The following is a 55,656-nucleotide window of genomic DNA, read 5'->3' as shown; positions in this document are numbered from 1 at the left end:
TCCTGCAGGCCGCCCGGTCGGAGATCGTCGACCTGACCTCGTTCGACTACCTGACCCTCGACGACGACATCGCCCAGGCGAAGCGCATCACCACCGGCGACCTGCAGAAGGAGGTCGTCGCCCAGCTGAACAAGACGCGGGCCGACGTCACCAACGCGCAGGCCGTGGTGAGCACCGAGGTCATCGGGGCGGCGGTGACCAAGGCCGACGACGAGCACGGAACGGTGGTGCTGTTCATCCAGTCCACCCAGAAGAACAACCAGGTCTCGCAGGCGCAGGTGCTGCAGTACCAGGTCGAGGCGAACCTGACCAAGGTCGGCGACCGCTGGCTGCTCTCCGGTATCCAGGGTCAGGGGTGAGCGGCATGCCCGAGACACCCGACGAACGGCCCCGCCCGACCCCCCGGCCCCGGCCGGGCGCCGCGGCCCGCCCCAGCCCACGCCCGCGGGTGGCCGGCAGCCGGCGCGACCGCGACGACGCCGACCCCACGACCCGCACCGTCCCCCAGCCGCGCACCGGCGCGCGCCCGGCCCGCCCGGCCGCTGCCCGCTCCACCGGTGAGGTGGTGGCGACCCCGAAGAAGACGTCGACGACGACGGCGGCGAAGGCGGGGGCGAAGGCGGCCGCCGCGAAGCCGTCCGGCAGGGCAGCCGCGACGTCGTCCGCCCGGCGTTCGACGCGCGCCGTCGCCGTCCAGGAGGCACCGGCCCGCCGGCGCGGCTCCGGGCTGGTGATCACGCTCGCCGTGCTCTGCGTGCTCGTCGCCGGCGCGGGCGGCTTCCTGCTCTGGCAGCGGCTGCACCCGCCGACGGTCAACGCCGCGGTGTTCTCCGCCACCCGGTCGGCGGCGCAGGCGCTCTACGCCTTCGACTACAAGGACCCGAAGGGCAGCCTGCAGCGCAAGGTCGACGTGCTCACCGGCGACCTGCGCGACCAGTACCAGAAGGACTCGAAGCAGGGCGGGATCGTCGACAGCGCGGTGCAGGTCTCGGCCACCACCCACCTGGACGTGCTCGACATCGGGCTGCAGCAGATCAACGACGCGCAGGACGCCGCGACCCTCGTCGTCTTCGGCAACTACGTGGTCAAGTCGGTCAACAGCGGCAGCCAGGCCGCGCCGCAGGGCTCCTCGTGCTCGGTCACCCCCGACGGTGCGCAGTCCTGCCGGCAGGTCATGCGGGTGCACGTCATCCGCGTCGACGGTGACTGGAAGATCGACGAGGTGACCGTCCTGACCGGAGCCTGAAGGTAAGGACCCCTTCTCCCCACCCCTCGCAGGCTCGGGGCGGGACCCGGAAGGCGGCCAAAGTACTAGCCGGTAGCGGCGTGGCAGTGTCCAAGCGGCGCTGAGCCTGGCATCATGGCTGCCACGCACGGCCCCGTGGAGCCCCTGTCCGCCGGAGCGCTCGTCGTCCCGGGTGTGGCGCTGGTCGCACAGCCCCCCCGACGTGGACAGCGCGCGCGTACAGGGGTAGGGTCTCCTGTTGCGCTGCCCCCTGACTGCCTGCCCGCCGAGACGGGTCACCAGGGGTGCCCGGGATTCCCCGGGTCACCCGGGTCGACCACTGGGCAGGAGTAGCGGACAGCCTCGCCATTACCGACGACGACCCAGGACGAACCAGCACCCACCGCCCGCACGTCGTGAGGTCCTTGGAAGGACGCATCTTGGCAGGCTCTCGCCCCACCAGCATTTCCGCCAGCACCACCGAGTCCGGCACCACCCGCACCACCCCGGCCAGCCCTCAGTCCGGTACCCGCACCGGCGAGGCGGATCAGCAGAAGATCCCCGGCGCTCCGCTCCGCGTCTCCTTCGCCAAGATCAACGAGCCTCTCGAGGTTCCGGATCTGCTGGCGCTGCAGACCGCTTCCTTCGACTGGCTCGTCGGCAACGAGTCGTGGCGGGCCACCCTCTCGCCGGAGGAGCAGCAGGCCGCCGTCGGCGGTCTGGCCGAGATCCTCGAGGAGATCTCGCCGATCGAGGACTTCAGCGGCTCGATGTCGCTGTCCTTCTCCAACCCGCGCTTCGAGGACGTCAAGGCGTCCCTCGAGGAGTGCAAGGACAAGGACATGACCTACGCGGCGCCGCTGTTCGTCACCGCCGAGTTCATGAACAACACCACCGGCGAGATCAAGAGCCAGACGGTGTTCATGGGCGACTTCCCGATCATGACGAAGAAGGGCACCTTCGTCATCAACGGGACCGAGCGCGTCGTCGTGTCGCAGCTCGTCCGCAGCCCGGGCGTCTACTTCGACAAGACCCTGGACAAGACGTCGGACAAAGACGTCTTCAGCGCCAAGGTGATCCCCAGCCGCGGTGCGTGGCTGGAGTTCGACGTCGACAAGCGCGACACCGTCGGCGTCCGCATCGACCGCAAGCGCCGCCAGCCGGTCACCGTGCTGCTCAAGGCCCTCGGCTGGACCGAGGACCGCATCCGCGAGCACTTCCAGTGGTCGCCCACGGTCCTCGCGACCCTGGAGAAGGACCACATCGCCGGCCAGGACGAGGCGCTGCTGGACATCTACCGCAAGCTGCGGCCGGGCGAGCCGCCGACGCGGGAGAGCGCCCAGGCGCTGCTGGAGAACCTCTTCTTCAACCCGAAGCGCTACGACCTGGCGAAGGTCGGCCGCTACAAGGTGAACAAGAAGCTCGGTGTCGAGGTGCCGCAGAGCACCCTGACGCTGACCGAGGACGACATCGTCGCCACCATCGAGTACGTCGTCCGGCTGCACGCCGGCGAGCCGGACCACGGCGTCGACGACATCGACCACTTCGGCAACCGTCGCCTGCGCACGGTCGGCGAGCTGATCCAGAACCAGATCCGGGTCGGCCTGTCCCGCATGGAGCGCGTCGTCCGCGAGCGGATGACCACCCAGGACGTCGAGGCGATCACGCCGCAGACCCTGATCAACATCCGGCCGGTCGTCGCCTCCATCAAGGAGTTCTTCGGCACCAGCCAGCTGTCCCAGTTCATGGACCAGACCAACCCCCTCGCGGGTCTGACCCACAAGCGCCGCCTGTCGGCGCTGGGTCCGGGCGGTCTGTCGCGTGAGCGGGCCGGCATGGAGGTCCGCGACGTGCACCCGAGCCACTACGGCCGGATGTGCCCGATCGAGACGCCGGAAGGCCCGAACATCGGCCTGATCGGCTCGCTGTCCTCCTTCGGCCGCGTCAACGCGTTCGGCTTCATCGAGACGCCGTACCGCAAGGTCGAGAACGGTGTCGTCTCCGACCACATCGACTACCTGACCGCCGACGAGGAGGACCGCTTCGTCGTCGCCCAGGCCAACTCGCCGCTGGACGCCCAGGGCCGGTTCGCCGAGGACCGCGTCCTGGTCCGCACCAAGGGCGGTGAGGTCGACTACCTGGCTCCCGAGAACGTCGACTACATGGACGTCTCGCCGCGCCAGATGACCTCGGTCGCGACGGCGATGATCCCGTTCCTCGAGCACGACGACGCCAACCGCGCGCTCATGGGCGCGAACATGCAGCGCCAGGCCGTGCCGCTGCTCCGCTCGGAGGCCCCGCTGGTGGGCACCGGCATGGAGCTGCGTGCCGCGGTCGACGCCGGCGACGTCGTGGTGGCCGAGAAGGCCGGTGTGGTCGAGGACTCCACCGCCGACTACGTCACCGTCATGGCCGACGACGGCACCCGGCAGACCTACCGCCTGCTGAAGTTCCGCCGCTCGAACCAAGGCACCTCGATCAACCAGTCCCCGGTCGTCGAGGAGGGCCAGCGGGTCGAGGTCGGCCAGGTCATCGCCGACGGGCCGTGCACCGACCAGGGCGAGATGGCGCTGGGCAAGAACCTGCTCGTCGCCTTCATGCCGTGGGAGGGCCACAACTACGAGGACGCGATCATCCTGTCGCAGCGCCTCGTGCAGGACGACGTCCTGTCCTCGATCCACATCGAGGAGTTCGAGGTCGACGCCCGCGACACCAAGCTCGGTGCCGAGGAGATCACCCGGGACATCCCGAACGTCTCCGAGGAGGTCCTCGCCGACCTCGACGAGCGCGGCATCATCCGCATCGGTGCCGAGGTCGTCCCCGGCGACATCCTCGTCGGCAAGGTCACGCCGAAGGGCGAGACCGAGCTGACCCCCGAGGAGCGGCTGCTCCGGGCGATCTTCGGTGAGAAGGCCCGCGAGGTCCGCGACACGTCGCTGAAGGTCAAGCACGGTGAGTCCGGCAAGGTCATCGGCGTCCGCGTGTTCTCGCGCGAGGACGGCGACGAGCTGCCCGCTGGCGTCAACGAGCTGATCCGGGTCTACGTCGCCCAGATGCGCAAGATCTCCGACGGCGACAAGCTCGCCGGCCGCCACGGCAACAAGGGCGTCATCTCGAAGATCCTGCCGCAGGAGGACATGCCGTTCCTCGAGGACGGCACCCCGGTCGACATCGTCCTGAACCCGCTCGGCGTGCCCGGCCGCATGAACGTCGGTCAGGTCCTGGAGACCCACCTCGGGTGGGTCGCCAAGCAGGGCTGGCAGGTCGAGGGTTCGCCGGAGTGGGCGGCCAAGCTGCCCGAGGGCGCGCTCTCGGCGGCCCCCGGCACCCGGACCGCGACGCCGGTGTTCGACGGCGCCAAGGAGGACGAGATCGTCGGCCTCCTGGGCTCGACGATCCCGAACCGGGACGGCGACCGCATGGTCGCCCCGACCGGCAAGGCCCGGCTGTTCGACGGCCGGTCCGGTGAGCCGTTCCCGGAGCCGATCTCGGTGGGCTACGTCTACATCCTGAAGCTGCTGCACCTGGTCGACGACAAGATCCACGCCCGCTCGACCGGCCCGTACTCGATGATCACGCAGCAGCCGCTGGGTGGTAAGGCGCAGTTCGGTGGCCAGCGCTTCGGTGAGATGGAGTGCTGGGCGATGCAGGCCTACGGCGCGGCCTACGCGCTGCAGGAGCTGCTGACCATCAAGTCCGACGACATCCTCGGCCGCGTCAAGGTCTACGAGGCGATCGTCAAGGGCGAGAACATCCCCGAGCCGGGCATTCCCGAGTCGTTCAAGGTGTTGCTCAAGGAGCTGCAGTCGCTGTGCCTCAACGTCGAGGTGCTCTCCGGCGACGGGCAGGCGATCGAGCTGCGCGACACCGACGACGAGGTCTTCCGGGCCGCGGAGGAGCTGGGCATCGACCTGTCCCGCCGCGAGCCTTCGAGCGTCGAGGACGTCTGATCGTCCCCGCCGGCCGGCTCTGAGCGTCAGGGCCGGCCGGCCACCCCACTTGGTCACAGAAGAGAACTAGCCCCGGGAAAGGGGTCCACTCAGTGCTCGACGTCAACTTCTTCGACGAGCTCCGCATCGGGCTGGCCACCGGCGAGGACATCCGCCAGTGGTCGCACGGTGAGGTGAAGAAGCCCGAGACCATCAACTACCGCACTCTCCGTCCCGAGAAGGACGGCCTCTTCTGCGAGAAGATCTTCGGTCCCACCCGGGACTGGGAGTGCTACTGCGGCAAGTACAAGCGGGTCCGCTTCAAGGGCATCATCTGCGAGCGCTGCGGCGTCGAGGTCACTCGCGCCAAGGTGCGTCGTGAGCGGATGGGCCACATCGAGCTGGCCGCGCCGGTCACCCACATCTGGTTCTTCAAGGGCGTCCCCTCGCGCCTGGGCTACCTGCTCGACCTGGCGCCCAAGGACCTCGAGAAGATCATCTACTTCGCCGCGTACATGATCACCTCCGTCGACGACGAGGCGCGCCACCGCGACCTGCCGACCGTCGAGGCCGAGATCAGCGCGGAGAAGCACAACCTCGAGTCCCGTCGCGACGCCGACGTCGAGGCCCGCCAGCAGAAGCTCGAGGCCGACCTGGCCGAGCTCGAGGCCGAGGGTGCCAAGTCCGACGTGCGCCGCAAGGTGCGCGAGGGCGGCGAGCGCGAGATGCGCCAGATCCGCGACCGGGCGCAGCGGGAGATCGACCGCCTCGAAGAGGTGATGGACACCTTCCGCAAGCTCGAGGTCAAGCAGCTCATCGCCGACGAGGGCCTCTACCGCGAGCTGCGCGACCGCTTCGGTGAGTACTTCGAGGGCGGCATGGGTGCCGCGGCGCTGCAGAAGCTGCTCTCCGGCTTCGACCTCGACGCCGAGGCCGCCTCGCTGCGCGAGACGATCCGCACCGGCAAGGGCCAGCGCAAGCTGCGGGCCCTCAAGCGGCTCAAGGTCGTCGCGGCGTTCCAGCAGACCCGCAACTCGCCCATGGGCATGGTGCTGGACTGCGTCCCGGTCATCCCGCCGGACCTGCGCCCGATGGTGCAGCTCGACGGTGGCCGCTTCGCGACCAGCGACATGAACGACCTGTACCGCCGGGTGATCAACCGGAACAACCGGCTCAAGCGGCTGCTCGACCTCGGCGCGCCCGAGATCATCGTGAACAACGAGAAGCGGATGCTCCAGGAGTCCGTGGACGCGCTGTTCGACAACGGCCGTCGCGGCCGGCCGGTCACCGGCCCGGGCAACCGCCCGCTGAAGTCGCTGTCCGACCTGCTCAAGGGCAAGCAGGGCCGGTTCCGGCAGAACCTGCTCGGCAAGCGCGTCGACTACTCCGGCCGTTCGGTCATCGTCGTCGGCCCGCAGCTGAAGCTGCACCAGTGCGGTCTGCCCAAGCAGATGGCGCTGGAGCTGTTCAAGCCGTTCGTGATGAAGCGGCTGGTCGACCTCAACCACGCGCAGAACATCAAGTCCGCCAAGCGGATGGTCGAGCGCGCCCGTCCGGTCGTCTGGGACGTGCTGGAAGAGGTCATCACCGAGCACCCGGTGCTGCTCAACCGTGCGCCGACGCTGCACCGCCTCGGCATCCAGGCCTTCGAGCCGCAGCTGGTCGAGGGCAAGGCCATCCAGATCCACCCGCTCGTCTGCACCGCCTTCAACGCGGACTTCGACGGTGACCAGATGGCCGTCCACCTGCCGCTGTCGGCGGAGGCGCAGGCCGAGGCCCGCATCCTCATGCTGTCGAGCAACAACATCCTGAGCCCGGCCGACGGTCGCCCGATCACCGCGCCGACCCAGGACATGGTGCTGGGGCTCTACCACCTGACCACCCTGGTGGCCAGCGACGTGGAGACCGACGGTGGCCAGCCGCACTCGTACGCCTCGACCGCGGAAGCGATCATGGCCTACGACAAGGGCGTGCTCGGGCTCCAGGACCGGGTGTCGATCCGCCTCGACGAGGTCTTCGGCGTCGACAACGGCCCGAACGAGCCGTGGGAGCAGCCCGAGGACTGGACCCCGGGCGGTCCGGCGCGCGTGCTGACCAGCCTCGGCCGGGTGCTGTTCAACGAGGCCCTGCCCGAGGACTACCGCTTCGTCAACTACCAGGTGCCGAAGAAGGAGCTCGGGGCGATCGTCAACGACCTCGCCGAGCGCTACCCCAAGGTGCACGTGGCGGCGACCCTCGACGCCCTCAAGGCGGCCGGTTTCCACTGGGCCACCCGCGCGGGCGTCACGATCGCCATCGACGACGTCGTCACCCCGCCGGCCAAGCAGGAGATCCTCGACCGGCACGAGGAGGAGGCGCGCAAGATCGAGCGCCAGTACGAGCGCGGCGTCATCACCGACGCCGAGCGTCGTGGGGAGCTCATCGAGATCTGGACCCGCGCGCGGGCCGAGGTCAGCCAGGCGATGGTGGACAACTTCCCGACCACCAACCCGGTCTGGGTCATGGTCAACTCGGGTGCCCGAGGCAACATGATGCAGATCAGCCAGATCGCCGGTATGCGTGGTCTGGTCGCCAACCCCAAGGGCGAGATCATCCCGCGGCCGATCAAGGCCAACTTCCGGGAGGGTCTGTCCGTGCTGGAGTACTTCATCTCCACGCACGGTGCCCGCAAGGGTCTGGCCGACACGGCGCTCCGGACCGCCGACTCCGGGTACCTCACCCGCCGGCTGGTCGACGTCTCGCAGGACGTCATCATCCGCGAGGAGGACTGCGGCACCGAGCGCGGCGTGATCATGCCGATCGGCACCGTCGTCGACGGGACCGTCGTGCGTGACCCGCACGTGGCGACGAGCGTCTACGCCCGCGCCCTGGCCGCCGACGTGGTGGCCGAGGACGGCACGGTGCTCGCGCAGGCCGGCGAGGACCTGGGTGACGTGCTCATCGCGCAGCTGGTCGACGCCCAGGTGGCCGAGGTCAAGGTCCGCTGCGTGCTGACCTGCGAGTCGCTGCTCGGCACCTGCGCCACCTGCTACGGCCGTTCGCTCGCGACCGGCAAGCTCGTGGACGTCGGCGAGGCGGTCGGCATCATCGCCGCCCAGTCGATCGGTGAGCCCGGCACCCAGCTGACGATGCGCACCTTCCACACCGGTGGTGTCGCGGGTGAGGACATCACCCACGGCCTGCCGCGTGTGGTGGAGCTCTTCGAGGCCCGCGTCCCGAAGGGCAAGGCGCCCATCGCCGAGCTGGCCGGCTCGGTCCGGATCGAGGACGGCGAGCAGTTCCGCAAGCTGACCATCACCCCGGACGACGGCTCCGACGAGGTCGTCTACGACAAGCTGTCGCGTCGCTCGCGGCTGCGGGTCGAGGACGGCGCGCACGTCGAGGTCGGCGAGCAGCTCACCGAGGGTGCGGTGGACCCGCACGAGGTGCTGCGGATCATGGGCCCGCGCGAGGTGCAGCTGCACCTGGTCCGCGAGGTCCAGGAGGTCTACCGCAGCCAGGGCGTGTCGATCCACGACAAGCACATCGAGGTGATCATCCGGCAGATGCTCAAGCGGGTGACCATCATCGACTCGGGCGCCACGGAGTTCCTGCCGGGTGCGCTGGTCGAGCGGACGCTGTTCGAGACCGAGAACCGCCGTGTCGTCGCCGAGGGCGGCGAGCCGGCCTCGGCCCGTCCGGTGCTCATGGGCATCACCAAGGCCTCGCTCGCGACCGAGTCGTGGCTGTCGGCGGCCTCCTTCCAGGAGACGACGAAGGTGCTCACCGACGCCGCGATCCAGGGCAAGAGCGACAGCCTGCTCGGGCTCAAGGAGAACGTGATCATCGGCAAGCTGATCCCGGCGGGTACGGGCATCAGCCGCTACCGGAACATCACGGTCGAGCCGACCGAGGAGGCCCGCGCCGCCGTCTACACCATGGCCGGCTACGACGACGGGCAGTACTACAGCCCGGACGTCTTCGGCCAGGGCAGCGGCGAGGCCGTGCGCCTGGAGGAGTACGACTGGCGCGGCTGATCCCCGCGTAGTGCAGAAGGGCCCGCAGGCATCGCGCCTGCGGGCCCTTCCGCGCGTTCGGCTCAGAACTCGGGCTGGCTGCAGGTGAAGCGCGCCTCGACGGTCGCCGACACCGTCTGCGGCACCGGCTCGACGTCGAAGGAGACATCGTCGGCGACGCTGTCGCGCGCGGCGCGGCTGAACATCGCCGCCGCCGGCGCCGCGATGATCCCCTCGTGCGCGGACAGGCCCAGGTCGGCGACCTCCACCAGGCCGGTGAGCCGGCACCCCGCGGCCGCCGCGTACTCCTCGGCGCGACGGCGCGCGTCGCGGACGGCCTCCGTGCGCGCCCTCCGGTGGGCGTCGCTGTCCGGCCGCAGCTCCCAGAACGGCCCCTGCAGGCTCACCAGCTCCCGGTCGGCCAGGCGCAGCACGAGATCACCCAGGACGGCGAAGTCCACGACCGTGGCGGTGACCAGCGCACCGGCCAGGTAGCCCGACACCCGCTCCCGCGGCCGGCCGCCGTCCTTGAACTGGGGGCGCACCCACAACGGGCCGGTGTCCACCGACTCCACCGCGTCCCCGTAGCCGCCCAGCAGCGCCCGGGCCTCGCTCAGCCGGCTGGTCAGGTACCCCAGCGCCTGCGATCGGTCCGCGGAGCGCGCGCCGACCGAGACGTGCACCCGGGCCAGCTCCGGTGGCACCTCCGCCGTCCAGGAACCCCGGACGGCGATCGTCGGGCCGTCCACGTCAGCCCGCCAGTCGGCGCATGGTCTCCACCGTCCGCAGCCGGCCCTCGGGACTGCCGTCGAGGGGCTGCAGGGCCAGCGTCGTCACGCCGGCCTCGGCGAACGCGGCCACCCGCTCGGCGACGTAGCCCTCGGGACCGATGAGCGACACCGACCGGACCAGCTCCTCGGGCAGGGCCGCGGCGGCCTCGTCCTTCTTGCCGGACAGGTAGAGGTCCTGGACCTCTTTGGCCTCGGCCTCGTAGCCGTAGCGGACGGCGAGGTCGTTGTAGAAGTTCTTCCCGCGCGCGCCCATGCCGCCGACGTAGAGCGCCAGGTGCGGGCGCACGAAGTCGTGGAGCGCGTCGACGTCGTCCCCGATGGCCACCGGGACGCCGACGACGATCTGCAGCTCTCCGAGCGCGGGATCGCGCTTGGCCCTGCCCGCCGCCAGCGACTCGCCCCAGACCTCGCCGGACTTCTCGGGCTGGAACCAGATGGGCTGCCACAGCTCGGCGATCTCCGCGGCGAGCTCGACGTTCTTCGGGCCCAGCGCGGCCAGCATGACCGGCACCCGCTCGCGGACCGGTGTGTTGATCAGCTTGAGCGGCTTGCCCAGGCCGGTGCCCTGGTCGGCGGGCAGCGGGATCTCGTACTTCTTGCCGTGGTGCTCCAGCCGCTCCCGGCGCCACACCTGCCGGCAGATCTCGACCACCTCGCGGGTGCGCTGCAGCGGGGCGTCGTAGGGTAGACCGTGCCAGCCCTCGATCACCTGCGGCCCGGAGGCGCCCAGACCGAGGATGAACCGGCCGTCGGAGACGAAGTCCAGCCCGGCGGCGGTCATCGCGGTGAGTGCCGGCGTGCGGCTGTAGATGGGGAAGATCGCGCTCATCAGGTCGACCCGCTCGGTCACCGCGGCCAGGTAGCCGAGTTGGCTGACCGCGTCGAAGGTGTAGACCTCGGACACGAGCGCCACGTCGAGACCGGCGGCCTCGAGGTCGCGGATCTCCTTGGCGGTCTGCTGGAAGCCCCCGCTGTAGCTGGCCTGGATGCCGATGCGCACGTCGCACTCCTGTCGGTCGTCGGCGCCCTCGCTGGCGCCGCCCCGCCGCGACCGTATCGGGGCGCGCGACAGGCGCCGACCGGCGCCGCCGGATTCCCGATGTGACGGAGAGGGACGAGGTACTGTCGGCGCCGGCCGGAGGGCGAACAGCCCCCTGGAAGAAGCCCCGAGGGTCCCGTGTTGGCCCCGGTGGAAGCCCCGCTCCGGCGGGTGCGGACATGTGTCCCGATCGACATGGGGACCCGGTTTGCACCGGCCACTTCGCCGCGGGTATCGTGGTCAGCCGTGCCCAGGGTGCCCTGGGCCTGCTCCCGTTCGCGGTGCGCCTGGGTGTCCGGAAGGACACCGGGGTCCTCCCGGTCGAGGCCGGGGGGCGTGGCGCCGAGTCGCGAGGGGCGACCGAGTCCGGTCCGTCGACAGCGGCCGGTCCCGGGGGAGGGCGACACGCCCGACCGCGTGGGCCGGACGGTGGCTGGCGACCTGGGCCGGAAGGCCCGAGCAGGGCCGGCACCACCGAGCACGACAGCACAGCAACAGACTTCAGAGCACGACCCAGCGCAGGTAGGAGATCCAGGCCACCCATGCCCACGATCAACCAGCTGGTCCGCAAGGGCCGCGAGGACAAGGTCGAGAAGACCAAGACCCCGGCGTTGAAGGGTTCCCCTCAGCGCCGCGGGGTGTGCACCCGCGTCTACACGACGACGCCGAAGAAGCCGAACTCGGCGCTGCGCAAGGTCGCTCGCGTCCGCCTCACGAGCGGCATCGAGGTCACCGCCTACATCCCCGGTGTCGGCCACAACCTGCAGGAGCACTCGATGGTGCTCGTGCGCGGCGGTCGTGTGAAGGACCTCCCGGGCGTGCGCTACAAGATCATCCGCGGCTCGCTGGACACCCAGGGCGTCCGCAACCGCAAGCAGGCTCGCAGCCGGTACGGCGCGAAGAAGGAGAAGAGCTGACATGCCCCGCAAGGGACCCGCTCCCCGTCGTCCGCTCGTCGCCGACCCGGTCTACCAGTCGCCGCTGGTCACCCAGCTGATCAACAAGGTCCTGGTCGACGGCAAGCGCTCGGTCGCCGAGGCGATCGTCTACGGCGCCCTCGAGGGCGCCCGGGCGAAGACCGACACCGACCCGGTCGTCACGCTCAAGCGCGCGCTGGACAACGTCAAGCCGGCTCTCGAGGTCCGCAGCCGCCGCGTCGGTGGTGCGACCTACCAGGTGCCGGTCGAGGTGCGCGCCTCGCGCAGCACCACCCTGGGCCTGCGCTGGCTGATCCAGTACAGCCGCGCCCGCCGGGAGAAGACGATGACCGAGCGTCTGATGAACGAGCTGCTCGACGCGAGCAACGGTCTGGGTGCCGCGGTCAAGCGCCGCGAGGACACCCACAAGATGGCCGAGTCGAACAAGGCCTTCGCGCACTACCGCTGGTGACGCAGGTCCAGCGGCGCCCGCTGCGAGCGGGAGAGCCGGGCGAACCCCGGCACCCGCGCACGGACAACCCGCACGTGGACTGACAGCAAGAGGAGTAAGGACATGGCCGACACCCAGGCCCAGCTCGCCAAGACCCGCAACATCGGGATCATGGCGCACATCGACGCCGGCAAGACCACGACGACCGAGCGCATCCTCTTCTACACCGGTATCAACTACAAGATCGGTGAGGTCCACGACGGCGCCGCCACGATGGACTGGATGGAGCAGGAGCAGGAGCGCGGCATCACCATCACGTCGGCCGCGACGAAGTGCACGTGGAACGGCCACGACATCAACATCATCGACACCCCCGGGCACGTCGACTTCACCGTCGAGGTGGAGCGGTCCCTGCGGGTGCTCGACGGTGCCGTGGCGGTCTACGACGGCGTCGCCGGCGTGGAGCCGCAGACCGAGCAGGTCTGGCGGCAGGCGGAGAAGTACGGCGTCCCGCGCATGTGCTTCGTCAACAAGCTCGACCGCACCGGCGCGGACTTCTTCCGCTGCGTGGACATGATGGTCGAGCGGCTCGGCGCCAACCCCGTCGTGCTGCAGCTGCCCATCGGTGCCGAGGCCGACTTCATCGGCGTCGTCGACCTGGTCGGCATGCGTGCGCTGACCTGGCGCGGCGAGACGCAGATGGGCGAGGACTACTCCATCGAGGAGATCCCGGCCGAGCTCGCCGACCAGGCCGCCGAGTACCGCGAGAAGCTGCTCGAGGCCGTCGCCGAGACCGACGACGCGGTCATGGAGGCCTACCTCGGCGGCGAGGAGCTCACCGTCGAGCAGATCAAGGCCGCCCTGCGCAAGGCGACGATCGCCGGTCAGATCAACCCGGTTCTCACCGGCACCGCGTTCAAGAACAAGGGCGTGCAGCCCCTGCTCGACGCGGTCGTCGACTACCTGCCCAGCCCGCTGGACATCGAGTCGATCGTCGGCACCGCGCTCGACGGTGAGACCGAGGTCGTCCGGCACGCCGACGAGAACGAGCCGTTCTCCGCGCTGGCCTTCAAGATCCAGACCGACCAGCACCTCGGCAAGCTGACCTACATCCGCGTGTACTCGGGCCGGCTGGACGCGGGTTCGCCCGTGCTCAACAGCACGAAGGACCGCAAGGAGCGGGTCGGCAAGATCTACCAGATGCACGCCAACAAGCGCGAAGAGCGCGCGGGCGTGGGCGCCGGTCAGATCGTGGCGGTCAACGGCCTGAAGCAGACGACGACCGGGGACACCCTGTCCGACCCGCAGAAGCCGGTGATCCTGGAGTCGATGACCTTCCCGGCCCCGGTCATCTCGGTCGCGATCGAGCCGAAGACCAAGAGCGACCAGGAGAAGCTCGGCACGGCCATCCAGAAGCTGGCCGAGGAGGACCCGACCTTCCAGGTCCGCCTCGACGAGGAGACCGGTCAGACGGTCATCTCCGGCATGGGCGAGCTGCACCTGGAGATCCTGGTCGACCGCATGCGGCGGGAGTTCAACGTCGAGGCCAACGTGGGCAAGCCCCAGGTGGCCTACCGCGAGACCATCCGTCGCGCGGTCGAGAAGTACGACTACACCCACAAGAAGCAGACGGGTGGGTCCGGCCAGTTCGCCAAGGTCCAGGTCAGCCTGGAGCCGCTGCCCATCAGCGCCGACTCGGCGACCTACGAGTTCGAGAACGCCGTCACCGGTGGTCGCGTGCCGAAGGAGTACATCCCCTCGGTCGACCACGGCATCCAGGACGCCATGCAGTACGGCATCCTCGCCGGCTACCCGGTCGTGGGCGTCAAGGCGACCCTGGTCGACGGCCAGTACCACGAGGTCGACTCCTCGGAGATGGCCTTCAAGATCGCCGGCTCGATGGTCTTCAAGGAGGCCGCGCGCAAGGCCGACCCGGCCCTGCTCGAGCCGCTCATGGCCGTCGAGGTCGTCACGCCCGAGGACTACATGGGTGACGTCATCGGCGACCTGAACTCCCGGCGCGGGATCATCCAGGCGATGGAGGAGCGCTCCGGCGCCCGCGTCGTCCGGGCCCTTGTCCCGCTCTCGGAGATGTTCGGCTACGTGGGCGACCTGCGCAGCCGCACCCAGGGGCGGGCGAGCTACACCATGGTGTTCGACTCGTACGCCGAGGTTCCGCAGAACGTGGCCAAGGAGATCATCGCCAAGGCCACCGGCGAGTAACGCGGACGGCGGGCAGCCCGCCCGCTGTCACCCGAGCACAGCCCACCCCTAGAGCACGCACTACCTGCGTCACCACGAGGAGAGGAATCCAGTGGCCAAGGCCAAGTTCGAGCGGACCAAGCCGCACGTCAACATCGGCACGATCGGGCACATCGACCACGGCAAGACGACGCTCACCGCGGCGATCACCAAGGTCCTGCACGACAAGTACCCGGACCTCAACGAGGCGTCGGCCTTCGACCAGATCGACAAGGCGCCCGAGGAGAAGGCCCGCGGGATCACGATCTCGATCGCGCACGTCGAGTACCAGACCGAGAACCGGCACTACGCGCACGTCGACTGCCCCGGTCACGCCGACTACATCAAGAACATGATCACCGGTGCGGCGCAGATGGACGGCGCGATCCTGGTGGTCGCGGCGACCGACGGCCCGATGCCGCAGACGAAGGAGCACGTCCTCCTGGCCCGCCAGGTCGGCGTCCCCTACATCGTCGTCGCGCTCAACAAGGCCGACATGGTCGACGACGAGGAGATCCTGGAGCTCGTCGAGCTCGAGGTCCGCGAGCTGCTCTCCGAGTACGAGTTCCCGGGCGACGACGTCCCCGTGGTCCGCGTGTCCGCTCTGAAGGCCCTCGAGGGCGACAAGGAGTGGGGCGACAAGCTCATGGAGCTCATGAACGCCGTCGACACGGCGATCCCCGAGCCCGAGCGCGAGATCGACAAGCCGTTCCTCATGCCCGTCGAGGACGTCTTCACGATCACCGGTCGTGGCACCGTCGTGACCGGTCGCGTCGAGCGCGGCATCGTCAAGGTGTCGGAGGAGGTCGAGATCGTCGGCATCCGCCCGACCTCGACCAAGACCACCGTCACCGGTGTCGAGATGTTCCGCAAGCTGCTCGACCAGGGCCAGGCCGGTGACAACGTCGGCCTCCTGCTCCGCGGCATCAAGCGCGAGGACGTCGAGCGCGGCCAGGTCGTGGTGAAGCCGGGTTCGATCACCCCGCACACGAACTTCGAGGGTTCGGTCTACATCCTCTCGAAGGACGAGGGTGGCCGGCACACGCCGTTCTTCAACAACTACCGTCCGCAGTTCTACTTCCGGACGACGGACGTGACGGGCGTCGTGACCCTGCCCGCCGGCACCGAGATGGTCATGCCCGGCGACAACACCGAGATGACGGTCGAGCTGATCCAGCCGATCGCCATGGAGGAGGGCCTGCGGTTCGCCATCCGTGAGGGTGGCCGCACCGTCGGCGCCGGCCGCGTCACCAAGATCCTCAAGTAAGTCCCCGCAGACGGGCGGCGGCCCACCGGTCGCCGCCCGTCTCCCGGGTCGCAACCGACCCACCCAGACCTGAAACACCCGATCGGCAGGAGCGAAGAACAGCGATGGCGGGACAGAAGATCCGCATCCGGCTGAAGGCCTACGACCACGAGGCGATCGACGCCTCGGCGCGGCGCATCGTCGACACGGTGACCAAGACCGGTGCGCGCGTCGTCGGCCCGGTGCCGCTGCCGACGGAGAAGAACGTGTACTGCGTCATCCGCTCGCCGCACAAGTACAAGGACTCGCGCGAGCACTTCGAGATGCGCACGCACAAGCGCCTCATCGACATCCTCGACCCGACCCCGAAGACGGTCGACGCGCTCATGCGCATCGACCTGCCGGCCTCGGTCGACGTCAACATCCAGTAAGGGTTTTCAGCAGACATGGCGAGCACATTCCGCGGCCTCCTCGGAGAGAAGCTGGGCATGACCCAGGTCTTCGACGAGAACAACCGCATCGTGCCGGTGACCGTCGTCAAGGCCGGACCGTGCGTGGTCACCCAGGTGCGCACGCCCGACGTCGACGGCTACTCGGCTGTCCAGCTCGGGTTCGGCGAGATCGACCCGCGCAAGGTGAACAGGCCCGAGGGCGGGCACTTCGCCAAGGCGGGCGTGACGCCCCGGCGGCACCTGGTCGAGCTGCGCACCGAGGACGCCTCCACCTACGAGGTCGGCCAGGAGCTGACCGCCGAGGTGTTCGACGGCGTGACCAAGGTCGACGTGATCGGCACCAGCAAGGGCAAGGGCACCGCCGGCGTCATGAAGCGGCACGGCTTCAAGGGCCTCGGCGCCGCGCACGGCACCCAGCGCAAGCACCGGTCGCCGGGTTCGATCGGTGGGGCCTCGACGCCGGCGCGCGTCTTCAAGGGCCTGAAGATGGCCGGCCGCATGGGCGCGGTGAAGACCACGACGCTCTCGCTCGTCCTGCACAAGGTCGACACCGAGCGCGGTCTGCTGCTGATCAAGGGCGCCATCCCGGGTCCGAAGGGCGGCCTCGTGCTCGTCCGTTCGGCCGTCAAGGGCGGCCCCGTGGGGAGTGAGAAGTGACGACGGCCATCAACTCAGAGGCCAACGCGGCCCGGACCGACCGCCAGGTCGACGTCCGGACGCCGGCGGGGGAGACCTCCGGCTCCGTGACGCTGCCCGGCGCGCTGTTCGACGCGTCGGCGAACGTGTCGCTCATGCACCAGGTGGTCGTGGCCCAGCTGGCCGCCGCCCGCCAGGGCACGCACGCCACCAAGACCCGCGGCAAGGTCAGCGGCGGTGGCGCCAAGCCGTACCGGCAGAAGGGCACCGGTCGTGCCCGCCAGGGCTCGACCCGCGCGCCGCAGTTCACCGGCGGTGGCACGGTCCACGGCCCGCAGCCGCGCGACTACTCGCAGCGGACGCCCAAGAAGATGAAGGCCGCCGCCCTGCGCGGTGCCCTCTCCGACCGGGCGCGCGAGGACCGCGTGCACGTGGTCACCACCTTCGTCGACGGCGACAGCCCGAAGACCAAGGCGGCCCTGGCCACGCTCGACGCGGTGACCCAGGCCAAGAAGGTGCTGGTCGTGCTCGGCCACGACGACGCCCTCAACTGGGTGAGCCTGCGCAACGAGCCGCGCGTGCACCTGCTCGAGGCCGGTCAGCTGAACACCTACGACGTGCTCAACGCCGACGACGTGATCTTCACCGAGGACGCGCTGGCCGAGTTCGTCGGTGGCCGGCAGACCGCGGCGGTCGACAAGCCCGACCTCACCACCCCGCACATCCCGGGCGCGATCCCGTCGATCGAGGGCGAGGGCACCACCGACCTCGACGTGGCCGAGACGCCGGCCGAGGCGGCCCCGGCCGCCAAGAAGGCCCCGGCGAAGAAGGCTCCGGCGAAGAAGGCGGCCGCCACGGCCGACGACGCCGCCCCGGCCACCGCCGACGAGGCCGCCAAGGCCCCGGCCGAGCAGGCCGAGGTCGCCAACGCCGGCGCCGACGCGACCGCGCCGTCCGACGACACCGAGGAGAAGGCATGACCGTCCGCGACCCCCGGGACGTCCTGCTCGCCCCGGTCATCTCGGAGAAGAGCTACGGGCTGCTGGACGAGAACCAGTACACGTTCGTCGTCCTGCCCGAGGCCAACAAGACGCAGATCAAGATCGCTGTCGAGCAGGTCTTCAACGTGAAGGTGCTCGGCGTCAACACGATCAACCGCCAGGGCAAGCGCAAGCGCAGCCGGGGCACCCGGATGGGCAAGCGCAAGGACACCAAGCGCGCCATCGTGTCGCTCGCCCCCGGCGACCGCATCGAGATCTTCGGCGGTCCCGGCGCCTGACGGCGGCGGGCGACGATAAGACAAGGGACATAGTCAGATGGCTATCCGCAAGTACAAGCCGACGACGCCGGGCCGCCGTGGCTCCAGCGTCGCCGACTTCGCCGAGGTCACCCGTGACCACCCGGAGAAGTCGCTGGTCCGGCCGCTGCACGGCCGCGGTGGGCGCAACGTCCACGGCAAGGTGACCGCGCGGCACCAGGGCGGCGGGCACAAGCGCGCCTACCGGGTGATCGACTTCCGCCGGGCCGACAAGGACGGCGTGCCGGCCAAGGTCGCGCACATCGAGTACGACCCGAACCGCACCTCGCGGATCGCGCTGCTGCACTTCGCCGACGGCGAGAAGCGCTACATCCTGGCGCCGGCGCGGCTCCAGCAGGGCGACACCGTCGAGTGCGGCCCCTCGGCCGACATCAAGCCGGGCAACAACCTGCCGCTGCGGAACATCCCGGTCGGCACCGTTGTTCATGCCATCGAGCTGCGACCGGGCGGCGGGGCGAAGATCGCCCGTTCGGCCGGGACCAGCGTCCAGCTCGTCGCCCGCGAGGGCCGGCTGGCGCAGCTGCGCATGCCGTCGGGCGAGATCCGCAACGTCGACGTGCGCTGCCGCGCCACCGTCGGCGAGGTGGGCAACGCCGAGCAGTCGAACATCAACTGGGGCAAGGCCGGCCGGATGCGGTGGAAGGGCAAGCGCCCGACCGTCCGCGGTGTGGCCATGAACCCGGTGGACCACCCGCACGGCGGTGGTGAGGGGAAGACCTCCGGTGGTCGTCACCCGGTCAACCCCAAGGGCAAGCCCGAGGGCCGCACGCGCAAGCGCAAGGCCTCCGACGCCCTGATCGTGCGCCGCCGGCGCACCGGCAAGAAGCGCTGAGCGGGTAGAGGAGTCCGACAGATATGCCACGCAGCCTGAAGAAGGGCCCGTTCGTCGACGACCACCTGCTCAAGAAGGTGGACGTCCAGAACGAAAAGGGCACCAAGACCGTCATCCGCACCTGGTCGCGGCGCTCGACGATCATCCCCGACATGCTCGGGCACACGATCGCCGTGCACGACGGCCGCAAGCACGTCCCGGTCTTCGTGACCGAGGCGATGGTCGGGCACAAGCTCGGCGAGTTCGCGCCCACCCGCACGTTCCGTGGGCACGTCAAGGACGACCGCCGGTCGCGGCGCGGCTGAGGTAGAGAGAGATCACCATGACTTCCCAGTTGGGACAGGAGGCACCGGCCGCCCGGGCGACTGCCCGGTTCGTCCGCGTGACCCCGATGAAGGCCCGCCGGGTGGTGGACCTCATCCGCTACCTGCCCGCCGACGAGGCCCTGGCCCTGCTGCGCTTCGCGCCGCAGTCGGCCAGCGAGCCGGTCGCCAAGGTCGTCGCCAGCGCGGTGGCCAACGCCGAGCACAACCTGCGCCTCGACCCCGAGGCGCTGGTGATCAGCGCGGCGTACGTCGACGAGGGCCCCACGATGAAGCGGATCCGCCCGCGTGCCCAGGGGCGCGCGTACCGCATCAACAAGCGGACCAGCCACATCACCGTCGAGGTGAGCGAGGTGACCGTCAGCCAGGAGCTGGCCTCCAAGTCGCGCAAGGCGCGGCGGGAGACGGGCCAGTCCGGCCCGGCCACCCAGCAGACCGCTCGTAGGAGCAACCGAGGAGGGACCCGCTAGTGGGTCAGAAGGTCAACCCGCACGGGTTCCGGCTCGGCATCACCACGGACTACAAGTCCCGGTGGTACGCCGACAAGCTGTACAAGGACTACGTCAAGGAAGACGTGGCCATCCGCAAGCTCATGAGCAAGGGCATGGAGCGGGCCGGCATCTCCAAGGTGGAGATCGAGCGCACCCGTGACCGCGTCCGCGTCGACATCCACACCGCCCGGCCGGGCATCGTCATCGGCCGTCGCGGCGCGGAGGCCGACCGCATCCGCGGCGAGCTGGAGAAGCTCACCGGCAAGCAGGTGCAGCTGAACATCCTCGAGGTGAAGAACCCCGAGGCCGACGCCCAGCTGGTCGCCCAGGCGGTCGCCGAGCAGCTCTCCAGCCGCGTCAGCTTCCGCCGTGCCATGCGCAAGGCGATGCAGTCCGCGCAGCGCAGCCCGCAGGTCAAGGGCATCCGGGTGCAGTGCTCCGGCCGCCTCGGCGGCACGGAGATGAGCCGGTCGGAGTTCTACCGCGAGGGTCGTGTGCCGCTGCACACGCTGCGCGCGAACATCGACTACGGCCTGTACGAGGCCCGGACCACCTTCGGTCGCATCGGTGTCAAGGTCTGGATCTACAAGGGCGACGTGAGCGGCTCCCGTGCCGAGCGCGAGGCCCTCGAGGCCCTCGCCGCCCGGCAGCAGCGCCGCGAGCGCCAGCAGCGTCCGCGCCGCTCGGGCTCCACCGGCACCACCGCCGGCGGGACCGAGGCCGGCCGCGCGGCCGCCGAGGCGCCGGCCGAGCCGGTCGTCGAGACCCCGGCGACCGGGCCCGCCGTCGAGGCGCCGCTCGCCGAGTCGGTGGCCGAGGCCGCCGGCACGCAGGGTGTCGAGACCGCGGAGGCCGCCGCCGAGACCACGGAAACCACGGAGGCCTGATCATGCTGATCCCTCGGCGGGTCAAGCACCGCAAGCAGCACCACCCGAGCCGGTCGGGTGCCGCCAAGGGCGGTACCTCGATCAACTTCGGCGAGTACGCCATCCAGGCCCTCGAGCCGGCGTACGTGACCAACCGGCAGATCGAGTCCGCCCGTATCGCCATGACCCGGCACATCCGCCGTGGCGGCAAGGTGTGGATCACGGTCTACCCGGACCGGCCGCTCACCAAGAAGCCGGCCGAGACCCGCATGGGTTCCGGCAAGGGTTCGCCCGAGTGGTGGGTCGCCAACGTCAAGCCCGGCCGCGTCATGTTCGAGCTGTCGGGTGTCGCCGAGCCGGTGGCCCGCGAGGCCATGCGGCGTGCGATCCACAAGCTGCCCATGAAGTGCCGCTTCATCACGCGTGAAGGAGAGGTGTGATGGCTGCCGGTCTGACTGCTCCGGAGCTGCGCGAGCTCTCGGCTGACGAGCTCGCCGCGCGTCTGCGCGAGCACAAGGAAGAGCTGTTCAACCTGCGTTTCCAGGTGGCCACCGGCCAGCTGGACAACAACCGGCGGCTGCAGACCGTCCGCCGCGACATCGCCAGGATCTACACGATCATGCGCGAGCGCGAGCTGGGTCTGTCGGTCGCCCCGAACGAGGGTGTGGCATGACCGAGGCCAACAGCGCCACCGCCACGGGTCCCGGCCTGGCCGGCCGTGGCTACCGCAAGGTCCGCGAGGGCCTCGTGGTCAGCGACAAGATGGAGAAGACCATCGTCGTCGAGGTCGAGGACCGCGTGAAGCACGGCCTCTACGGCAAGGTCATCCGGCGCACGAGCAAGCTGAAGGCGCACGACGAGAACAACGTCGCGGGCGTCGGCGACCGCGTGCAGATCATGGAGACCCGGCCGCTGTCGGCCACCAAGCGGTGGCGGCTGGTCGAGGTCCTGGAGAAGGCCAAGTAACGAGCGGGTACCGTGGTCGGTCGGCCCCCACGAGGGTCGACCTTCCACGGACCGGACGGCCCGGGCATGCAGCCCGTGGCCGTCCTCGCGTGAGTCGGGAGCCGCGCCGTCAGGCGGCGGCACCCATCTGAGCACGATCGAAGACATAGGAGTAGGGACGTGATCCAGCAGGAGTCGCGACTGCGAGTCGCCGACAACACCGGAGCAAAGGAGATCCTCTGCATCCGGGTGCTCGGCGGTTCCGGGCGACGCTACGCGGGCATCGGCGACGTCATCGTCGCCACCGTGAAGGACGCGCTGCCCGGTGCCGGGGTCAAGCGGGGTGACGTGGTCAAGGCCGTCGTCGTCCGCACGGTGAAGGAGCGCCGTCGTCCCGACGGTTCCTACATCCGCTTCGACGAGAACGCCGCGGTCATCATCCGCGACAGCGGCGACCCGCGCGGCACGCGCATCTTCGGCCCCGTCGGCCGAGAGCTCCGCGACAAGCGGTTCATGCGGATCATCTCGCTCGCCCCGGAGGTGTTGTGACCATGGCGACCCAGAAGCAGAAGTCGGCGACCAGTCGCGCGAAGGCGCCGTCGATGAAGGTGAAGAAGGGCGACACCGTCCTGGTGCTGTCCGGCAAGGACAAGGGCGCCAAGGGGCGGGTCATCGCCGCCTACCCGCAGACGCAGAAGGTGCTCGTCGAGGGTGTGGGCCGGGTCAAGAAGCACACCCGGATCAGCACCAGCCAGCGGGGCGCGCAGCAGGGCGGGATCGTCACGCAGGAGGCGCCCATCCACGTGAGCAACGTGATGGTGATCGACTCCGAGGACAAGCCGACCCGGGTCGGTTACCGCAAGGACGAGGAAGGCCGCACGATCCGGGTCTCGCGGCGCACCGGTAAGGACCTCTGAGAACCATGAGCGCACCCACCCGTGAGCTGCCCCGGCTGCTCGGCCACTACCGCGAGGAGATCGCGCCGGCCCTGCAGTCCGACTTCGGCTACGCCAACGTCATGCAGATCCCGCGGCTGACCAAGATCGTCGTCAACATGGGCGTCGGCGAGGCCACCCGCGACGCGAAGCTGATGGACGGCGCCGTCCGCGACCTGACCGCCATCACCGGCCAGAAGCCGGCCGTCGTCCGCGCCCGCAAGTCCATCGCGCAGTTCAAGCTGCGCGAGGGCATGCCGATCGGCGCCAAGGTCACCCTCCGCGGTGACCGCATGTGGGAGTTCCTCGACCGCCTGCTGGCGCTCGCGCTGCCCCGCATCCGCGACTTCCGTGGCCTGAACGCCAAGCAGTTCGACGGCCACGGCAACTACACGTTCGGGCTGACCGAGCAGTCGATGTTCCGCGAGATCGACGTCGACAAGATCGACCGGCCGCGTGGCATGGACATCACGCTGGTCACCACCGCCACGACCGACGAGGAGGGTCGCGAGCTGCTCCGCCGGCTCGGGTTCCCCTTCGCCGGGCAGACCGTCGTGAACACGACCCGCTGAGCCGGGGCAGGAGACGAGATGGCCAAGAAGGCTCTGATCAACAAGGCGGCCCGCAAGCCGAAGTTCGCGGTCCGCGGCTACACCCGCTGCCAGCGCTGCGGTCGCCCGCACGCGGTCTTCCGCAAGTTCGGCCTGTGCCGGATCTGCCTGCGGGAGATGGCCCACGCCGGCGAGCTGCCCGGCGTGAGCAAGTCGAGCTGGTAAGCACCCCCCATCCCGCACCACTGATCGCCGAGAGGCCCACGCGCCAAGTCTCCGAGGACCCAGCGCATGAGGAACCGCGGCGAGAGAGGCACCACCTGACATGACGATGACCGACCCGATCGCGGACTTCCTGACGCGGATCCGCAACGCGAACTCGGCCTACCACGACTCGGCGACCATGCCGTCGTCGAAGCTCAAGACGCACATCGCCGAGATCCTCCAGCAGGAGGGCTACATCGCCGGCTGGCGCGTCGCCGAGGTCGAGAAGGACGGCGCTGTCCGCAAGGAGCTCGTCGTCGACCTGAAGTACGGCCCGAACCGCGAGCGGAGCATCGCCGGCGTCCGCCGGGTCTCCAAGCCGGGCCTGCGGGTCTACGCCAAGTCGAACTCCCTGCCCAAGGTGCTCGGCGGTCTCGGGGTGGCGATCATCTCCACCTCGCAGGGGCTGCTGACCGACAAGCAGGCGACCAAGAAAGGCGTGGGCGGGGAAGTCCTCGCCTACGTCTGGTAAGAGGAGCGAGCGAAGATGTCACGGATCGGACGACTCCCGATTCCGGTGCCCAGCGGCGTCGACGTCACCATCGACGGTTCGACGGTCAACGTGAAGGGCCCGAAGGGGACGCTGTCGCACACCGTCGCCGCGCCCATCACGGTCGAGCGCGCCGACGACGGCACCCTGCAGGTGCAGCGGCCCGACGACGAGCGGCAGAGCCGCGCCCTGCACGGGCTGTCGCGGACGCTGATCGCCAACATGATCACCGGCGTCACCCAGGGCTACAGCAAGACCCTGGAGATCGTCGGCGTCGGTTACCGCGTCCAGGCCCGTGGTTCGGACCTGGAGTTCGCGCTGGGCTTCAGCCACCCGGTGCCGGTGAAGGCCCCTGAGGGGATCACCTTCGCGGTCGAGGCCCCCACCCGCTTCCGCGTCGAGGGCATCGACAAGCAGCAGGTGGGCGAGGTCGCGGCCAAGATCCGCAAGCTCCGCAAGCCCGACCCGTACAAGGGCAAGGGCGTGCGGTACCAGGGCGAGGTCGTGAAGCGCAAGGTCGGGAAGACGGGTAAGTGATGGCTCAGGCAGAGAAGTCCGCGCGGGTGCACAAGCCCGTCGGCACCGACATCAGCACCGCGCGCCGCGTCTCGCGGCTGCGTCGGCACACCCGGCTGCGCAAGCGGGTCAACGGCACGGCGGAGCGGCCCCGTCTCGTGGTCAACCGCACGTCGCGGCACATCCACGTGCAGGTCGTGGACGACACCGTCGGCCGCACGCTGGTCAGCGCGTCGACCATGGGCCTGCGGGACGCCGACGGCGACAAGTCGGCCCTCGCCCGCCAGGTCGGGGCGCAGATCGCCGAGCGGGCCAAGGCCGCCGGGATCACCGCCGTCGTGTTCGACCGCGGCGGCAACCGGTACGCCGGGCGGATCGCCGCGCTGGCCGACGGTGCCCGCGAGGGTGGGCTCGACTTCTGATGACTACTGAACTGATCGAGAGGGACGTCTGATGCCAGGACCACAGCGACGCGGCGGCGGCGCCGGCGGCGGTAACGACCGCCGCGACCGTCGTGACGGCGGGCGGGGCCAGGGAGGCGCGCCCGCCGAGAAGAGCAACTACATCGAGCGCGTGGTCGCCATCAACCGCGTGTCGAAGGTCGTCAAGGGTGGCCGGCGCTTCAGCTTCACCGCGCTGGTCGTCGTCGGCGACGGTGACGGCACCGTGGGTGTCGGCTACGGCAAGGCCAAGGAGGTGCCCGCGGCGATCGCCAAGGGTGTCGAGGAGGCCAAGAAGCACTTCTACCGCGTGCCCCGGATCGCCAGCACGATCCCGCACCCGGTGCAGGGTGAGGCCGCTGCCGGCGTCGTCCTGCTGAAGCCGGCCAGCCCCGGTACCGGTGTCATCGCCGGTGGCCCGGTGCGCGCCGTCCTGGAGTGCGCGGGCATCCACGATGTGCTCTCCAAGAGCCTGGGCTCCTCGAACCCGATCAACATCGTGCACGCGACCATGCAGGCGCTGAAGGACCTCGTCCGCCCCGAGGAGATCGCGGCCCGCCGCGGTCTGCCGCTCGAGGACGTCGCCCCGGCCGCCATGCTGCGGGCCCGTGCGGGTCAGGGGGTCTGACATGGCGCAGATCAAGGTTACCCAGATCCGGTCGGCGATCGGCACCAAGCCCAACCAGCGGCAGACGCTGCGGTCCCTGGGCCTGAAGCGGATCAACGACTCGGTCGTGCAGGAGGACCGTCCCGAGATCCGCGGGATGGTCGCGACGGTGCCGCACCTGGTCACCGTCGAAGAGATCTGAGCTAGGACTCGACAATGACTCTCAAGGTCCACCACCTGCGTCCTGCCAAGGGCGCCCACACCCCGAAGACCCGCGTGGGTCGCGGTGAGGGCTCCAAGGGCAAGACCGCCGGTCGCGGCACCAAGGGCTCCGGCGCCCGCGGCAACGTCTCCGCCCGCTTCGAGGGCGGCCAGACGCCGCTGCACATGCGCCTGCCCAAGCTGTCCGGCTTCAAGAACCCGAACAAGGTCGTCTTCCAGGTCGTCAACCTCGACCGGATCGCCGCGCTGTTCCCCAAGGGCGGTTCGATCAACCCCGACAGCCTGGCCGAGGCCGGCGCGGTCCGCCGCGGCCAGCCGGTCAAGGTGCTGGGCACCGGCGACCTGGGCGGCATCGAGGTGCACGTGCACGCGCACGCGTTCTCGTCGTCCGCGGCCGAGAAGATCAGCGCGGCCGGGGGCAGCACCACCCGCATCTGACGCGACGATGACCCCCGGGGCCCGTGAGGCCCCGGGGGTCGTCGGCTGCCCGCCCTCCCGTACGGATGGCGGGTCGATTGCTAACCTCGATCCGACCGAGCAGGGGAGGGCACGTGCTGCAGGCGTTCGCCGCGGCGTTCCGGACGCCAGATCTCCGGCGCAAGCTGTTGTTCTCCCTGGCGATGATCGCCATCTACCGCCTGGGAGCGAGCGTTCCCGGCCCGGGTGTGTCGGTGCAGGCGATCAACACCTGCCTCGACCAGGCCAACGCCGGCGCCCAGCGGGACGTGTACTCGCTGGTGAACCTGTTCTCCGGCGGTGCGCTGCTGCGCCTGTCGGTGTTCGCGCTCGGCATCATGCCGTACATCACCGCCAGCATCATCATCCAGCTGCTGGTCGTGGTGATCCCGCGCTTCGAGCAGCTGAAGAAGGAAGGGCAGTCGGGCCAGCAGAAGCTGACCCAGTACACCCGCTACCTGACCATCGCCCTGGCGATCCTGCAGAGCACCGGGATCATCGCCCTGGCCCGCAGCGGCCAGCTCTTCCCGAACTGCAACCAGGACATCATCCCGTCCGACTCGGTCTGGACGACGGTGGTCCTGGTGGTCTCGCTGACCGCCGGCACCGCGGTGATCATGTGGCTCGGTGAGCTGCTCACCGAGAAGGGGATCGGCAACGGCATGTCCGTGCTGATCTTCACCTCGATCGCGGCCCGCATCCCGGCCGAGGGCGGCTCGATCCTCACCAGCCGTGGCGTCCTGGTCTTCGTCCTGATCTGCCTGCTGGCCCTGCTGGTCATCGGATCGGTGGTCTACGTCGAACAGGCGCAGCGCCGCATCCCCGTGCAGTACGCCAAGCGCATGGTCGGTAGACGCATGTACGGCGGGACCTCGACCTACCTGCCGCTGAAGGTGAACCAGGCCGGCGTCATCCCGGTCATCTTCGCCTCGTCGCTGCTGTACCTGCCGCAGCTGATCACGCAGCTGCAGGGCAACGACACCGGGCCGATCCGGCGGTTCTTCGAGCAGTACGTCATCGACCAGAGCAGCGTCGTCCACATCCTGCTGTACTTCGGCCTGATCGTGTTCTTCACGTACTTCTACGTGTCGATCACGTTCAACCCGGAGGAGCGGGCCGACGACATGAAGCGCTACGGCGGCTTCATCCCCGGCATCCGTCCCGGCCGGCCCACCGCCGAGTACCTGCAGTACGTCCTCTCGCGGATCACCCTCCCCGGCTCGATCTACCTGGGCCTCGTGGCAGTCTTGCCGAACCTGTTCCTGTCGATCACGCAGCAGGGGCAGAACCAGAACTTCCCGTTCGGCGGGACCGCGGTGCTGATCATGGTCGGAGTGGGGTTGGAGACGGTGAAGCAGATCGAGACGCAGCTCAACCAGCGCAACTACGAAGGGTTCCTGAAGTAGTGCGCGTGGTGCTGCTGGGCCCTCCGGGGGCCGGCAAGGGGACCCAGGCCGAGATCATCGCGGGGGAGCTCGCCGTCCCGGCGATCTCGACCGGCGACATCTTCCGCGCCAACGTCAGCGGCCAGACCGAGCTGGGCAAGCAGGCCAAGGTCTACATGGACGCCGGTGACCTGGTGCCCGACGAGATCACCGTCGCCATGGTCAGCGACCGCCTGGCCGAGCCCGACGCCAAGGCAGGGTTCCTCCTGGACGGCTTCCCGCGGACCATCCCGCAGGCCGAGCAGCTGCGCACCTCGCTGGCCGACCTCGGGCAGTCCCTCGACCGGGTGCTCGAGCTCGTCGTCGACGAGGACGAGCTGGTCCGCCGCCTGTCCGGGCGCCGCATGCTCGTCGACGGCGAGTGGGTGCAGCGCGACGACGACAAGCCCGAGACCGTCCGGCACCGCCTGCAGGTCTACCGGGAACAGACCGCGCCGCTGTCGGGGTTCTACGAGTCGGAAGGGCTGCTCTCGCGGATCGACGCGATCGGCGAGGTCGAGGAGGTCACCGCCCGCGCCCTGGCCGCTCTCGGCCGGCCGGACGGTGCGCAGCCGAGCGACGACTAGGCAGCGCGAGGCTGTGCGTGCCGCAGGGGGTACCGGGATCCTCGCCCGCATCCCGCTGCTGGCGAAGTGGAGTGGACGCATGATCCAGATCAAGACCCCGCAGGAGATCGAGCTCATGCGGGCCTCGGGCCTGGTGACGGCCGGGGCGATCAAGGCCGTGAAGGCCGCGGTCCGCCCCGGTGTCAGCACCGGTGAGCTCGACGCCGTCGCGGAGGACTACATCCGTTCGCACGGCGGGATCCCGAACTTCCTCGGCTACCACGGCTTCACCGGCACGATCTGCGCCTCGGTCAACGACGAGATCGTGCACGGCATCCCCAGCCGTGACCGCACGCTGGCCGAGGGCGACAACATCTCCATCGACTGCGGTGCGATCCTCTCCGGCTGGCACAGCGACTCCGCGGTCACCGTGACCGTCGGGGCGCCGTCGGCCGAGGACGCCGCGTTGCTCGACGTGACGGAACGGTCGATGTGGGCCGGGCTGGCCAAGGCGATCGCCGGCGGCCGGCTGACCGACATCAGCCACGCGGTCGAGGAGGTCATCACCGCCGAGGCGCACCCGTACGGCATCGTCGACCACTACGGCGGTCACGGGATCGGCACGGAGATGCACCAGGACCCGCACGTGCTCAACTACGGCCGCGCCGGCCGTGGTCCGAAGCTGGTGCCGGGCCTGGTCCTGGCGATCGAGCCGATGGTCACCGTCGGCGACCCGGCCACCGCCGAGCTCGAGGACGGCTGGACCGTCGTCACCAAGGACGGTTCGCGCGCCGCGCACTTCGAGCACACGGTGGCCATCACCCCCGAGGGCCCGTGGGTCCTCACGGCCGAGGACGGCGGCGTCGCGGGACTGGCGCCCTTCGGGATCCGCGTCCACGGCTGACACGCCTGTGCGTCGCCCGTCACGCCCGGCCCGGGTTGGAGACGGGCGGAACGGCGGGGTACAGTGGCCGATGGCGTTCGCGCCGCTCTGTTGTCGTGCTGTGGCCGCGTGACGCAGGGCGCCCTCGCGAGGACGTCAGCACCACCAGTTCTGCAAACCACCGAGCGTTCGCACCGGGTTCCGGCGTGGGCGCACATCGAGTCAGGAGGCCGTGTCGGGCATGGCGAAGAAGGACGGGGCCATCGAGGTCGAGGGTCGCGTCGTCGAGCCGCTGCCCAACGCGATGTTCCGGGTCGAGCTGCAGAACGGGCACCGGGTGCTCGCCCACATCAGCGGCAAGATGCGGCAGCACTACATCCGCATCCTGCCCGAGGACCGCGTGGTCGTGGAGCTGTCTCCGTACGACCTGACCCGCGGTCGCATCGTCTACCGCTACAAGTGACCACCCACGCGGACTGCACACCGCAGCCCGCGCACGTGGCCTGATCAGAAGGAATGAGGGGCGGCACCGGTGAAGGTCCAGCCGTCGGTGAAGAAGATCTGCGACAAGTGCAAGGTGATCCGCCGGCACGGCCGGGTCATGGTCATCTGCGACAACGCCCGGCACAAGCAGCGCCAGGGCTGAGGGAGAACTCTTAGACATGGCACGACTGGCCGGCGTCGACCTGCCCCGCGAGAAGCGGATGGAGATCGCGCTCACCTACATCTACGGCATCGGCAAGGCCCACGCCAAGGAGACCCTGGCCGCGACGGGCGTCAGCCCGGACCTGCGCGTCAAGGACCTCGGCGACGAGGACCTGCTGAAGCTGCGTGACTACATCGACGAGCACTTCCGCGTCGAGGGTGACCTGCGCCGTGAGGTGGCCGCCGACATCCGCCGCAAGGTGGAGATCGGCTGCTACCAGGGGCTGCGCCACCGTCGTGGCCTGCCCGTCCACGGTCAGCGCACCCGCACCAACGCGCGCTCGAGCAAGGGCCCGCGCAAGACCATCGCCGGCAAGAAGAAGGCCGGCAAGAAGTAGCCGCGCAGCAGCTCGTCGCAGCGACCCGTGAGGGCGGGAGCGACGAGCTGCGCGTGTGTTCCCAGGCCATACGTCAGTTAGGAACCGGAAAGACTCATGCCTCCCAGGGCTCGCGCTGCGGCCGGCGCCAAGAAGGTCCGCCGCAAGGAGAAGAAGAACGTCGCCCACGGCGCTGCGCACATCAAGAGCACGTTCAACAACACGATCGTGTCGATCACCGACCCGAACGGGAACGTGATCAGCTGGGCCTCCGCCGGCCACGTCGGGTTCAAGGGCTCGCGCAAGTCGACGCCGTTCGCCGCGCAGATGGCCGCCGAGAACGCGGCCCGCAAGGCGCAGGAGCACGGCATGCGCAAGGTCGACGTCTTCGTGAAGGGCCCGGGTTCGGGCCGGGAGACCGCGATCCGCTCGCTCCAGGCCACCGGCCTCGAGGTGGGGCAGATCCAGGACGTCACCCCGCAGCCGCACAACGGCTGCCGCCCGAAGAAGCGTCGCCGGGTCTGACCGGCCACTGACGAGACAGAAGAGGTAGAGAAACCGTGGCCCGTTACGCCGGAGCCGACTGCCGCCTGTGCAGGCGCGAGAAGATGAAGCTGTTCCTCAAGGGCAGCAAGTGCGAGTCCCCGAAGTGCCCGATCGAGATCCGGCCCTACCCGCCGGGCGAGCACGGCCGGGGTCGCAGCAAGGACAGCGAGTACCTGCTGCAGCTGCGCGAGAAGCAGAAGGCCCGCCGCATCTACGGCGTGCTGGAGAAGCAGTTCCGCGGCTACTACGAAGAGGCCAACCGCAAGACCGGCAAGACCGGTGAGGTCCTGCTCCAGATCCTGGAGTCGCGGCTGGACAACGTCGTGTACCGGGCCGGCTTCGCCGAGTCCCGCGACATGGCCCGCCAGCTGGTCCGCCACGGGCACATCCGGGTCAACGGCCGCAAGGTCGACATCCCGTCGTACCGCGTGAGCGAGAACGACATCATCGAGGTCGCCGAGAAGTCGAAGGCGATGGTGCCCTTCCAGATCGCCCAGGCCCGCGCCGGCGAGCGTCCGGTGCCGGCGTGGCTGGAGGTCATCAGCAGCCAGCTGCGCGTCTTGGTCCACAGCATCCCGGCCCGGCAGGTCATCGACACCCCGGTCCAGGAGCAGCTGATCGTCGAGCTCTACTCCAAGTAAGAGCTCGCTGCACCACCGGCGTCGGCGGGCGGACAGATGCCCGCCGACGCCAGCACCACCCCCTCACGGCGTCATATGGCGGTCGCCGGAGGACCTGAAGGAGAACATCGACAATGCTCATCGCCCAGCGTCCGACGCTGACCGAGGAGACCCTCACCGAGCAGCGCTCCCGGTTCGTCATCGAGCCGCTCGAGCCCGGCTTCGGATACACCCTCGGCAACTCCCTGCGGCGCACGCTCCTGTCCTCGATCCCCGGTGCGGCTGTCACCAGCATCCGGATCGAGGGGACCCTGCACGAGTTCACCACCGTGCCGGGTGTCAAGGAGGACGTCACCGAGATCATCCTCAACCTCAAGGGCCTGGTCGTCAGCTCCGACTCCGACGAGCCGGTGACCATGTACCTGCGCAAGCAGGGCCCCGGCGAGGTCACCGCGGCCGACATCGCGCCGCCCGCGGGCGTCGAGGTGCATAACCCCGAGCTGCACATCGCGACCCTGAACGGCAAGGGCCGCCTGGAGATCGAGCTGGTCGTCGAGCGGGGCCGCGGCTACGTGCCGGCGCCGCAGAACAAGCAGCCCGGTCAGGAGATCGGCCGGATCCCCGTCGACTCCATCTACTCGCCGGTCCTCAAGGTCACCTACGCCGTCGAGGCCACCCGTGTCGAGCAGCGCACCGACTTCGACCGCCTGGTCGTCGACGTCGAGACCAAGCCGTCGATCGCTCCCCGCGACGCGATCGCCAGCGCCGGCTCGACCCTGGTCGAGCTGTTCGGCTTGCTGCGCGAGCTGAACGTCGACGCCGAGGGCATCGAGGTCGGCCCGAGCCCGGCCGAGGCCGCGGACATCGCGAACTTCTCGATGCCGATCGAGGACATGGACCTCACCGTCCGGTCCTACAACTGCCTCAAGCGCGAGGGCGTGCACACCGTCGGTGAGCTCGTCACCCGCTCGGAGGCCGACCTGCTCGACATCCGCAACTTCGGGGCCAAGTCGATCGACGAGGTCAAGATGAAGCTGGCGGCCATGGGTCTCGCGCTCAAGGACAGCCCGCCCGGGTTCATCCCGAGCTCGGTCGAGAGCTACGACGAGGGCTACGAGACCGACGCCTACCACGGCACCGCCGACTACGGCACGGACTACGGCCAGGCGTACGACGACGGGTCCTACCAGGAGACCGAGCAGCTCTGAGCTGCGCCGGGCGGACGGCGGCACCCCCGCCGTCCGGCCGGGCCTCCCGGCCCGCCACACTGAACAGCGACTTTCGGCAGTACACGCACCGCACCCGGCCCGCTCGCCCGGTTGCCTGAGGAAGGACCGACATGCCCACCCCCACCAAGGGCCCCCGTCTCGGCGGGTCTCCCTCGCACGAGCGGCTGATGCTGGCCAACTTGGCCACGTCGCTGTTCGAGCACGGGCGGATCACCACCACCGAGGCGAAGGCGAAGCGGCTGCGTCCGTTCGCCGAGAAGCTGGTCACCTTCGCCAAGCGCGGTGACCTGCACGCCCGGCGTCAGGTGATGACCGTCATCCGCGACAAGGACGTCGTGCACACCCTGTTCGCCGAGATCGGCCCGCGCTACGAGAACCGCGCCGGCGGCTACACGCGCATCACCAAGGTGGGCAACCGCAAGGGCGACAACGCCCCCATGGCGGTCATCGAGCTGGTCGAGGCGCTGACCGTGGGCCAGCAGGCCGTCGGTGAGGCCGAGCGCGCCCGCGGCACCCGGTTCGCCCCGCGCAAGGGTGCGGCGTCGGCCGCCGGTGAGGTCACCGCGGACGCCGTGGAGACCGCCGAGGCCGAGGACACCACGGCCGAGGACACCACGGCCGAGGAGAGCGCGGAGGAGGTCGTCGACGACGTCTTCCTGCCCGACGACGAGCGCCAGGACGACGGTGACGTGACGCCGGAGCCCGAGCGCGAGAACGCTGCGGTCGTCGACAGCGACAACGTCTCGCCCGAGGTCGCCGCTGCCGCCGCCGCCGAGGTGGAGGCCGCCGAGCTCGGCGACGCGGCCACCGCGGGCGCGGACGCCCCGGGGGGCGAGTCCGCCCCCGACCCCAAGTGATCCTCTGATCACCGGTCCCTGCTTGACGCAGCACGACCTCGACGAGCCCGTCCCCGACCCCGGGGGCGGGCTCGTTCGCGTCCGCCTGGACGTGCAGTACGACGGGACGGCGCTGTCCGGCTGGGCCAAGCAGCCCGGACGCCGCACCGTGCAGGCCGAGCTCGAGGCCGCGCTGGCCACCGTCCTGCGCGTGCCGGTCGCGCTGACCGTCGCCGGGCGGACCGACGCCGGCGTGCACGCCACGGGCCAGGTCGCCTCGCTGGACCTTCCCCGGGCCGTCTGGGAGCAGCACCGCGAGAAACTGGTGCGCCGGCTGCGCGGCGTCCTCGCCGCCGACATCGCCGTCCCCTCGGTCACCGAGGCGCACCCCGACTTCGACGCCCGCTTCGGGGCGCTCGCGCGGCACTACGTCTACCGGCTCACCGACGCCCCCGGCGGCCCGTCACCGCTGCGCCGGGCCGACACCGTCGCCTGGCCCCGCTCCCTCGACGCCGGGGCGATGACGGCGGCCGCCGCGACCCTGCTCGGCCGCCACGACTTCGCGGCCTACTGCCGCCGCCGCGAGGGCGCGACCACCATCCGCACGCTGCTGGCCCTCGACGTGGCCCGCGACGGCGACCTGGTCACGATCGCAGCCTCGGCCGACGCCTTCTGCCACTCGATGGTGCGCAGCCTCGTCGGCGCCCTGCTGGCGGTGGGCGAGGGGCGCCGTCCGGCCGCGTGGCCGGCGGAGCTGCTGAGCCGGACCGAGCGGGCCGACGACGTGACCGTCGCCCCCGCCGCCGGGCTCACGCTGGTCCGCGTCGACTACCCGCCGGCCGACATGCTCGCGGCCCGCGCCGAGGTGACCCGCGCCCGGCGCAGCTGAGCGCGGAAACCCGATGGACCGCGCCGACACCGCCTGCCTACGGTGCGCGCCGTGCTGATCCGACCCGAGCAGCCGGCCGACCACGACCGGGTGGCCGACATCCACCGACGCGCCTTCGGCCGGCACGGCGAGGACGTGGTCGCTCCGCTGCTGGTCGACCTGCGCCGCAGCCTGGCCACCGAGCAGGGGCTCTCGCTGGTCGCCTGCGAGGACGACGAGGTCGTCGGGCACGTGCTGTTCACCCGCAGCCTGCTGGACGCACCGCCGCGGCTGGTCGAGGTCCAGGTGCTCAGCCCCATCGCCGTCCACCCCGATCACCAGCGTCGAGGCGTGGGCGCCGCGCTGATCGAGCACGGCGTCGCCGAGCTCGACGACCTCGGCGTGCCCGCGGTCTTCCTGGAGGGGGACCCGGCCTACTACCGGCGGCGCGGGTTCGTCGCCGCCGGCGAGCTCGGCTTCCGCAGGCCGTCGCTGCGGATCCCCGACGTCGCGTTCCAGGTGCGCCTGCTGCGCGCTCACGAGCCTTGGATGACGGGCACGCTCGTGTACCGGCAGACCTTCTGGGACCACGACGCCGTCGGGCTGCGCGACTCCTAGGGCAGCGCGGCGACGGCCTCCGCGATGGGGGTGTCGCCGCCGACCAGTTCGACGACGTCGTTGCTCGCGCCGGCGCGCAGGATCTCGGCGAGCACGGCCGCGACGTCGTCCCGGGGGATCTCGCCGTAGTCCACGCCGTGCGCCAGGGTGACCCGCCCCGTGCCCGCCTCGTCGGTCAGCCGGCCGGGCCGCACGATCGTGGTGTCGAGGGCCGGCCGGGGGAGGATCTGGTCCTCCGCGCGCAGCTTGGCCTGCAGGTAGACGGCGAACACCGGGTCCATGCCGTGCGGCGTCCCGTGGCGGGCCTGCTCCACGCCCATCGACGAGACGAGCAGGTACGGCCGCACCCCGGCCTTCTCCGCCGCGTCGGCGAGCAGCACCGCGGCACCGTGGTCGACGGTGTGCTTGCGTGCCTCGCCGCTGCCGGGGCCGGCGCCGGCGGCGAAGACCACCGCGTCGGCTCCGTTCACCACCTCGGCGACCTCGTCGACCGAGGCGTGCTCGAGGTCGAGCACGGCCGGCTGCACGCCGTCGTCCTCGAGGTCGGCCCGGTGGTCGGGGTTGCGGACGATGCCGACGACGGTGTCGCCGCGGCCGGACAGGAGGCGGCCGAGGCGGCGGGCGACCTGCCCGTGAGCCCCGGCGACGACGACGCGCATGCCGCCGTTCTACTCCCGAACGCCGGACCTGCGCAGCCGTTCGGCCGCCTGGCGGGCCCGGGCGAGCTCGGCGGGCGTGTCGCAGTCGGTCCACGGTGGGGGCATCCCGGGCTCGACGAGCGGCCGGTAGCGGCGCACCGCGAGCGGGCTGAGCACCTTGCGCATCGACGTCGGCCCGCTCACGTCGGCGACGGCCGCGCGCAGCACCGCCGTCCGCCACATGCCGAGCAGCAGCTGGTCCTGCCCGGTGTCGTCGACGACGAGGACCCCGTCCCCGGTGAGCCGCTCGCGCAGCGCCCGCACCAGATCGGCGGTGAGGAACGGCAGGTCGCCGGCCAGGACGGCGACGACGTCGGTCGGCACCTCGGCGAGACCGGCCTTGAGCGCGGCCACCGGGCCGCCCCGCGGCGGATCCTCCCGGACGACCACGACGCCGTCCGGTACGCCCTGGGGCGGACCGACGACGACCCGTCGCTGCGCGTCGGCCACGGCCGCGAGCACGGTGGCGAGCATCGGGCGGCCGCCGACGTCCAGCTGGGGCTTGGCCTGCCCCCCCAGCCGCGCCGCGCGACCGCCCGCCAGCACCACGGCCGCGTACGGCGGCAGCGGAACGGGCTCGTCCATGACCTGCACGGTAAGGCCTGTTCCGTGGGTACCGTTCGTCCTCGTGGGACGAGTCACGAGCCGGACGCCGGTGCTGCGCATCCGGGGGGCGGCGCACAGCACCCGGCCGGACACCGTCGCGGCCGAGGAGCCGCTGGAGATCCGGCTCGGCGGCGCACCGCTCGCCGTCACCATGCGCACGCCGGGCGACGACTTCGACCTCGTGCACGGCTTCCTGGCCACCGAGGCGGTCATCCGCTCCGCGGACGACGTCGCCGGTCTGCGGTACTGCAACTCGGTGGACGACGACGGCCGCAACACCTACAACGTCGTCGATGTCGACCTCGCCCCCGGTGTGGAGGCGCCGGACACCGCACTCGACCGGAACTTCTACACGTCGAGCTCGTGCGGGGTCTGCGGCAAGGCGAGCATCGACGCCCTGCGCACGAAGACCGCGTTCGACATCGCCGCCGATCCGCTGCGGCTGCCGCTGGAGGTGCTGCTCGCGCTGCCCGACCGGCTGCGCGCGGCCCAGCAGGTGTTCGACAAGACCGGTGGCCTGCACGCGGCCGGGCTGTTCACAGCAGACGGCTCGCTGGTCGCCCTGCGCGAGGACGTCGGCCGGCACAACGCCGTCGACAAGGTCGTCGGCGACGCGGTGCGCGCCGGCCGGCTGCCACTGGCCGGGCACGTGCTCATGGTCAGCGGCCGGTCGAGCTTCGAGCTGACGCAGAAGGCGGCGATGGCCGGCATCCCGGTGCTCGCGGCGGTGTCCGCGCCGTCGTCCCTGGCCGTCGAGCTGGCCCGCGAGCTGGGCATCACGCTGGTCGGCTTCCTCCGCGGCGACGGCTGCAACGTCTACAGCTGTCCCGAGCGGATCGTGCTGGGGTAGCGGAGTGGATCCGTGCCGGTGACGCGCACAGATCCACTCCGCTCAGGCCTGGTGGTCGCCGCCGCGCAGCTGGCTGACGACGTGGGGGAGCAGCGGGCCGAGGACGGCGAGGCCGTCCTTCACGCCGCCGGTCGAGCCGGGCAGGTTGACGATCAGCGTGCGCCCGGCGGTGCCGGCGATACCGCGGGACAGCACCGAGGTCGGCACCGTGGCCGCGCCGTAGCGGCGGACGGCCTCGGCGATCCCGGGCGCCTCCCGCTCGAGCACCTCGCGCGTGGCCTCAGGGGTGACGTCGGTGGGGGACAGCCCGGTCCCGCCGGTGGTCAGGACGACGTCCGCCCCGCTCGCCACCGCCTCCCGCAGCACCTCGGCGAGCAGGTCGACGTCGTCCGGGCGCACGTGCGGACCGTCCACCGCGAACCCGAGCTCCCGCAGCCCGGCCGCGAGCGCCTGCCCGCTGCGGTCCTCGTAGACGCCCGCCGACGCCCGGTTGGACGCGGTGACGACCACGGCCCGGGCCCCCGGCGGCAGCTCGGAGCTCATCGGACCCAGTCCCCGCTCTTGCCGCCGCTCTTCGCCAGCAGCCGGACGTCGGTGAGCGACGCCCGCGGATCGACCGCCTTGACCATGTCGATCATCGTCAGCCCGGCGACGGCCACGGAGGTCAGCGCCTCCATCTCCACCCCGGTCCGGTCCGCGGTGCGGGCGGTCGCGGTGATCTCGACGGCGTCGTCGGTGACCTCCAGGTCGACGGTGACCCCGTGCAGCGCGATCGGGTGGCACAGCGGCACCAGGTCCGGCGTCCGCTTGGCCCCGGCGATCCCGGCGATGCGAGCCACGGCCACCGCGTCGCCCTTCGGCACGCCCTCGCCGCGCAGCAGGGCGATCACCTCGGGGCTGACCAGCACCCGGCCGGCCGCCGTCGCCACCCGGGTGGTGACCGCCTTCTCCGAGACGTCGACCATCCGGGCCGCGCCGGACTCGTCCACGTGGGTCAAGCGCGGGTTGCTCACTGCAGGGCTCCTTCGATCAGGACGACGTCGACCTCCGCGCCCTCCGGCAGCTCGGTGACGTCCTCGGGGACCACGACCAGGCAGTTGGCGCGGGCGAGGTGGGCGACCAGGTGCGAGCCCGGCCCGCCGACCTGGGAGACCAGACCGCCGTCGTAGCGGCCGCGCAGGAACTGCCGCTTGCCGGCGGGGGAGGTCAGCGACGCGGTCAGCCGGGCCGGCGCGCGCAGCCGGTCGGGGTTCGCGTGCCCCAGGGCGCGGCGCAGCGCCGGCCGGACGAACACCTCGAACGAGACGAACGAGCTCACCGGGTTGCCCGGCAGCGTGACGATCGGGACCCCGTCCACCGTGCCGGCGCCCTGCGGCCCACCCGGCTGCATGCCGACCTTGACGAACTCCACCGTGCCCAGGCCGGACAGCGCGTCCTTGACCACCTCGTAGGCGCCCGCGCTGACCCCGCCGCTGGTGAGCAGCAGGTCGGCCGAGTCGAGCTCCGCGCGCAACGTGGTCAGGAACGCCTCGACGTCGTCGGGCACGAAGTGCAGCCGCCGGGCCTCGCCGCCGGCGTCCTCGACGGCGGCGACCAGCAGCATCGAGTTGGACTCGTAGATCTGCCCCGGCCGCAGCGGCTGCCCGGGCTCGACCAGCTCGCTGCCGGTGGACAGGACCAGCACCCGTGGCCGCCGGCGCACCGGCAGCGTCGTGACCCCGACCGCTGCGGCCAGCCCCAGCTGGGAGGCGCCCAGCGGGGTGCCCGCCGCCAGCGCGACGGACCCCTCCGCGATGTCCTCACCGGCGGTGCGCACGTGCGTGCCCTTGTCCGGCGTCTCGTGGATCGTCACGACGTCGGTCGCACGGTCGGTCAGCTCGACCGGGACGACGACGTCCGCGCCGGCCGGCAGCGGGGCGCCGGTCATGATCCGCTGCACGGTCCCGGGCTCCAGCGGCCGGACGTCGGTGCGCCCCGCGGGGATGTCGTCGGCGACCGGCAGGCGGGCGGGCAGCTCCGCGAGCTCGTCCCAGCGGGCGGCGTAGCCGTCCATCGCGGAGTTGTCGAAGCCGGGCAGCGCCACTGCCGCGCGCACGTCGCGGGCGAGCACGCGCCCGTGCGCGGCGGTCAGCTCGACCTGCTCCTCGGGTAGCTGCTCGAGCAGGGCGGCGACCACCGCCTGGTGTTCCTCGACCGTGCGCACGGTCTCATCCTGCGGGAACCGTCCGTCAGGGGGTAAGTCGGGAGGGCCGGAGCCGCCTGGTTAGGGTGCGGCCAGGCGAGCGACGGAGGTGGGGCATGTCCGAGATCGACCGGATGCTGGCGGCCAACGAGGAGTGGGCGCAGCGGTTCCCGGGGTCGAAGGACGTCCGCCCGGCCCGCAAGGTGGCGATCGTGTCCTGCATGGACTCGCGGATGCCGCTGTTCCAGATGCTCGGCCTCGAGGTGGGCGATGCGCACGTCATCCGCAACGCCGGCGGGGTGATCACCGAGGACGTCGTCCGGTCGCTGACCGTCTCCCAGCACGTGCTGGGCACCCGCGAGATCCTGCTGGTCCACCACACGCAGTGCGGCCTGCAGGCGACCGACGACAACGCCTTCGCCGACCTCGTCGAGGAGGCGACCGGCCGCCGCCCGGCCTGGGCCCTGCGCGCGTTCAAGGACGCCGAGGCCGACGTCCGCGAGTCGATCCGGCTGATCAAGGAGAGCCCCTACCTGCTCTCGCGCGACGTCCGCGGGACCGTCTACGACGTCGCCACGGGCAAGCTCACCGAGGTCGAGTAGCTGCTCCGGAAGGGCGTGATCGCCCGGCTGGTATCGTGGTCGGCTGGCGCGCGGGTGGGCTGGTGCCCGCGCGTGCTGCGACGTCTCCCGTGCTCGGAGAGGCGATCCCACCAGCCTTCCCGACGACGACGGAGGACACGAGCGCCGTGCGCACGTACACCCCCAAGCCCGGCGAGGTCAGCCGGGCCTGGCACGTCATCGACGCCACCGATGTGGTGCTCGGTCGACTGGCCAGCCAGACCGCGCAGCTGCTGCGCGGCAAGCACAAGCCCCAGTACGCCCCGCACGTGGACACCGGCGACTTCGTCGTCATCGTCAACGCCGGCAAGGTCGCCCTGACCGGCAGCAAGCGGGAGAACAAGGAGGCCTACCGGCACTCCGGCTACCCGGGTGGTCTGAAGACCATCAACGTCGGCGACCAGCTGCGCACCCACCCCGACCGCGTCATCGAGCGCGCCGTCAAGGGGATGCTGCCGCACAACAGCCTCGGCCGTCAGATGCTCAAGAAGCTGAAGGTGTACGCCGGGCCGGAGCACCCGCACGCCGCGCAGCAGCCGCAGACCTACGAGATCAAGCAGGTGGCCCAGTGACCAGCGCCCTGTCCGTGACCGACGCCGAGGGGCGTCCCGTCCAGACCGTCGGCCGGCGCAAGGAGGCCGTGGTCCGCGTGCGGCTGCTGCCCGGCACCGGCCAGTTCAAGCTCAACGGCCGCACCCTCGAGGAGTACTTCCCGAACAAGGTGCACCAGCAGCTCATCCGTGAGCCGTTCGTCACCCTGGAGAAGGCCGAGCAGTACGACGTCGTCGGCCTCCTCAAGGGCGGTGGCGTGACCGGCCAGGCCGGCGCGCTGCGCCTGGCGATCGCCCGCGCCCTCATCGAGGTCGAGGCCGAGGACCGTCCGGCCCTCAAGAAGGCCGGCTTCCTCACCCGCGACGCCCGGGTCAAGGAGCGCAAGAAGTACGGCCTGAAGAAGGCGCGCAAGGCGCCGCAGTACTCGAAGCGCTGACCCTTCGTGGGTCGCCTCTTCGGGACCGACGGGGTCCGGGGCCTGGCGAACGCCGAGCTCACCCCGGAACTGGCGCTCTCGGTGGCGCGTGCTGCCGCCGGCGTGCTCGCCGACCGCGACGGGACGTCTCGTCCCGTCGCGGTCGTCGGCCGTGACCCCCGCGCCAGCGGGGAGATGCTCGAGGCCGCCGTCGTCGCCGGGCTGACCAGCGCCGGCGCCGATGTGCTGCGCGCCGGGGTGCTGCCCACCCCCGCGCTGGCCTACCTGACCGGCCGGACCGACGCCGATCTCGGCGTGATGATCTCGGCCAGCCACAACCCGATGCCCGACAACGGCATCAAGCTGTTCAGCCGCGGCGGGCACAAGCTGCCGGACAAGGACGAGGCCGCGATCGAGCGCGCCGTCACCAGCGGCCTGGGTGATCCGCACCGCCCCACCGGCGGCGAGATCGGCCGCGTCCGCGACCTGCCCGAGGCGGCCGAGGACTACCTGGCCCACCTGCAGTCGACCCTCGAGCAGCCGCTGACCGGCCTCGAGGTCGTCGTCGACGGCGCCCACGGCGCAGCCGCCCTGCTCGCTCCGGAGCTCTACCGCCGTGCGGGCGCGACCGTGCACGACATCGGCTGCTCGCCTGACGGCTGGAACATCAACGACGGCGTCGGCTCCACCCACCTCGGGCCGCTGATCGAGGCCGTCCGCGCCCGTGGCGCCGACCTGGGCATCGCGCACGACGGCGACGCCGACCGCTGCCTCGCGGTCACCGCCGACGGCGACGTCGTCGACGGCGACGCGATCCTCGCCGTCTGCGCCCTCGGCCTGCACGAGCGCGGTCAGCTCAAGCAGGACACCGTCGTCGCCACGGTGATGAGCAACCTCGGCTTCCACCACACGATGCGCGACGCCGGCATCGCGGTGCAGACCACCGCTGTCGGCGACCGCTACGTGCTGGAGGCGCTGCGGGCCGGCGACCTCTCCCTCGGCGGCGAGCAGAGCGGCCACCTGGTCTTCCTCGATCACGCCACCACCGGCGACGGGATGCTCACCGCGCTCGCGCTGATGGCGCGCATGCGGGCCACCGACGCGTCGCTGGCCGAGCTGGTCTCGATCGTGCAGAAGCTTCCCCAGGTGCTGATCAACGTCCCGGTGCGCGACCGGCTGGCCGTGGTCGAGAGCGACAAGGTCGCCGACGCGGTCAACGCCGCCGAGGAGGAGCTCGGGGACGACGGCCGGGTGCTGCTGCGCCCGTCCGGCACCGAGCAGCTGGTGCGGGTGATGGTCGAGGCACCGACGCAGGACCAGGCCGACGCGGTCGCCGACCGGCTGGCCCTCGTCGTCGCCACGTGCGCCTGAGCACTCCTGCGCGCCCCGCCGGCGCCCTCGTGCCCGGGCGTTGACCGTGCGGTCCGCCTCCCGCAAGTACCCTCGGACCAATGTGCGGCATCGTGGGATACGTCGGTTCGCAGGACGTCCTTGACGTCGTCCTCGAGGGGCTGCGGCGGCTGGAGTACCGCGGCTACGACTCGGCGGGCGTCGCCCTCCGGACCGACGCCGGCGAACTGGCCGTCGCGAAGAAGGCCGGCAAGCTGGCCAACCTGGAGAAGGTGCTCGGCGAGCACCCGCTCCCGCCGGCCACGCTCGGCATCGGGCACACCCGGTGGGCCACGCACGGCGGCCCGACCGACCGCAACGCGCACCCGCACCTGTCCGCCGACGGCAAGGTCGCGGTGATCCACAACGGGATCATCGAGAACTTCGCCTCGCTGCGCGCCGAGTGCGAGGCCCAGGGCATCGAGTTCGCCTCCGAGACCGACACCGAGGTGACCGCGCACCTGCTCGCCGCCGCCTACGCGGAGGCCCCGGAGGGCCCCGGCCGGCTGGCCGAGGCGATGCGCGCGGTCTGCCGCCGGCTGGAGGGTGCGTTCACCCTCGTCGCCGCGCACGCCGACGAGTCCGACACGCTGGTCGGCGCCCGCCGCAACAGCCCCCTGGTGGTCGGCGTCGGCGATGGCGAGTACTTCCTCGGCTCCGACGTCGCCGCGTTCATCGCGCACACCCGCGACGCCCTCGAGCTGGGCCAGGACCAGGTCGTCGAGATCGACCGCCGGCGCGGGGTCACGGTGACCGACTTCGCCGGCGCACCGGCCGAGCCCAAGGCCTTCCGGGTCGACTGGGACGCCGCCGCCGCCGAGAAGGGCGGCTACCCCTGGTTCATGCTCAAGGAGATCGCCGAGCAGCCGCAGGCCATCGCCGACACCCTGCTCGGCCGGCTCGGCCGATACGGCGAGCTGGTGCTCGACGAGGTGCGGCTCTCCGATGACGATCTGCGCGTCGTGGACAAGGTCTTCGTCGTCGCGTGCGGCACCGCGTACCACGCCGGCCTGATCGCCAAGTACGCCATCGAGCACTGGACCCGACTGCCGGTCGAGGTCGAGGTCGCCAGCGAGTTCCGCTACCGGGACCCGGTGCTGGACCGCTCGACGCTGGTCGTCGTGATCAGCCAGTCCGGCGAGACGATGGACACCCTCATGGCGCTGCGCCACGCGAAGGAGCAGTCGGCCCGCGTGCTGGCGATCTGCAACGCCAACGGCTCGACCATCCCGCGGGAGTCCGACGCCGTCCTCTACACCCACGCCGGCCCGGAGGTCGCGGTCGCCTCGACCAAGGGCTTCCTCACCCAGCTGGTCGCCTGCTACCTGGTCGGGCTCTTCCTCGCCCAGGTGCGGGGCATCAAGTACGAGGACGAGATCAGCTCGATCGTGGCCGACCTGCGCACGCTGCCGGAGAAGGTCGCCACCGTGCTCGAGCAGATGGAGCCGGTGCGCGAGCTGGGCCGCTCGCTCGCCGACGCCGACCGGATGCTGTTCCTCGGGCGCCACGTCAGCTTCCCGGTCGCGCTCGAGGGTGCGCTCAAGCTCAAGGAGCTGGCCTACATCCACGCCGAGGGCTTCGCCGCCGGCGAGTTGAAGCACGGCCCGATCGCGGTCATCGAGGAGGGCACTCCCGTGATCGTCGTCGTCCCGCCGCGGGCGCGCGAGCTGCTGCACGGCAAGGTCGTGTCCAACATCCAGGAGGTCCGCGCCCGGGGTGCCCGGACCATCGTGATCGCCGAGGAGGGTGACGAGGACGTCGTCGCGTACGCCGACCACGTCATCCGCGTGCCGCGGACGCCGACGCTGCTCGCCCCGGTCGTGACGACGGTGCCGCTGCAGGTCCTCGCCTGCGAGATCGCCGACACCCGCGGCCTGGACGTCGACCAGCCCCGCAACCTCGCCAAGTCCGTCACCGTCGAGTAGAAGGACCCCTTCGCCCCCCACCGCTCGCAGGCTCGCGGCGGGACCCTGCGAAGGAGCCGTTCCAGGCGCTCACCACGGGGGCACGGCAGGATGAGGCCGTGATCATCGGGGTGGGCATCGACGTCGTGCCCGTGCAGCGCTTCGCGGACTCATTGATCCGCACGCCCGGACTGCGGGACCGGCTGTTCACGGACGCCGAGCAGCACACCCCGTCCGGGTCGCTGCGCACGGGGGAGTCCCTCGCGGCCCGGTTCGCGGCCAAGGAGGCGGTCGCCAAGGCGCTCGGTGCGCCCGGTGACCTGCACTGGCACGACGCCGAGGTGATGGTCGGCGAGCACGGCCGCCCGCACCTGGAGGTCCGCGGCACGGTCGCCGGCCGGGCCGCGCAGCTCGGCGTCACCTCCTGGTTCCTCTCGATGAGCCACGACGGCGGCATCGCCTCCGCGGTGGTCGTCGCCGAGGGACTGGCGCACGGGTCCGACGAGTGATCGGCCTGCACACGGTCGCGGAGGTCCGCGCCGCCGAGGAGCCGCTGCTCGCCGCCACCCCCGAGGGGACGCTCATGCATCGGGCGGCCACCGGTCTGGCGACCGTCTGCCTGAGGCTGCTCGACCGCTCCTACGGCGTGCGGGTCACCGCGCTCGTCGGCGCCGGCAACAACGGCGGCGACGCGCTGTTCGCCGGCGCCGCGCTGGCCGCCCGGGGCGCCCGGGTCACCGCCGTCCTCCTGTCGCCGGACAAGGCGCACCCGGCCGGGCTGGCCGCGCTCCGGCGGGCCGGGGGCCGCGTGACCACGGACGGCGACTCCCTCGACCGGGCCGACCTGGTGCTCGACGGCATCGTGGGCATCGGCGGGTCCGGCGGCCTGCGCCCGGCCGCCGCTGCGCTGGTCCAGCGGGCCGCGAGCGGTCCGGGGCTGATGATCGCCGTCGACCTCCCCAGCGGCGTCGACGCCGACACGGGCGTCGTCGAGGGGAACGCCTTCCCCGCGCAGCACACCGTCACCTTCGGGGCGGTCAAGCCGGGTCTCGTCGTCGGCGCCGGGCGCGGCTGCGCCGGCACGGTGCACCTCGTCGACATCGGCCTCGACCTGCCACGTGCGTCGGTGCACCAGCTCACCGACGCCGACGTCGCCGCACGGCTGCGCCCGCCGTCGTCGGACGACGACAAGTACTCCCAGGGCGTGATCGGGATCGTCGCCGGCTCGGCCACCTACCCCGGCGCCGGCGTGCTGTGCACCGGCGCCGCCCTGCGCACCCGGCCGGGCCTGGTCCGCTACGCCGGGACGGCGGCCGACGGGGTCCGCGCCGCGTGGCCCGAAGCGATCGTGACCGAAGGCCGCCCCTCCGACGCCGGCCGGGTGCAGGCGTGGGTGGCCGGCCCCGGCATGGGCACCGACGACGACGCCCGCAGCGTGCTCTCCGAGGTGCTCGCCACCGACCTGCCGGTGCTGGTGGACGCCGACGGCCTGACGATGGCCGCGGAGCAGCCGGACCTGATCCGGCGGCGCAGTGCGCCGACCGTGCTCACCCCGCACGACCGGGAGTTCGCCAGGTTCGGGTCCGACGTCGGCGAGGACCGGATCGGCGCGGCCCGGCGGCTCGCGGCAGACCTCGGCGCCGTCGTCCTGCTCAAGGGGGACGCGACCGTCGTCGCCGACCCGGACGGCGCCGCGTTCGTCAACGCGACCGGCACCCCCTGGCTGGCCACCGCGGGCACCGGAGACGTCCTGTCGGGGATCATCGGCGCGCTGCTGGCCACCGACCTGCCCGCCGCGGAGGCGGCCGCCGCCGGCGCCCACCTGCACGGCCGGACCGGCCAGCTCGCCGCCGAGCGGGGACCGCTGATCTCCGGCGACCTCGTCCGCCGCCTGCCCGACGCGATCTCCCGGGTGCGCGGGGTTCCGGCGCGCGGGCTGGGAGACTCTGTCGTGTGAACGAAGGACGCAGCCGCGCCGAGGTGGTCGTCGATCTCGACGCCATCGCGGCCAACACCGCGGTGCTGCGGGAGAAGGTCGGCCGTCCGCTGATGGCGGTGGTCAAGGCCGACGGCTACGGCCACGGCCTGCTCCCCGCCGCCCGCGCCGCACTCGCCGGCGGAGCCGACATGCTCGGCGTCGCGGTGATCGAGGAGGCCCTCGCGCTGCGCGCCGGCGGGGTCGGCGCGCCCCTGCTGGCCTGGATCAGCGGGCCGGGGGAGGACTTCGCCGGGGCGCTGTCCGCCGACGTCGAGGTGTCGGTCAACGCCGAGTGGAGCCTCGACGAGCTGCTCGCCGCCGTCCGCTCGACCGGCCGGACCGCCCGCCTGCACCTGTTCGTCGACACCGGCCTGTCCCGCGAGGGCGCCACCATGGCCGAGTGGCCGGGCCTGGTCGCCGCGGCGGCCCGCGCGCAGGCCGACGGCGAGGTCGAGGTGGTCGGCCTGTGGAGCCACATGGCCTACGCCGACGCGCCGCTGCACCCGACCATCGGCCGGCAGGTCGCCGTCTTCGAGGAGGCCGTCGGCATCGCCCGAGCGGCCGGCCTGACCGACGCCCGGCGGCACCTGGCCAACTCCGCCGCCACCGTCGCGCTGCCCGAGACCTGGTACGACATGGTCCGGCCCGGCGTCGCGATCTACGGGCTCGACCCGCTCGGCGGCAACGCCGCCGACCACGGGCTCACGCCGGCGATGACCGTGGAGGCGCGGGTCGCGCTGACCAAGCGCGTCCCGCCCGGCGTCGGCGTCTCCTACGGCCACACCTACTCGCCGACCACCGAGACGACGCTCGCGCTGGTGCCGGTCGGTTACGCCGACGGGGTGCCGCGTGCCGCGGGCAACCGCGCGCCGGTGCTCGCGGCCGGGGCGCACCGGCGGATCGCCGGCCGCGTGTGCATGGACCAGTTCGTGCTGGACGTCGGCGACGACCCGATCCGCCCCGGCGACCGCGTCGTCCTGTGGGGGACCGGCCGCGACGGCGAGCCGACCGCGCAGGACTGGGCCGACGCCGTCGACACCATCCACTACGAGCTGGTCACCCGGATCGGCGGCCGGTTCACCCGGCGCTACGTCGGCTCGGCCGGGGCGCTCTGATGGCGCAGAACGCGAAGAAGCACCACGTCTCCAAGGGGCAGGCCGCCGGCATCGCCGGTGCCGTCGTCGGCCTGGCCGCCGCCGGCACCGCGGTCGGCGTCGCGGTCAGCCGGGTTGCCGCCCGCCGGCGGCTGGGCCCCCCTCCACCGGACGTCGACGAGAGCCGCGCGGAGCTCCGCGAGGACGACCCGCTCGGCCAGGCCGCGCGCCGCGCCGACCGCACGGCGCTGGTCGTGGCCGACGACGGCGTGCTGCTCTCGGTGGAGGAGGTCGGCCCGACCGACGCGCCGCTGACCGTCGTCTTCGTGCACGGCTACACGCTGTCGATGGCCTCGTGGACGTTCCAGCGGCAGGCGCTCGGGGCCGAACTGGCCACCGCCAACGGCTCCCGGCCGACCGCCCGGCTGGTCTTCTACGACCAGCGCGGCCACGGCTCCTCGGCCCGCGGCCCGGCCGAGCACGCCACCATCGAGCAGCTGGCCGAGGACCTCGCGACCGTGATCGCGCACCGCGCCCCGCGCGGGCCGGTCGTGCTCGTCGGCCACTCGATGGGCGGCATGACGGTCATGGGCCTGGCCGCGCTGCACCCGGAGCTGTTCGGAGACCGCGTGGTGGCGGCCGCGCTGCTGTCGACCTCCAGCGGCAACCTCGCCGACCTGAACTTCGGCCTGCCCGAGCTGCTCACCCGCGTGCGGGCGGCGGTGTTCCCGGTGGCCGCGTGGACCATGCGCCGTCGTCCGGCCCTCGCCGAGAACACCCGGCGGTGGGCCGCCGACCTGGTCTCGATGGTGACCTGGCGGCTGTCGTTCGCCTCGACCGACGTCGACCCGCGGCTGGGCCGCTACGTCGACTCGATGATCGCGGGCACCCCGGTCGACGTGATCGCCGAGTTCTACCCAGCGCTGGCCGGCCTCGACGAGACCGGGTCGCTGGAGCCCCTTCGCCGCATCCCCGTGCTGGTGCTCACCGGCGAGGAGGACCGGATGATCCCCAAGGAGCACAGCGAGCTCATCGTGGAGCGGCTGGCGGCCGCGGAGTTCGTCGTCGTCCCAGACGCCGGGCACATGGTGCTGCTGGAGAAGCACGACGAGGTCACCGCGGCGCTGAGCCGCCTGCTGCGCAAGGCCGCCGCCGAGGCCGGCGTCCCCGTCCACTGATCGTGCCCTCGACGCCGACTGCGCCCTTCCGGCGAGGTATGTACGCGAGGTATACACCGAGGGTATAGTGCCGCCATGAGCGTACCCCTCACCCTGCTCGGGCTGCTGGAGCGCGAACCGCGGCACGGCTACGACCTCAAGCGCGACTACGACGCCTTCTTCGGCCGGGGCAGGCCCTTGCCGTTCGGTCAGCTCTACTCGACCCTCGGCCGGCTGGCCCGTGACGGCAAGGTCGTCGTCGGCGAGACCGAGCAGGGCGCGGGGCCGGACCGGAAGCGCTACGTCATCACCGAGGACGGCGCCACCGAGTTCGAGGCGTGGCTGCGCGAGCCGGTCGAGGCCGAGCCGCACCTGCAGACGGTGCTGTTCGCCAAGGTCGTCCTCGCGCTGATGCTGGAGCGGGACGCGCAGGCCTACCTCGACGCGCAGCGGGGGGCGCACCTGCAGCGGATGCGCGAGCTCACCGAGGTCAAGCGCAGCGGCGGCATGGTCGACGCGCTGCTCGCCGACCACGGCCTGTTCCACCTCGAGGCCGACCTGCGCTGGATCGACCTGACCGCCGCCCGCCTCGACGCCCTCCGCACGGAGGTCCGGTCGTGACCGCCGCGGTCGAGGCCCGCGACGTCCGGTTCTCCTTCGGCAGCACCCCGGCGCTGCGCGGCGCGACGGTGACCGTCGCGCCCGGGGAGATCCTCGCCGTGATGGGGCCGAGCGGTTCCGGCAAGTCCACGCTGCTGCACTGCCTGGCCGGGATCCTCGTGCCGGACGGCGGGGAGGTCCTCGTCGGCGGACGGCGGATCGACGACCTGCCCGAGGCCGAGCGCAGCGCGCTGCGCCGCGACCGGTTCGGCTTCGTCTTCCAGTTCGGGCAGCTGGTGCCCGAGCTGACCGCCGAGGAGAACGTCGCGCTCCCGCTGCTGCTCGGCGGCGTGCGCCGCCGGGAGGCGCTGACCCGCGCCCGCGGCTGGTTCGACCGGCTCGACCTCGCCGGCCTCGAGCAGCGCCGTTCCGGCGAGCTCTCCGGCGGGCAGGCGCAGCGCGTGGCCCTGGCCCGGGGCCTGGTCGCCGAGCCCGAGGTGCTCTTCGCCGACGAGCCGACCGGGGCGCTGGACTCGCTGACCGGCGAGCAGGTCATGGACCTGCTGGTCGGCTCGGCCCGCGAGCGCGGCACGACCGTCGTCCTGGTCACCCACGAGGCACGGGTCGCCGCGTACGCCGACCGCGAGGTCATCGTCCGCGACGGTCTGGTCACCTCGCTGACACCCGCGGCCGGCCGGCCGTGATCCGCTTCGGGCTGCGGCTGACCCTCGCCGGCGGCCGCGAGGCCGCGACCCGGCTGGTGATGGTCGCGGTCGCCGTCACCCTCGGCGTCGCCCTCCTGCTGACCACGCTGGCCGGCATCCACGCGGTCAACGCGCAGAACGACCGCTTCGGCTGGCTGGAGACCGGCGCGGCGGGCGCGACGCCCTCGACCGGCGGCGACCCGCTGTGGTGGCGGCTGACCGCCGACTCGTTCCACGGCGAGCAGATCGGGCGGGTCGACGTCGCGGCCACCGGGCCGCGCTCCGACGTCCCGCCCGGCCTGTCACGGCTGCCCGCACCGGGCGAGTACTACGCCTCCCCGGCGATGGCCGACCTGCTGCGCGCGACCGCTGCCGACCAGCTCGGCGACCGCTATCCCGGCCGGCCGGCCGGCACGATCGGCCCGGCCGGGTTGCCGGCGCCCGACACGCTGCTGGTCGTGATCGGGCACTCGGCCGCGGAGCTGTCGCAGGAGCCCGGCGTCACGAAGGTGCCGGGCATCAGCACCACGACGCCGGACGAGTGCAACGGCCCCTGCTTCGCCATCGGCATCGACGCCAACGGCATCGCGCTGGTGCTCTCGGTGGTGGCCGCCGCCCTGCTGTTCCCGGTGCTGATCTTCATCGGGACGGCGACCCGCCTGTCGGCCGCCCGCCGCGAGCAGCGGTTCGCCGCGCTGCGCCTGGTCGGAGCCACTCCACGGCAGGTGGCGGCGATCGCCACGGTCGAGTCGACGGTCGCCGCGGTGCTCGGCGTGGCCGCCGGCTTCGGGCTGTTCGTCGCGCTGCGGCCGGTGATCGCGCCGATCCCGTTCACCGGCGCCCCGTTCTTCGTGAGCGACCTGGCCCTGGACGCGACCGACGTGCTGCTCGTCGCGCTGGGGGTCCCGGTGGCCGCGGCGGTGGTCGCCCGGCTCGCGCTGCGCCGCGTCACCGTCTCCCCGCTCGGGGTCTCCCGCCGGGTCACCCCGCCGCCGCCGCGCGCCTGGCGCCTGCTGCCGCTGCTGGCCGCCCTCGCCGAGCTGACCTGGTTCGTGGTCGTCGGCCGCCCGGCGACCACGCAGGGCCAGATCTACGCCTTCACCGCGGGCATCCTGATCGTGATGGCCGGGCTGGTCGTCGCCGGTCCGTGGCTGACGCTTCTCGGCTCCCGGGTGATGGCCCGCCGGGCCGACCGGCCGGCCGCCCTGCTGGCCGGGCGCCGCCTCGGCGACGACCCGCGGGCCGGGTTCCGGGCGATCAGCGGGCTGGTCCTCGCGCTGTTCGTCGGCAGCGTCTCGGTCGGCATCATCACCACGATCAACGCCTACGAGGCCGCGCCGAGCGAGACCGCGGCGGGCCGGGCGACCCTGCTCGACGACCTCGTCGACTTCTCCGGCCGCGTGCCGTCCGCTCCCGTCGCCGACGTGCCGGACCAGGTCCTCGCCGACCTGCAGGCGATCCCGGGAGTGCGCGCCGTGGTGCCGATCCGCGCCGTGTCGTTCACCGAGCAGCTGCCCTCGGGCGGCGTCACGTGCGCCGACCTCGCCGGGGTCCCAGCCCTCGGCAACTGCCCGGCCGGCGCCACCGCGGTGCGGATCGAACCCGGCGTCGCCGGCTCCCGCTTCGCGCCGAACGCCTGGCCGGAGACCGATCTCGACGCCGCCGAGCTGGCTGCGTTGCCCGTGCTGTCCGTCGCCGTGGTCACCGACGGTTCGGCCGCGGCGATCGAGCGGGCCCGCACCGTGCTCGAGACCGGGCTGCCGGACCCCCGACCGGGCTTCGCGCCCGAGACGGTCGCCGAGTCGAACGCGGGCCGCGCCCGGCAGAACGAGCAGTTCCGGCAGCTGGCCGAGGTCGTCGTCCTGGCCAGCCTGCCGATCGCCGGCTGCACCCTCGCGGTGAGCGTCGTCGCCGGGCTCAACGACCGGCGGCGGCCGTTCGCGCTGCTCCGGCTGACCGGTGCGCGGCTGCGCACCCTGCGGCGCGTGGTCGTCCTGGAGAGCGCCGTCCCGCTGCTGGTCGGTGCGGCGACGGCCACCGGGATCGGGTTCCTCGCCGCCGGGCTGTTCCTGCGCTCCCAGCTGGGCTACACGCTGCACCCGCCGGACGCCGTCTACTACGTGGTGGTCGCGGCGGGGCTGCTGATCGCGCTGGCGGTGCTGGCCTCGACGCTGCCCGTGCTGCGGCGGATCACCGATCCGGAGACCGCCCGCTTCGAGTGAGCACCTAGGGTGCTGGCGTGGCCGCACCCCGTCCGCCGCGCCTCGACGCGGCCGCCGAGGAGGTCGCGCGCACCGCCGCGTCGGCGTCCGACTGGGAGACGCTGGCCGCCGCGGCACGACCCTGCCGCGCCTGCCCGGAGCTGGCCGCCGCCCGGCGGCACGTCGTCGTCGGTGACGTCCCGGCGACCGGGCGGCCGCGGTTCGTGCTGGTGGGGGAGGCGCCCGGAGCGCAGGAGGACGCGACCGGCCGCCCGTTCGTCGGGAAGTCCGGGGAGCTGCTGAACCTGCTGCTGGCGGAGGTCGGCCTGGACCGGGCCCAGGGAGCCGTGCTCAACGTGGTGAAGTGCCGGCCGCCGGGCAACCGGACGCCGAAGTCCTCCGAGGTCGCGCGGTGCAGCGGCTGGCTGCGACGGCAGCTGGACCTGCTCGACCCGCCGGTCGTCGTGGCCCTGGGGCTCTCGGCCGCCAAGTGGTTCCTCGGGCCGCGCACCGTGCTGTCGGCCGTCCGCGGGGCGCCGCACGAGGTGGACGGCCGTCCGGTGTGGGCCACCTACCACCCGTCCGCCGCGATCCGGTTCGGCCCCAACGGCGCCCCCCGTGCCGGCCTGCTGGAAGACCTCACCGCCGTCGCCCGGAGCCTGCCGTGAAGCTCGAGCACACCCTGCCCACCCCCGAGGACACCCGCGCCCTGGGCGTGGAGCTCGCCGAGCTGCTGCAGGCCGGCGACCTCGTGGTCCTCGTCGGCCCGCTCGGCGCCGGCAAGACCGCGCTCACCCAGGGCATCGGGCTGGGGCTCGGCGTCCGTGAGCCGGTGACCTCCCCGACCTTCGTCATCGCCCGCGTGCACACCGGCGGCCGGCTGCCGCTGGTGCACGTCGACGCCTACCGGCTGGGCAGCGTCGCCGACGTCGATGACCTCGACCTCGACGCCTCGACCGACGAGTCGGTGACCGTGGTGGAGTGGGGCCAGGGGCTGGTCGAGCAGCTCGCCGAGGAGCACCTGGAGGTGCGGCTGGAGCGCGAGGACGACGACGTGCGGACCGCCGTCCTCGTGCCCCACGGGCGCGACTGGGAGCGCCGCCTCGGCTGAGCGTCACTCCGTGCGCAGGGCGACCTGCGCCCGGTTCCCGGCCGCCCAGCTCGCCGGCGCCAGCGCACCGGCCACCGCGAGGACCAGCCCGCCCAGGACCAGCAGGGCCAGGAGCGGCGCGGTGTAGACCGCGATGTCCTCGGTGGGCAGGCTCGTGTCGGCGACGGCGCCCATGCGCGGGACCACCCAGTGGTGCAGCGCCAGCCCGGCCGGGACGCCGACGACGCCGGCCAGCAGCCCGATCGCGGTCACCGTGGTGAGCACCATCCCGACGGTCTGCCGGGGCGTCATGCCCAGCGCCTTGAGCACGCCGAGGTCGTGGGCCCGTTCGCGGGTGTCGAGCAGGACGACGTTGAACACCCCCAGCGCGGCCACCACGACCAGCAGCACGGTGAACGTCGCGACCAGGGTGGTCATCGCGGCCAGGACGTCCGATCCGCCGGCCGGGTTGCTCATGGCCCCGGCGCCGAGCGGGTCCACGACGTCCTGCAGCGAGTTCACGTACGTCTCGACGTCGGTGCCCGGGTCGAGGTCGACGGTGAACCGGCCGGGTGAACCGTCCAGGCCCAGGGCGGTGAACGTGGACGCCTCGGTGAACAGGTCCATGCCGTCGTGGCTGAGCTCGAAGACCTCGCCCACGATGCGCACCGTGGTGCTGCGGCCCTGCTCGTCGGTGAGCGTGAGGGTGTCCCCGACGTCGGCCCCCGCCGCGGTGAGCAGCCGGGTGGGGACGACGGCCTCCCCGGGCCCGTCGAGCCAGCGGCCGGCGATCATCTGGTGCGTCGCCCAGGACGAGTCGCCGGAGTAGGCGAGCACGGTCGTCGTCCCCGCGATGCCGGAGACCTGCAGGCGCTGCTCCGCGGTCCCGTAGGAGCGGCGGGTGCCGGGGTGCGCCGCGATCGCCTTCTCCACGGCAGCCGCGTCGAACGCGACGGGGGTGCCCTGGCCGGGGGCGGGCACGGCGATCGATCCCGCCGGTCCGCCGGCGCCGGTCACCACGACCGCCCCGGAGGAGTCGGGATCGCGACCTGCCTGGACGGCGTCCAGGCTGCGGGTCAGCCCGACGGCGAAGGTGACGGCCGCGGCGCCCAGGACGACGGCCAGGGCGGTCGCCACGGCACGACCCGGCCGGGCGATCGGGACGGCGAGGCCCAGGGTGATCATGCGGGGGAGCGGCCACCGGGCGGTGAACCCGCCGCGCACGTGCCCGCCACCCGTGGTGCGGCCGGCGGCGATCGCCTCGACGGTGCGCAGCCGGCCGGCCCGCAGCGCGGGCACGAGCGCCACGCCGGCCACGGCCACGAGGGCACCGGCCGCGACGGCCACGTCGATCCAGGCCGGGATGGCGACCACCGGAGCGCCGGCGATCGTGTCGGCGCCGTGCAGCACCGGGACCGCGAGCAGGTTGCCCAGGACGACGCCGAGGACGATGCCGACGGCTGCGGGCACCAGGGCCTGGGCGGTGTAGGCGCGGGCCACCTGCGCGGGGGTGAAACCGAGGGACTTGAGGACGCCGATCCGCCGGGTGGCCGCGCCGACCGATCCGCCGACCACGACGCCCACGATGAGGACCGACAGGAGCAGTCCCAGGATCCCGAAGGCGACGAGGAACGGCACGAACGCCGCGGTGTTCGCCACGGCGAGCTGCCGGACGGCGAGGTAGGACCGCGACCCGGTCAGCGCCCCGGTTGGCACGGCCGCGGCGATCCGGCTCCGGTCCGCGTCGAGCTGGGCGGCGGTCGCGGCGCGGGCGAAGCGGTACAGCACCTGGTAGCCGGACCGGGCGCCGGACAGCGCGGCGACCTGCTCCGGTGTGGCCCACGCGTCGGCGGTCCCCGTCACCGACCGGGCGACCCCGACCACCTCCAGGGTCGGGCTCCCCGGCAGGTCGGGCAGCACGACGGTGTCGCCCACGTCGGCCGGGAACGGGGCCTCCGCGCTGATGACCACCTGACCGGCCTCGGTGGGCCACGCCCCCGCCACGAGCGTGAGCTCGTCGACCGCCCCGTCGGGGTCGGCGCGCCCGACCAGCGTCATCGGTCCCAGGTCCAGGCCGGCCGGCACGTGGGCCGAGCCCTCGCCGGCGCGGGCGTCCACCGTCGCGGTGGGGAAGGGGCCGGCCACCGCGGTCACGCCGGCCACCTGGTCCGTGGCCCGCAGCTGCTCCGCGGACACCGCCGTCGCGTCGAACTGCGCGGCCAGGTGCGCCCCGTGCCGGCGGGCGAAGGCGGAGTCGAACGGCGAGGAGGAGGCGACCAGCAACCCGGCGGCCAGGATCGCGGCGGTCACCGAGATCAGCGTCGTCACGACCGTGACCAGGGTCTGCACGCGCCGCCGGCCGACGCCGGCGCGGACGACCCGCCCCAGCGCGCTCATCGCGTCGCCGCCAGGCCGCGCAGGACGTCGCGGGTGACCCGGCCGTCGAGCAGCTCGACGGTGCGGGTCGCGCAGGCCTCGGCGAGCGCGACGTCGTGGGTGACCAGCACGATCGTCTGACCCTCCCGGTTGAGGTCGGTCAGCAGGGCCTGCACGTCACGCCCCGACGCCGTGTCCAGGGCGCCGGTCGGTTCGTCGGCCAGCAGCAGCGCCGGTCGGTTCACCAGCGCGCGGGCGATCGCGACGCGCTGGCGCTCGCCGCCCGAGAGCCGTCCGGGGTGGGCGCGGGCGTGCCGCTCGATGCCGAGGGCGGTCAGCAGCTCGGCCGCCCGGGCGGCGGCCTGCCTCCGCGGCACCCCGGCCAGCTGTGCCGGGAGCAGCACGTTGTCGGTGACGGTGAGGTCCTCCAGCAGGTTGAAGAACTGGAAG

At 71.9% G+C, this 55,656-nt stretch carries 65 protein-coding genes (2 of these 65 only partly in view); 56 read left to right on the top strand and 9 right to left on the bottom strand.

What is annotated here, in order from left to right:
- The 4 genes from GGQ55_RS05520 to GGQ55_RS05505 form a co-directional block, all read left to right on the top strand.
- On the top strand, positions 1-359 hold the end of the coding sequence (locus tag GGQ55_RS05520) for a hypothetical protein (protein WP_179715489.1). Its footprint begins 412 nt before the window's first position; the window shows 359 of its 771 coding nt (coding positions 413-771); the start codon falls outside the window, past its left edge; it ends in the stop codon at positions 357-359.
- A gap of 5 nt (positions 360-364) precedes the next feature.
- Positions 365-1,246 carry a hypothetical protein gene (locus GGQ55_RS05515; protein ID WP_179715488.1) on the top strand — a complete coding sequence of 294 codons (882 nt, stop codon included), beginning with the start codon at positions 365-367 and terminating at the stop codon, positions 1,244-1,246.
- Positions 1,247-1,665: 419 nt separating this feature from the next.
- Complete coding sequence (gene rpoB, locus GGQ55_RS05510; RefSeq protein ID WP_218859175.1) at positions 1,666-5,175, top strand: DNA-directed RNA polymerase subunit beta; 3,510 nt, start codon at positions 1,666-1,668, stop codon at positions 5,173-5,175.
- 92 nt (positions 5,176-5,267) lie between these two features.
- Complete coding sequence (locus GGQ55_RS05505; protein ID WP_179715487.1) at positions 5,268-9,170, top strand: DNA-directed RNA polymerase subunit beta'; 3,903 nt, start codon at positions 5,268-5,270, stop codon at positions 9,168-9,170.
- 62 nt (positions 9,171-9,232) lie between these two features.
- Here the strand turns inward: GGQ55_RS05505 and GGQ55_RS05500 are convergent, their stop codons facing one another.
- The gene (locus GGQ55_RS05500) at positions 9,233-9,898 is read right to left on the bottom strand and encodes an SIMPL domain-containing protein (protein ID WP_179715486.1); all 666 of its coding nucleotides are present in this window, start codon (positions 9,896-9,898) and stop codon (positions 9,233-9,235) included.
- Between the two features lies 1 nt (position 9,899).
- Complete coding sequence (locus GGQ55_RS05495; RefSeq protein ID WP_179715485.1) at positions 9,900-10,940, bottom strand: LLM class F420-dependent oxidoreductase; 1,041 nt, start codon at positions 10,938-10,940, stop codon at positions 9,900-9,902.
- Between the two features lie 581 nt (positions 10,941-11,521).
- Here GGQ55_RS05495 and rpsL point away from each other — a divergent pair.
- The 37 genes from rpsL to GGQ55_RS05310 all read left to right on the top strand — a co-directional run bounded on the left by rpsL (position 11,522) and on the right by GGQ55_RS05310 (position 34,790).
- A complete protein-coding gene (gene rpsL, locus GGQ55_RS05490; protein ID WP_012950487.1) occupies positions 11,522-11,896 on the top strand; it encodes a 30S ribosomal protein S12 in 375 nt (124 codons plus the stop codon).
- A gap of 1 nt (position 11,897) precedes the next feature.
- Positions 11,898-12,368 carry a 30S ribosomal protein S7 gene (gene rpsG, locus GGQ55_RS05485; RefSeq protein ID WP_179715484.1) on the top strand — a complete coding sequence of 157 codons (471 nt, stop codon included), beginning with the start codon at positions 11,898-11,900 and terminating at the stop codon, positions 12,366-12,368.
- 102 nt (positions 12,369-12,470) lie between these two features.
- Entirely contained in the window at positions 12,471-14,570 is a 2,100-nt protein-coding gene (fusA, locus tag GGQ55_RS05480) for an elongation factor G (protein ID WP_179715483.1), read from the top strand.
- A 91-nt stretch (positions 14,571-14,661) separates the two neighbouring features.
- Positions 14,662-15,855: an elongation factor Tu gene (gene tuf, locus GGQ55_RS05475; protein WP_179715482.1), complete on the top strand. Its 1,194-nt coding sequence runs from the start codon at positions 14,662-14,664 to the stop codon at positions 15,853-15,855.
- Positions 15,856-15,959: 104 nt separating this feature from the next.
- Positions 15,960-16,265 carry a 30S ribosomal protein S10 gene (gene rpsJ / locus GGQ55_RS05470; protein WP_014742859.1) on the top strand — a complete coding sequence of 102 codons (306 nt, stop codon included), beginning with the start codon at positions 15,960-15,962 and terminating at the stop codon, positions 16,263-16,265.
- Positions 16,266-16,280: 15 nt separating this feature from the next.
- A complete protein-coding gene (gene rplC / locus GGQ55_RS05465) occupies positions 16,281-16,943 on the top strand; it encodes a 50S ribosomal protein L3 (protein WP_179715481.1) in 663 nt (220 codons plus the stop codon).
- On the top strand, positions 16,940-17,902 hold the full coding sequence (rplD, locus tag GGQ55_RS26735) for a 50S ribosomal protein L4 (RefSeq protein WP_179715480.1): 963 nt from the start codon (positions 16,940-16,942) through the stop codon (positions 17,900-17,902). The genes rplC and rplD overlap by 4 nt, the downstream gene beginning before the upstream one ends.
- Positions 17,899-18,201 (top strand): 50S ribosomal protein L23, encoded by a 303-nt coding sequence (gene rplW / locus GGQ55_RS05455; protein ID WP_179715479.1) that lies wholly within the window; start codon positions 17,899-17,901, stop codon positions 18,199-18,201. Before rplD ends, rplW begins: the two co-directional genes overlap by 4 nt.
- A 37-nt stretch (positions 18,202-18,238) precedes the next feature.
- Positions 18,239-19,072, top strand: coding sequence for a 50S ribosomal protein L2 (gene rplB, locus GGQ55_RS05450; RefSeq protein WP_179715478.1), 834 nt, complete (start codon positions 18,239-18,241; stop codon positions 19,070-19,072).
- Positions 19,073-19,095: 23 nt separating this feature from the next.
- Complete coding sequence (gene rpsS / locus GGQ55_RS05445) at positions 19,096-19,377, top strand: 30S ribosomal protein S19 (RefSeq protein ID WP_073421347.1); 282 nt, start codon at positions 19,096-19,098, stop codon at positions 19,375-19,377.
- A 17-nt stretch (positions 19,378-19,394) separates the two neighbouring features.
- Positions 19,395-19,865, top strand: coding sequence for a 50S ribosomal protein L22 (gene rplV / locus GGQ55_RS05440; RefSeq protein WP_179715477.1), 471 nt, complete (start codon positions 19,395-19,397; stop codon positions 19,863-19,865).
- Entirely contained in the window at positions 19,865-20,773 is a 909-nt protein-coding gene (gene rpsC / locus GGQ55_RS05435; RefSeq protein WP_179715476.1) for a 30S ribosomal protein S3, read from the top strand. Before rplV ends, rpsC begins: the two co-directional genes overlap by 1 nt.
- 2 nt (positions 20,774-20,775) lie before the next feature.
- The gene (rplP, locus tag GGQ55_RS05430; RefSeq protein ID WP_179715475.1) at positions 20,776-21,192 is read left to right on the top strand and encodes a 50S ribosomal protein L16; all 417 of its coding nucleotides are present in this window, start codon (positions 20,776-20,778) and stop codon (positions 21,190-21,192) included.
- A complete protein-coding gene (rpmC, locus tag GGQ55_RS05425) occupies positions 21,192-21,425 on the top strand; it encodes a 50S ribosomal protein L29 (protein ID WP_179715474.1) in 234 nt (77 codons plus the stop codon). The genes rplP and rpmC overlap by 1 nt, the downstream gene beginning before the upstream one ends.
- Positions 21,422-21,718: a 30S ribosomal protein S17 gene (gene rpsQ, locus GGQ55_RS05420; protein ID WP_179715473.1), complete on the top strand. Its 297-nt coding sequence runs from the start codon at positions 21,422-21,424 to the stop codon at positions 21,716-21,718. The genes rpmC and rpsQ overlap by 4 nt, the downstream gene beginning before the upstream one ends.
- Before the next feature lie 159 nt (positions 21,719-21,877).
- The gene (rplN, locus tag GGQ55_RS05415) at positions 21,878-22,246 is read left to right on the top strand and encodes a 50S ribosomal protein L14 (protein ID WP_012950472.1); all 369 of its coding nucleotides are present in this window, start codon (positions 21,878-21,880) and stop codon (positions 22,244-22,246) included.
- 2 nt (positions 22,247-22,248) lie between these two features.
- Positions 22,249-22,614: a 50S ribosomal protein L24 gene (gene rplX / locus GGQ55_RS05410; protein ID WP_436277823.1), complete on the top strand. Its 366-nt coding sequence runs from the start codon at positions 22,249-22,251 to the stop codon at positions 22,612-22,614.
- 5 nt (positions 22,615-22,619) lie between these two features.
- The gene (gene rplE, locus GGQ55_RS05405; RefSeq protein ID WP_179715472.1) at positions 22,620-23,204 is read left to right on the top strand and encodes a 50S ribosomal protein L5; all 585 of its coding nucleotides are present in this window, start codon (positions 22,620-22,622) and stop codon (positions 23,202-23,204) included.
- A gap of 18 nt (positions 23,205-23,222) precedes the next feature.
- The gene (locus GGQ55_RS05400) at positions 23,223-23,408 is read left to right on the top strand and encodes a type Z 30S ribosomal protein S14 (protein ID WP_113838243.1); all 186 of its coding nucleotides are present in this window, start codon (positions 23,223-23,225) and stop codon (positions 23,406-23,408) included.
- A 100-nt stretch (positions 23,409-23,508) separates the two neighbouring features.
- Positions 23,509-23,919, top strand: a complete 411-nt coding sequence (rpsH, locus tag GGQ55_RS05395) for a 30S ribosomal protein S8 (protein WP_179715471.1) — start codon at positions 23,509-23,511, stop codon at positions 23,917-23,919.
- A 15-nt stretch (positions 23,920-23,934) separates the two neighbouring features.
- Positions 23,935-24,474, top strand: coding sequence for a 50S ribosomal protein L6 (rplF, locus tag GGQ55_RS05390; RefSeq protein ID WP_179715470.1), 540 nt, complete (start codon positions 23,935-23,937; stop codon positions 24,472-24,474).
- Entirely contained in the window at positions 24,474-24,875 is a 402-nt protein-coding gene (gene rplR, locus GGQ55_RS05385) for a 50S ribosomal protein L18 (RefSeq protein ID WP_179715469.1), read from the top strand. The genes rplF and rplR overlap by 1 nt, the downstream gene beginning before the upstream one ends.
- Positions 24,876-24,906: 31 nt before the next feature.
- Entirely contained in the window at positions 24,907-25,521 is a 615-nt protein-coding gene (gene rpsE / locus GGQ55_RS05380; RefSeq protein ID WP_179715468.1) for a 30S ribosomal protein S5, read from the top strand.
- A 1-nt stretch (position 25,522) separates the two neighbouring features.
- Positions 25,523-25,702, top strand: a complete 180-nt coding sequence (rpmD, locus tag GGQ55_RS05375; RefSeq protein WP_179715467.1) for a 50S ribosomal protein L30 — start codon at positions 25,523-25,525, stop codon at positions 25,700-25,702.
- A gap of 14 nt (positions 25,703-25,716) precedes the next feature.
- Positions 25,717-26,160, top strand: coding sequence for a 50S ribosomal protein L15 (rplO, locus tag GGQ55_RS05370; RefSeq protein ID WP_179715466.1), 444 nt, complete (start codon positions 25,717-25,719; stop codon positions 26,158-26,160).
- 113 nt (positions 26,161-26,273) lie between these two features.
- A complete protein-coding gene (gene secY / locus GGQ55_RS05365; RefSeq protein ID WP_179715465.1) occupies positions 26,274-27,584 on the top strand; it encodes a preprotein translocase subunit SecY in 1,311 nt (436 codons plus the stop codon).
- Positions 27,585-27,589: 5 nt separating this feature from the next.
- Positions 27,590-28,189 carry an adenylate kinase gene (locus GGQ55_RS05360; RefSeq protein ID WP_436277822.1) on the top strand — a complete coding sequence of 200 codons (600 nt, stop codon included), beginning with the start codon at positions 27,590-27,592 and terminating at the stop codon, positions 28,187-28,189.
- A gap of 79 nt (positions 28,190-28,268) precedes the next feature.
- Entirely contained in the window at positions 28,269-29,072 is an 804-nt protein-coding gene (gene map, locus GGQ55_RS05355; protein WP_179715463.1) for a type I methionyl aminopeptidase, read from the top strand.
- 220 nt (positions 29,073-29,292) lie between these two features.
- Entirely contained in the window at positions 29,293-29,514 is a 222-nt protein-coding gene (gene infA / locus GGQ55_RS05350; RefSeq protein ID WP_012950459.1) for a translation initiation factor IF-1, read from the top strand.
- A 69-nt stretch (positions 29,515-29,583) separates the two neighbouring features.
- Positions 29,584-29,697: a 50S ribosomal protein L36 gene (rpmJ, locus tag GGQ55_RS05345; protein ID WP_012950458.1), complete on the top strand. Its 114-nt coding sequence runs from the start codon at positions 29,584-29,586 to the stop codon at positions 29,695-29,697.
- A 16-nt stretch (positions 29,698-29,713) separates the two neighbouring features.
- Positions 29,714-30,094 (top strand): 30S ribosomal protein S13, encoded by a 381-nt coding sequence (gene rpsM, locus GGQ55_RS05340; protein WP_179715462.1) that lies wholly within the window; start codon positions 29,714-29,716, stop codon positions 30,092-30,094.
- Positions 30,095-30,190: 96 nt separating this feature from the next.
- Positions 30,191-30,598 carry a 30S ribosomal protein S11 gene (gene rpsK, locus GGQ55_RS05335; protein ID WP_014377968.1) on the top strand — a complete coding sequence of 136 codons (408 nt, stop codon included), beginning with the start codon at positions 30,191-30,193 and terminating at the stop codon, positions 30,596-30,598.
- A gap of 35 nt (positions 30,599-30,633) precedes the next feature.
- Positions 30,634-31,260: a 30S ribosomal protein S4 gene (rpsD, locus tag GGQ55_RS05330; protein ID WP_179715461.1), complete on the top strand. Its 627-nt coding sequence runs from the start codon at positions 30,634-30,636 to the stop codon at positions 31,258-31,260.
- Positions 31,261-31,373: 113 nt separating this feature from the next.
- Positions 31,374-32,447, top strand: a complete 1,074-nt coding sequence (locus GGQ55_RS05325; protein WP_179715460.1) for a DNA-directed RNA polymerase subunit alpha — start codon at positions 31,374-31,376, stop codon at positions 32,445-32,447.
- A 131-nt stretch (positions 32,448-32,578) separates the two neighbouring features.
- On the top strand, positions 32,579-33,325 hold the full coding sequence (rplQ, locus tag GGQ55_RS28705) for a 50S ribosomal protein L17 (RefSeq protein WP_179715459.1): 747 nt from the start codon (positions 32,579-32,581) through the stop codon (positions 33,323-33,325).
- 22 nt (positions 33,326-33,347) lie between these two features.
- Positions 33,348-34,193, top strand: coding sequence for a tRNA pseudouridine(38-40) synthase TruA (gene truA / locus GGQ55_RS05315; RefSeq protein ID WP_218859172.1), 846 nt, complete (start codon positions 33,348-33,350; stop codon positions 34,191-34,193).
- A gap of 51 nt (positions 34,194-34,244) precedes the next feature.
- Entirely contained in the window at positions 34,245-34,790 is a 546-nt protein-coding gene (locus GGQ55_RS05310) for a GNAT family N-acetyltransferase (protein WP_179715458.1), read from the top strand.
- Here GGQ55_RS05310 and GGQ55_RS05305 read toward each other — a convergent pair.
- Positions 34,787-35,449 (bottom strand): SDR family oxidoreductase, encoded by a 663-nt coding sequence (locus tag GGQ55_RS05305; protein WP_179715457.1) that lies wholly within the window; start codon positions 35,447-35,449, stop codon positions 34,787-34,789. The two genes, GGQ55_RS05310 and GGQ55_RS05305, sit on opposite strands and share 4 nt — an antisense overlap.
- Positions 35,450-35,458: 9 nt before the next feature.
- Positions 35,459-36,073: a molybdenum cofactor guanylyltransferase gene (mobA, locus tag GGQ55_RS05300; protein WP_179715456.1), complete on the bottom strand. Its 615-nt coding sequence runs from the start codon at positions 36,071-36,073 to the stop codon at positions 35,459-35,461.
- A 43-nt stretch (positions 36,074-36,116) separates the two neighbouring features.
- Here mobA and fdhD point away from each other — a divergent pair, with 43 nt between their 5' ends.
- Positions 36,117-36,944: a formate dehydrogenase accessory sulfurtransferase FdhD gene (gene fdhD / locus GGQ55_RS05295; RefSeq protein ID WP_179715455.1), complete on the top strand. Its 828-nt coding sequence runs from the start codon at positions 36,117-36,119 to the stop codon at positions 36,942-36,944.
- 42 nt (positions 36,945-36,986) lie between these two features.
- Here fdhD and GGQ55_RS05290 read toward each other — a convergent pair whose 3' ends face one another.
- The 3 genes from GGQ55_RS05290 to moeA are packed head-to-tail and all read right to left on the bottom strand — an operon-like array spanning position 36,987 to position 39,147.
- Positions 36,987-37,487, bottom strand: a complete 501-nt coding sequence (locus tag GGQ55_RS05290) for a MogA/MoaB family molybdenum cofactor biosynthesis protein (protein ID WP_179715454.1) — start codon at positions 37,485-37,487, stop codon at positions 36,987-36,989.
- Entirely contained in the window at positions 37,484-37,957 is a 474-nt protein-coding gene (gene moaC, locus GGQ55_RS05285; RefSeq protein ID WP_179715453.1) for a cyclic pyranopterin monophosphate synthase MoaC, read from the bottom strand. Before moaC ends, GGQ55_RS05290 begins: the two co-directional genes overlap by 4 nt.
- On the bottom strand, positions 37,954-39,147 hold the full coding sequence (gene moeA / locus GGQ55_RS05280) for a molybdopterin molybdotransferase MoeA (RefSeq protein ID WP_179715452.1): 1,194 nt from the start codon (positions 39,145-39,147) through the stop codon (positions 37,954-37,956). Before moeA ends, moaC begins: the two co-directional genes overlap by 4 nt.
- Before the next feature lie 95 nt (positions 39,148-39,242).
- Between moeA and GGQ55_RS05275 the strand changes: the two genes are divergently transcribed.
- The 14 genes from GGQ55_RS05275 (at position 39,243) to tsaE (ending at position 52,851) form a co-directional block, all read left to right on the top strand.
- Positions 39,243-39,728, top strand: coding sequence for a beta-class carbonic anhydrase (locus tag GGQ55_RS05275; RefSeq protein WP_179715451.1), 486 nt, complete (start codon positions 39,243-39,245; stop codon positions 39,726-39,728).
- Positions 39,729-39,874: 146 nt separating this feature from the next.
- A complete protein-coding gene (gene rplM, locus GGQ55_RS05270) occupies positions 39,875-40,318 on the top strand; it encodes a 50S ribosomal protein L13 (RefSeq protein ID WP_179715450.1) in 444 nt (147 codons plus the stop codon).
- Entirely contained in the window at positions 40,315-40,734 is a 420-nt protein-coding gene (gene rpsI, locus GGQ55_RS05265; RefSeq protein WP_179715449.1) for a 30S ribosomal protein S9, read from the top strand. The genes rplM and rpsI overlap by 4 nt, the downstream gene beginning before the upstream one ends.
- Positions 40,735-40,740: 6 nt before the next feature.
- Entirely contained in the window at positions 40,741-42,084 is a 1,344-nt protein-coding gene (glmM, locus tag GGQ55_RS05260) for a phosphoglucosamine mutase (protein ID WP_179715448.1), read from the top strand.
- An 80-nt stretch (positions 42,085-42,164) separates the two neighbouring features.
- Positions 42,165-44,027, top strand: a complete 1,863-nt coding sequence (glmS, locus tag GGQ55_RS05255) for a glutamine--fructose-6-phosphate transaminase (isomerizing) (protein ID WP_179715447.1) — start codon at positions 42,165-42,167, stop codon at positions 44,025-44,027.
- A gap of 98 nt (positions 44,028-44,125) precedes the next feature.
- A complete protein-coding gene (locus GGQ55_RS27580; RefSeq protein WP_179715446.1) occupies positions 44,126-44,515 on the top strand; it encodes a holo-ACP synthase in 390 nt (129 codons plus the stop codon).
- Positions 44,512-45,963, top strand: coding sequence for an NAD(P)H-hydrate dehydratase (locus GGQ55_RS05245; RefSeq protein WP_179715445.1), 1,452 nt, complete (start codon positions 44,512-44,514; stop codon positions 45,961-45,963). Before GGQ55_RS27580 ends, GGQ55_RS05245 begins: the two co-directional genes overlap by 4 nt.
- The gene (alr, locus tag GGQ55_RS05240) at positions 45,960-47,099 is read left to right on the top strand and encodes an alanine racemase (protein ID WP_179715444.1); all 1,140 of its coding nucleotides are present in this window, start codon (positions 45,960-45,962) and stop codon (positions 47,097-47,099) included. Before GGQ55_RS05245 ends, alr begins: the two co-directional genes overlap by 4 nt.
- Positions 47,099-48,256 carry an alpha/beta fold hydrolase gene (locus tag GGQ55_RS05235; protein ID WP_179715443.1) on the top strand — a complete coding sequence of 386 codons (1,158 nt, stop codon included), beginning with the start codon at positions 47,099-47,101 and terminating at the stop codon, positions 48,254-48,256. Before alr ends, GGQ55_RS05235 begins: the two co-directional genes overlap by 1 nt.
- Before the next feature lie 75 nt (positions 48,257-48,331).
- Positions 48,332-48,856 (top strand): PadR family transcriptional regulator, encoded by a 525-nt coding sequence (locus GGQ55_RS05230; protein WP_179715442.1) that lies wholly within the window; start codon positions 48,332-48,334, stop codon positions 48,854-48,856.
- A complete protein-coding gene (locus tag GGQ55_RS05225; RefSeq protein ID WP_179715441.1) occupies positions 48,853-49,539 on the top strand; it encodes an ABC transporter ATP-binding protein in 687 nt (228 codons plus the stop codon). The genes GGQ55_RS05230 and GGQ55_RS05225 overlap by 4 nt, the downstream gene beginning before the upstream one ends.
- Positions 49,536-51,761 (top strand): ABC transporter permease, encoded by a 2,226-nt coding sequence (locus GGQ55_RS05220; RefSeq protein WP_179715440.1) that lies wholly within the window; start codon positions 49,536-49,538, stop codon positions 51,759-51,761. Before GGQ55_RS05225 ends, GGQ55_RS05220 begins: the two co-directional genes overlap by 4 nt.
- Before the next feature lie 17 nt (positions 51,762-51,778).
- A complete protein-coding gene (locus GGQ55_RS05215; protein ID WP_179715439.1) occupies positions 51,779-52,408 on the top strand; it encodes a uracil-DNA glycosylase in 630 nt (209 codons plus the stop codon).
- Positions 52,405-52,851: a tRNA (adenosine(37)-N6)-threonylcarbamoyltransferase complex ATPase subunit type 1 TsaE gene (gene tsaE / locus GGQ55_RS05210; RefSeq protein WP_179715438.1), complete on the top strand. Its 447-nt coding sequence runs from the start codon at positions 52,405-52,407 to the stop codon at positions 52,849-52,851. The genes GGQ55_RS05215 and tsaE overlap by 4 nt, the downstream gene beginning before the upstream one ends.
- Positions 52,852-52,854: 3 nt before the next feature.
- Here tsaE and GGQ55_RS05205 read toward each other — a convergent pair whose 3' ends face one another.
- Both GGQ55_RS05205 and GGQ55_RS05200 read right to left on the bottom strand, forming a co-directional pair.
- Positions 52,855-55,227, bottom strand: a complete 2,373-nt coding sequence (locus tag GGQ55_RS05205; RefSeq protein WP_179715437.1) for an ABC transporter permease — start codon at positions 55,225-55,227, stop codon at positions 52,855-52,857.
- A protein-coding gene (locus GGQ55_RS05200; RefSeq protein WP_179715436.1) for an ABC transporter ATP-binding protein crosses the window boundary here: on the bottom strand, positions 55,224-55,656 show its 3' portion. 266 nt of this gene lie beyond the right edge of the window; the window shows 433 of its 699 coding nt (coding positions 267-699); its start codon lies off the right edge, out of view; its stop codon occupies positions 55,224-55,226. The genes GGQ55_RS05205 and GGQ55_RS05200 overlap by 4 nt, the downstream gene beginning before the upstream one ends.

Source organism: Petropleomorpha daqingensis (assembly GCF_013408985.1).
GTDB lineage: Bacteria > Actinomycetota > Actinomycetes > Mycobacteriales > Geodermatophilaceae > Petropleomorpha > Petropleomorpha daqingensis.
This window is presented reverse-complemented; position numbering and strand designations above follow the sequence as displayed.

Excerpts from the sequence above, each read along its gene's own strand:
- GGQ55_RS05515 (WP_179715488.1), top strand. The coding sequence starts at position 365 with ATGCCCGAGACACCCGACGAACGGCCCCGCCCGACCCCCCGGCCCCGG.
- rpsL (WP_012950487.1), top strand. The coding sequence starts at position 11,522 with ATGCCCACGATCAACCAGCTGGTCCGCAAGGGCCGCGAGGACAAGGTC.
- rpsG (WP_179715484.1), top strand. The coding sequence starts at position 11,898 with ATGCCCCGCAAGGGACCCGCTCCCCGTCGTCCGCTCGTCGCCGACCCG.
- fusA (WP_179715483.1), top strand. The coding sequence starts at position 12,471 with ATGGCCGACACCCAGGCCCAGCTCGCCAAGACCCGCAACATCGGGATC.
- rpsJ (WP_014742859.1), top strand. The coding sequence starts at position 15,960 with ATGGCGGGACAGAAGATCCGCATCCGGCTGAAGGCCTACGACCACGAG.
- rplC (WP_179715481.1), top strand. The coding sequence starts at position 16,281 with ATGGCGAGCACATTCCGCGGCCTCCTCGGAGAGAAGCTGGGCATGACC.
- rplW (WP_179715479.1), top strand. The coding sequence starts at position 17,899 with ATGACCGTCCGCGACCCCCGGGACGTCCTGCTCGCCCCGGTCATCTCG.
- rplB (WP_179715478.1), top strand. The coding sequence starts at position 18,239 with ATGGCTATCCGCAAGTACAAGCCGACGACGCCGGGCCGCCGTGGCTCC.
- rpsS (WP_073421347.1), top strand. The coding sequence starts at position 19,096 with ATGCCACGCAGCCTGAAGAAGGGCCCGTTCGTCGACGACCACCTGCTC.
- rplV (WP_179715477.1), top strand. The coding sequence starts at position 19,395 with ATGACTTCCCAGTTGGGACAGGAGGCACCGGCCGCCCGGGCGACTGCC.
- rplP (WP_179715475.1), top strand. The coding sequence starts at position 20,776 with ATGCTGATCCCTCGGCGGGTCAAGCACCGCAAGCAGCACCACCCGAGC.
- rpmC (WP_179715474.1), top strand. The coding sequence starts at position 21,192 with ATGGCTGCCGGTCTGACTGCTCCGGAGCTGCGCGAGCTCTCGGCTGAC.
- rpsQ (WP_179715473.1), top strand. The coding sequence starts at position 21,422 with ATGACCGAGGCCAACAGCGCCACCGCCACGGGTCCCGGCCTGGCCGGC.
- rplX (WP_436277823.1), top strand. The coding sequence starts at position 22,249 with ATGGCGACCCAGAAGCAGAAGTCGGCGACCAGTCGCGCGAAGGCGCCG.
- rplE (WP_179715472.1), top strand. The coding sequence starts at position 22,620 with ATGAGCGCACCCACCCGTGAGCTGCCCCGGCTGCTCGGCCACTACCGC.
- GGQ55_RS05400 (WP_113838243.1), top strand. The coding sequence starts at position 23,223 with ATGGCCAAGAAGGCTCTGATCAACAAGGCGGCCCGCAAGCCGAAGTTC.
- rpsH (WP_179715471.1), top strand. The coding sequence starts at position 23,509 with ATGACGATGACCGACCCGATCGCGGACTTCCTGACGCGGATCCGCAAC.
- rplF (WP_179715470.1), top strand. The coding sequence starts at position 23,935 with ATGTCACGGATCGGACGACTCCCGATTCCGGTGCCCAGCGGCGTCGAC.
- rplR (WP_179715469.1), top strand. The coding sequence starts at position 24,474 with ATGGCTCAGGCAGAGAAGTCCGCGCGGGTGCACAAGCCCGTCGGCACC.
- rpsE (WP_179715468.1), top strand. The coding sequence starts at position 24,907 with ATGCCAGGACCACAGCGACGCGGCGGCGGCGCCGGCGGCGGTAACGAC.
- rpmD (WP_179715467.1), top strand. The coding sequence starts at position 25,523 with ATGGCGCAGATCAAGGTTACCCAGATCCGGTCGGCGATCGGCACCAAG.
- rplO (WP_179715466.1), top strand. The coding sequence starts at position 25,717 with ATGACTCTCAAGGTCCACCACCTGCGTCCTGCCAAGGGCGCCCACACC.
- map (WP_179715463.1), top strand. The coding sequence starts at position 28,269 with ATGATCCAGATCAAGACCCCGCAGGAGATCGAGCTCATGCGGGCCTCG.
- infA (WP_012950459.1), top strand. The coding sequence starts at position 29,293 with ATGGCGAAGAAGGACGGGGCCATCGAGGTCGAGGGTCGCGTCGTCGAG.
- rpsM (WP_179715462.1), top strand. The coding sequence starts at position 29,714 with ATGGCACGACTGGCCGGCGTCGACCTGCCCCGCGAGAAGCGGATGGAG.
- rpsK (WP_014377968.1), top strand. The coding sequence starts at position 30,191 with ATGCCTCCCAGGGCTCGCGCTGCGGCCGGCGCCAAGAAGGTCCGCCGC.
- GGQ55_RS05325 (WP_179715460.1), top strand. The coding sequence starts at position 31,374 with ATGCTCATCGCCCAGCGTCCGACGCTGACCGAGGAGACCCTCACCGAG.
- rplQ (WP_179715459.1), top strand. The coding sequence starts at position 32,579 with ATGCCCACCCCCACCAAGGGCCCCCGTCTCGGCGGGTCTCCCTCGCAC.
- GGQ55_RS05305 (WP_179715457.1), bottom strand. The coding sequence starts at position 35,449 with ATGCGCGTCGTCGTCGCCGGGGCTCACGGGCAGGTCGCCCGCCGCCTC.
- mobA (WP_179715456.1), bottom strand. The coding sequence starts at position 36,073 with ATGGACGAGCCCGTTCCGCTGCCGCCGTACGCGGCCGTGGTGCTGGCG.
- GGQ55_RS05290 (WP_179715454.1), bottom strand. The coding sequence starts at position 37,487 with ATGAGCTCCGAGCTGCCGCCGGGGGCCCGGGCCGTGGTCGTCACCGCG.
- GGQ55_RS05275 (WP_179715451.1), top strand. The coding sequence starts at position 39,243 with ATGTCCGAGATCGACCGGATGCTGGCGGCCAACGAGGAGTGGGCGCAG.
- glmS (WP_179715447.1), top strand. The coding sequence starts at position 42,165 with ATGTGCGGCATCGTGGGATACGTCGGTTCGCAGGACGTCCTTGACGTC.
- GGQ55_RS05235 (WP_179715443.1), top strand. The coding sequence starts at position 47,099 with ATGGCGCAGAACGCGAAGAAGCACCACGTCTCCAAGGGGCAGGCCGCC.
- GGQ55_RS05230 (WP_179715442.1), top strand. The coding sequence starts at position 48,332 with ATGAGCGTACCCCTCACCCTGCTCGGGCTGCTGGAGCGCGAACCGCGG.
- GGQ55_RS05205 (WP_179715437.1), bottom strand. The coding sequence starts at position 55,227 with ATGAGCGCGCTGGGGCGGGTCGTCCGCGCCGGCGTCGGCCGGCGGCGC.